This window comes from Pseudoxanthomonas sacheonensis, assembly GCF_010093305.1.
In the GTDB taxonomy this organism is placed as follows: domain Bacteria; phylum Pseudomonadota; class Gammaproteobacteria; order Xanthomonadales; family Xanthomonadaceae; genus Pseudoxanthomonas_A; species Pseudoxanthomonas_A sacheonensis.
In genome coordinates, this window is record NZ_PDWS01000025.1 from 1 (window position 1) to 57127 (window position 57127).

Here is a 57127-nt window from a genome sequence, read left to right on the forward strand (position 1 = left end):
CACCCGCACCAGATCGCCCACCCGCACCACCAGCCGCGAATTGTGCGCGTAGCGGGTCACGTAGCCGTTGCCATGGTCGATGTCGACCACGTTGCCGTAGCCGCTCTTGACCCCGGCGAAGCTGACCACGCCGTCGGCCACGCTCAGTACCGGGTCGCCCACGTCGGCTTCGAAATCGATGCCCCTGTGGTACTGGCTACCGCCGCCCAGCGGATCGGCGCGGCCGCCGAAACCGGAGGTGATGTAGCTGTTGGCGATCGGCATGCGCGAGGGGGTGGCGTTCTTGTCCAACTCGCGGTTGAACAGCAGCGCTTCCAGTACCGACAGCTGCTTGCCGGAAGCGGCGAACTGGCGCTCCAGCTGGGTCACCCCGGCGTTCAGCGCGCGGGGCTCCATGTCGAAGCTCTGGTCGTTACCGCCCACGCCCACCGGCTTGTCGAAGTCGAATTCGCCGTCCTGCAGCTGGCCGACCCGGGTCAGGCGTTCGCCCAGCGCATTGAGGCGGTTGGCCTGGGCCTGCAGCTCACCCAGGCGCGCGGCCATGGCGTTGACTTCCTGCTGGGCGCCGCGACGGACCTGGTCCAGCTCGGCCTGCTGCTTGTCGGCCTTGGCCTGCAGCATCGAGACCTGGGCCATACCGGCCAGGCTGCGCCCGCCGAAACCCAGCAGAAGGCCGGAAACCAGGAGGATGCCGATGCTGGCGAGCGGACGGGAATACATGAATACACGGGCCTGATGGGACTTGCTGGCCACGAAATGGGCCATGCCGGCGCGCGAATTGTTTACGATGGTTTGAAAGATCATAGATACCGATGTCTGATTCGAAGTCCCAACCGCGTCGCGCTTCATCCCCACAGCCCGCCTTGCAGGCTGCGATGTCGGATGCCGCCACCGACCCGGTGCGCAGGGCCTTATGGCTCGACGCGCTGGAACAGCAACTTCGCCCCTGTCTGCCGCCTGCCCTGTCCCCCCATTGCAGGCTGGGGAACGCGACCGGCGGAAAACTCGTTTTTATCGTCGATTCTCCGGTGTGGCACGCCAAACTGCGCCTTGCCGCACCCGAACTGATCGACTTGGCCCGATCCATCGGGTTTGCAGCCACCGAAGTGGTTGCGAAGACTACAACAGCCCCTTTCCAGCGGCCTGAGCCGGCCGGACTTGCTGTAAAACCCATGTCGGAAGCTTCGCGCAATGCGCTCAAAGCCGCCTTGGCATCCCTGGACGACCCGGACTCCGCCGGATCCAATGAGGGCAAGGACCCCAATCCTGAACACCGGGGCGGCCGGGCCAAACGTTGAATCCGGCGCGCACAGGCCGAAGCATGGTACCCAGCAAAGGCAATGCGTTCGTTATCGAATAGTTAAATTATTGTGAATCCAAGGCCATGAATGTCATTGGGTTCACAGTTCCGTCCAAATCCGGCTCTCCGCCGGAGACGGGGGTTCAGACGGCGAGTGCGGGACTGCCGTAAACCACGGGGGCGGGACCGGCCGCCGCTTCGAAGGTCACTTCTTCCCAGGCCCGGCGCTCGGCCATCAGGGCGCGCACCAGCTTGTTGTTGAGCGCGTGGCCGGACTTGAAGCCTTCGTATGCGCCCAGGATGGGGTGCCCTGCCAGGTACAGATCGCCGATGGCGTCGAGGATCTTGTGGCGCACGAATTCGTCGGCGTAGCGCAGGCCGTCGTCGTTGAGCACGCGGAACTCGTCCAGCACGATGGCGTTGTCCATCGAGCCGCCCAGGCCCAGGTTGCGCTCGCGCATGTATTCCAGGTCGCGCATGAAACCGAAGGTGCGCGCACGCGCGACTTCCTTGGTATAGGCGGCGGTGGAGAAATCGATCTCCGCGCGCGATTGCGAGGCGGGGATCATGGGGTGGTCGAACTGCACGGTGAAGCCGACCTTGAAACCGTCGTACGGCACGAAGCGCGCGATCTTGTCGCCGTCGCGCACTTCCACCGGATGCTTGATGCGCAGGAAGCGCTTGGGCGCGTCCTGTTCCACCACGCCAGCGGACTGCAGCAGGAATACGAAGGGACCGGCGGAACCGTCCATGATCGGCAGCTCGGCCGAGGACAGTTCCACGAAAGCGTTGTCGACGCCCAGGCCGGCCATCGCCGACATCAGATGTTCGACGGTCATGACCTTGGCGCCTTCGCGGCTCAGGCCGGTGCACAGGGTGGTCTCGCTCACCAGCTCGGCATTGGCCGGAATCTCCACCACCGGATCCAGGTCCACGCGGCGGAACACGATGCCGTTGTCCACCGGAGCCGGACGCAGGGTCATGTAGACCTTTTCCCCGCTATGCAGCCCCACGCCCGTGGCGCGGATCACATTCTTGAGGGTGCGCTGCTGGGTCATTTGGGGACGAGACTGTAACAAGTGTCGAATGGCCGGCGAGAATAGCACGCAGGTGCCTGAATCTTAACGGAAGAATCGATCCGTCCCACGGTTGAAACAATGCCCGGCGGCGGGACCAGGAGGGCAAAAAGCTGCCGGGCCGGACAGCCCGGCAGCGAAGGGACAGGACACTGCTCCATCGCCGATGCCCGGAGGCGTCGGCGACCAACTACTTACTACCCCCTCTCCCCATCCGGAGAGAGGGTCTGAATCAATCTGCCTGGCGGCGCAGGAACGCCGGGATGTCCAGGTAATCGCCCGGCAGATCGGCGGTAGCCGGCGAGGCCGCCGGCGAAGAGGCCGGTTCGGCGCTGCCGCGGCGCAGGCCCAGGCCGCCGACGGCGTTGGCCACCGGATCCATGATGGCGTTGGCGTCATAGGCCATGCCGGTGGTGGCGTCGCGGACCAGCTTGATCGGCGCACGCATCGGTTCGCGCAGGCCGTGGCTGTCGCCGCGGCCCAGCGGCTGGCGGACGGCGGCGGTGCGGTTGAGGCCGGTGGCGACCACGGTGACGCGGACTTCGTCCTGCATGTCCGGGTCCAGCACGGTGCCCAGGACCACGGTCGCATCTTCGGCGGCGAAGCCTTCGATGGTGCGGCCCACTTCGTCGAACTCGGCCATGGTGAAATCCGGGCCGGCGGTGATGTTGACCAGGATGCCGTTGGCGCCGGACAGGTTGACGTCGTCCAGCAGCGGGTTCTGGATCGCCGCTTCGGCCGCCGCCTGCGCGCGGTCGTCGCCGCGTGCCGAGCCGGTGCCCATCATGGCCAGGCCCATCTCGCTCATCACCGTGCGCACGTCGGCGAAGTCGACGTTGATCAGGCCCGGGCGCACGATCAGGTCGGCGATGCCCTGCACGGCGCCCAGCAGCACGTCGTTGGCGGCGCGGAAGGCCTGGATCATGGTGGCGTTGCGGCCCAGCACGGTGATCAGCTTTTCGTTGGGAATGGTGATCAGCGAATCGCAGTGGTGGCTGAGCTCCTCGATGCCCTTCAACGCCACCTGCATACGGCGGCGGCCTTCGAACGGGAACGGCTTGGTGACCACGGCCACGGTCAGGATGCCCATTTCCTTGGCCAGCTGCGCGACCACCGGTGCGGCGCCGGTACCGGTACCGCCGCCCATGCCGGCGGTGATGAACACCATGTCGGCGCCATCGAGCGCGGCGATGATGCGCTCGCGGTCTTCCAGCGCGGCCTGGCGGCCGACTTCCGGATTGGCGCCTGCGCCCAGGCCCTTGGTGACGTTGCCGCCCAGCTGCAGCTGGGTCTTGGCGCCGCAGTTGTTGATGGCCTGCGAGTCGGTGTTGGCGGTGACGAATTCAACGCCCTCCACGCTGCTGCTGACCATGTGCGCGACCGCGTTGCCGCCGCCGCCGCCCACGCCGATGACCTTGATCACCGCGTTGGGAGCCATTCTTTCAACCAGTTCGAAATGTGCCATGTCCATGTCCTCGTAATAGTTATGTTGTGTATCGCAATCAATCGGTTTGCCGCTCAATCCCCGTCTTTCCCTCCCCGCCTCACCCACCCGCGCCGTCGCGGATGCGCTTAACTCTTTGCGCGGCTCAGAACTCGCCGCGATACCAGTTCTTCAATTTGTTGAGCAGGCTGCCGGTCTTGCCCAGAGGCAATGACGGACGCCGCGGATGCTCTATCTGGCTACCCATCAGCAACAGGCCCACGCCGGTGGCGTGCACCGGGTTGCCGACCACTTCGCCCAGCCCGGTGACGTGCTGGGGAATGCCGATGCGAACCGGCATCTGCAGCATTTCCTCGGCCAGTTCGACCACGCCTTCCATCTTCGAAGCGCCGCCGGTCAGCACCATGCCCGCGCGCACCAGTTCCTCGAAACCGGAGCGGCGCAGCTCGGCCTGCACCATCTCGAAGATTTCCTCGTAACAGCCCTGCACCGCCTGCGCCAGCGAATGGCGCGGCAGACGGCGCGGCGGACGGTCGCCGACGCTGGGCACCTGGATGCTTTCTTCGGCAGTGGCCAGCTGCGCAAGCGCGCAGGCGTAGCGGACCTTGATCTGCTCGGCTTCCGGCGTGGGCGTGCGCAGCATGTGCGCGATGTCGTTGGTGACGTGGTCGCCGGCGATGGGCAGCGATGCGGTGTGGCAGATCGCGCCCTGCACGAACACGGCCAGGTCGGTGGTGCCCGCGCCCATGTCGACCAGCACCACTCCGAGTTCGCGTTCGTCCGAGGTCAGCACCGCCACGCTGGAGGCCAGCGAAGACAGGATCAGATCGTCGATCTGCAGACCGCAGCGCTGCACGCACTTGCTGATGTTGGCCGCGGCCGACTGCGCGCAGACCACCAGGTGCGCGTGCACTTCCAGGCGCACGCCGGTCATGCCGACCGGATTGCGGATGCCTTCCTGCGAATCGTCCAGCACGTACTCGCGGGGAATCGCATGCAGGATCTTCTGGTCGGCGGGAATGGCCACGGCCTTGGCCGCTTCCAGCACGCGGTCCAGATCGCCCCAGGTCACTTCGCCGTCGCGGATCGGCACGATGCCGGGCGAGTTCTTGCATTGCACGTGCGCGCCGGAGATCGAGGCGTAGACCGAACGGATTTCGCAGCCGGCCATCAACTCGGCTTCTTCCACCGCGCGCTGGATTGACTGTACGGTGGATTCGATGTCCACCACCACGCCGCGCTTGAGCCCGCGCGATTCGTGCGAACCGATGCCGATCACTTCTATGGGGTTGCCCGGCGAGTATTCGCCGACCAATGCGGTGACCTTGGAAGTGCCGATGTCGAGACCGACGATCAGCGATTTGTCGCCCTTGCGGTTCATGTGCTTGCCTGCGTCTGTAACGTGCCGCCAGCGGCGGCAGGAATGGAGGACGAAGCCCCCGGAACGGCTGGCTTCGTAGTCGACCAGCTCAATGCAAAACCATTGGTGTAACGCAGGTCCGCACGCTCCAGCGGCGACGCATTGCGCGCCAGCAGTTGCGGCAGCATCCGCGCGAAGCGGCCCAGGCGCGGGCGCGCATCGGCGCGGCCCACCACCACCCGGGTGCCGTTGCTCAGGGCCAGCGACCAGCTGCCGCGCCGGTCCATGACCAGGCTGTCGACCTTGAAGCCGATCGGCGCGAACAGCCCGCGCGATTCGTTGTAGAGCTTCACCACTTCCTGCACCTGCGAATCGGGGCCGCCGAGCAGCGGCAACGCATCGGACTGCATGCCTTTGGGAACGGGAAACAGGCGGCCGTGTTCGGACAGCAGACGATCGGCGCCCCAGCGCGCGAACGGCTTGTGCTCGACTATTTCTATTTCCATCACGTCCGGCCAGCGCTTGCGCACTTCGGCGCGTTCGACCCACGGCAGTTTTTCCACCGCATCCTGCGCGTTCTGCAGACGCACGGCGAAGAAGCCGGGCTTGGCGTAAGGCAGCACCACCGCCTGCAATTGGGCGGGGTCGACGCGCTTGAACTCGCCATGCACGCGCAGCTTGGTCAGCGGCCAGCGCTCGGCGCCGATCCAGCCGTTCATCACCGCGACCACGGGCATGACGACCAGCGCCAATGCCAGCAACCAGGTGAAGATGCGCAGCGCGGCGTTCATGCGTTGGCTCCTTCGGAGCCGGGAATGGTGAATCGGGAACAGGGAATGGACGAGCACAGGGCTCGCGCTTCCTCCATTCTCCATTCCCTATTTCCGATTCCCGGTTTCATAGCGTGGTTTCCAAAATGCGCCAGCACAGTTCTTCGAAACCGATGCCGGCCTGCTTCGCCGCCTTGGGCACCAGCGAATGACTGGTCATGCCGGGCGCGGTGTTCACTTCCAACAGGTAGAAGTTGCCGGTGGCGCGGTCGCGCATCACGTCCACGCGGCCCCAGCCACGGCAACCCGCCGCCTGGAACGCGGCCAGCGCGATGCGGCCGATTTCGGCTTCGTCGGCGCCTTCCAGCCCGGGGCATAGGTACTGCGTGTCTTCGGCCTTGTACTTGGCGTGGTAGTCGTACCATTCGCCCTTGGGCACGATGCGGATCGAAGGCAACGCCAGCTCGCCCAGGATGGCGACGGTAAGTTCGTCGCCGACGACCATCTGCTCCATCAGCAATTCGCCGTCGTAGCGGGCCGCCAGCTCGACGGCCGCGTCCAGGTCGCCCTTCTCGAACACCCGCGTCACGCCGACGCTGGAGCCTTCGTTGGCCGGCTTGACGATCACGGGCAGGCCGAGCCTGTTCGCAGCCGCATGCACGTCGTCGCCTGGCAGCAGGCGCACGTAACGCGGCGTGGGCAGCTCCAGCGACAACCACACTTGCTTGGTGCGTACCTTGTCCATGCTCAGCGCCGAACCGAGCACGCCCGAACCGGTGTAGGGAACACCGAAGGTTTCCAGCAATCCCTGCACGATGCCGTCTTCGCCGCCGCCCTTGTGGCCGTGCAGGATGTTGAACACGCGGTCGAATTTCTTCTGCACCAGCGCCTCGGCCAGGGCCGGTATCCCGTCCACGGCGACTGCGTCGATGCCGCGCGACTGCAGCGCTTCCAGCACGTTGCGGCCCGAGTCCAGCGACACTTCGCGTTCGCTGGAGGTGCCGCCGAGCAGCACGGCGACACGACCGAAGGCTTTCGGATCGGCGGTTCGCAGCATGGGGAATTCGTACTTGCTCATTCGTGCTTGTCCATTGAATGCCCGCTTCCTCCAAAACCATGTGCGGCGATGTCCTGTGCGACATGGCCGATATCGCCGGCGCCCATCAGCAGCAGCAGATCGCCGTCCTGCAGCACATCGGGCAGCACGCCCGCCAGTTCGGACACCTGGCTGACCACCACCGGCTCGTTGCGGCCGCGCGCGCGGATGGCGCGCGCTAGCGATTTGGCGTCGGCGCCGGCGATGGGCGCTTCGCCGGCCGGATAGACTTCGCTCAGCACCAATACGTCCACTTCGGAAAGCACCGCGGCGAACGCATCGAACTGGTCGCGCGTGCGGCTGTAGCGGTGCGGCTGGAAGGCGACGACCAGACGCTTGTCCGGCCACCCGCCGCGCGCGGCGGCGAATACCGCGGCGAGTTCGCGGGGATGGTGGCCGTAGTCGTCGACCAGACGCACGCGCGCACCGGTCGGCGTGGCGATTTCGCCCAGGTCGTTGAAGCGGCGGCCGATGCCGGAGAACTTCTCCAGCGCATTGGCGATGTCCTGCGGCGCCACGCCCAGCTGCCAACCGATGCAGGCCGCGGCGAGCGCGTTCTGCACGTTGTGGCGGCCCGGCAAAGCGAGCTTGACCTGCACCTGCGTATCTTCGGGCAGGCGCAGCGTGAAGCGCATGCATCCGGCTTCCTGGGTCACGTCCTCGGCGCGCACATCGGCGTTCTCGGCGAAGCCGTAACTCATCACGTGCCGCGGCGTGTCGGCTGCCAATGCGGCCACTTCCGGATCGTCGATGCACAGCACCGCCAGCCCGTAGAACGGCAGGCGCTGCAGGAATTCGGCGAAGGCGGCCTGGACCTTGGAGAAATCGTTGTCGTAGTTCTCCAGGTGATCGGCGTCGATGTTGGTGATGACCGACATCAGCGGATTCAGGCGCAGGAAACTGCCGTCGCTTTCGTCGGCCTCGGCCACCAGCCACTGGCCGTCGCCGAGCTTGGCGTTGGCGCCGGCGGCGAGCAATTGGCCGCCGATCACGAACGTGGGATCCAGCCCGCCTTCGCTCAGCACCGCTGCGGTGAGGCTGGTGGTGGTGGTTTTGCCGTGGGTGCCGGCGACGGCGATGCCGCGGCGGAAACGCATCAGCTCGGCGAGCATCGCCGCGCGCGGTACGATCGGGATGCGCTGCGAGCGCGCTTCCATCAGTTCCGGGTTGTCGTGCTTGATGGCGCTGGAGACCACCACGCAATCGGTGCCCAGCACGTTGGACGCGTTGTGCCCGCGCATCACCCGCGCGCCCAGCGACGCCAGCCGGCGCGTGGCGGCGTTGTCGGCGTTGTCCGAGCCGGACACTTCATAGCCCAGCGTGCACAGCACTTCGGCTATGCCGCTCATGCCGGAACCGCCGATGCCCACGAAATGCACGCGGCGGAATTCCTGGGCCAGATTGCCCGTGTGTTGCAAGCGGCGTTCGCGTGCGGCGGCCATCATCATGCGGCGCGTTCCAATGCTGATTCTTCGAGAATGATGTCGGCGATGCGTTCGGCCGCATCGGGCTTGGCCAGCGAGCGCGCGGCGTCGGCCATCGCCAGACGGCGGGCGGGATCGGCGGCGAGTTCGCCGAGGGCTTGTTGCAGATTCGCCGCCAGCTGCTGGTCCTGCTTCAACAGGACAGCGGCGCCGCGTTCGACCAGATACATCGCGTTCTTGGTCTGGTGGTCGTCGACGGCAGCGGGGAAAGGAACCAGCACGCTGCCGATGCCGACGGCGCAAAGCTCGGCCAGCGTGGACGCGCCCGCGCGGCAGACCACAAGGTCGGCCCAGCCATAGGCTTCGGCCATGTCGGCGATGAAGCTTTCCACGCTGGCAGCCACATTGGCTTCGGCATAAGCGCGCACCGCTTCCTCGCGCATCTTCTCGCCGCACTGGTGGCGCACTTCGATCCGGAATTCCGAGAGCGCCGACAGCGCCTGCGGCAGCGCCAGGTTCAAGGCGCGGGCGCCCTGGCTGCCGCCCAGCACCAGCAGCCGCAGCGGCGCTGCGCGCCCTGCGAAACGTTGTGCGGGTACCGGCAGACTGGCGATTTCGCCGCGCACCGGATTGCCCACCGCTTCTTCGCGAGCGGGGAAGCTGCCGGGAAAGCCGGTGAGGATGCGTCGGGCGAATTTCGCCAGCACACGGTTGGTGAAACCGGGCGCGCGGTTCTGTTCGTGCACCAGCAGCGGGCGGCCCTGCAAGCGCGCCGCCATGCCGCCAGGACCCGCCGCGAAGCCGCCGAAACTGACCACCACGCGCGGCGAACGCTGGCGCAACACCGCACCCGCGCCACGGATCGCCTTGAGGATGCGCAGCGGCGCGCCCAGCAAGGCGAGCTTGCCCTTGCCGCGCACGCCGGAGATGGCGAGGGTGTCCAACGGAATATCGTGCTGAGGGACCAACCGCGTTTCCATCGCACCGTCGGCGCCCAGCCAGGTCACCGGTACGCCACGCGCGCGCAGCACCTTGGCCACCGCCAACGCAGGGAAGATATGGCCGCCAGTGCCGCCTGCAAGGATCATCACCGGCGCGTCGCTGCGTGCGCTCATGCGATCCTCTCGAAGGTCGGTTCGACGCGGGGGTTGAGCCGGCTGGTGCCGCGCGCCGGCGCTTGCGTCGCGGCGGCGGGCGCGGCCGGCGCTGGCGCTTCCGCGACCGGCGCCGCTTCGCCGCGCAGCAAAGCGACCTGGCGTTCGGCGCGATTGAGTTCGTAGGAAACCCGCAGCAGCAATCCCATCGCCACGCAAGTCATCAGCACGCTGGAGCCGCCCGACGAAATCAGCGGCAGGGTCAGACCCTTGGTCGGCAGCAGGCCCAGGTTGACGCCGATGGAGACGAAGCTCTGCATGCTGATCCACAGCGCGATGCCGAACGCGCAGTAACCGGCGAAGTGCCTGCGCATTTCCACGCAGCGCAAACCGATATGGAAAGCGCGGCCGGCCAGCAGCGCGTACAGCGCTATCACGCCGCAAACGCCGACGAAACCCAGCTCCTCGCCGATCACGGAGAAGATGAAGTCGGTGTGCGCTTCCGGCAGGTAGTTCAGCTTCTGCACCGAACCGCCCAGGCCGACGCCCCACCACTCGCCACGGCCGACGGCCATCAGCGCGTTGCTGAGCTGGTAGCCGGAACCGAGCTGGTCTTCCCACGGATTCATGAAAGAAGTGATGCGCCGCATGCGGTACGGTTCGAGGATCGCGATGAAGGCGAAGATCGGCAGGCCGATCACGATCGGCGCCGACATGCGCGGCAGATTCACGCCGCCCAGCACCAGCATGCCGGCGGTGATCGCCAGCAACAGCGTGGAAGAGCCGAAGTCCGGCTGCAGCAACAGCAGTCCGACCAGCGCCACCGCCACGCCCAGCGGTTTGAGCATCGCCGGCCAGGTGGCGTTCACTTCGTCGCGGAAGCGCACCAGGTAGCTGGACAGCCACACGATGTAGAGCACCTTCACCGCTTCCACGACCTGGAACTTGGAGACGCCCAGATTGATCCAGCGCCGCGCGCCGTTGACGCTGCTGCCCAGGCCCGGCACGTACACCAGCAGCAGCAGTACGAAACAGGCCAGCAGCAGCCACTGGTTGTAGTGTTCGACGGTCTTGAGTTCGGTGCGCATGGCCACATAGGCCAGGCCGATGCCCAGGCCCAGAAACACCAGGTGACGGGTCAGGTAGTAGAAGGGATTGCTGTCCATGGCGATCGAACTGGACGCGACCATCACCACGCCAAGCGCGGTGAGCGCCAGCGTCACCCCGAGCAGCCACGGATCGTAGCGGCCGCCGATGGCCTCCAGTCGCGTGGCCTGGCGTGGCGGATTGTTGATGGGCGCGCCGTTCATCAACGCACCTTCAACGTCGCAAGGCCGACGAGGACCAGCACCACCGAGATGATCCAGAAACGCACGATCACGCGCGGCTCGGGCCAGCCCTTCAATTCGAAATGGTGATGGATGGGCGCCATGCGGAACACGCGCTTGCCGGTGAGCTTGAACGAGGCCACCTGGATCATCACCGACAGCGTTTCGATGACGAAGATGCCGCCCATGATCACCAGCACCAGTTCCTGGCGCACGATCACCGCCACCGTTCCCAATACCGCGCCCAGCGCCAGCGCGCCGATATCGCCCATGAACACCATGGCCGGATAAGTGTTGAACCAGAGGAAGCCCAGACCCGCGCCGGCGATGGCCGCGCAGATGATCACCAGTTCGCCGGCGCCCGGCACCTGTGGGATCTGCAGATAGGCGGAGAACACCGCGTTGCCCGAGGCGTAGGCGAACACGCCCAACGCGCAGGCCACCAGCACCGTGGGCATGATCGCCAGGCCATCCAGGCCGTCGGTCAGATTGACCGCGTTGGAAAAACCGACGATCCAGAAATACGCGATGGCGATGAAGCCGATGCCGGCCAGCGGCAAGGCCACGCTCTTGATCATCGGGATATAGAACGTGGTCGAGGCCGGCACCGAAGGATCGGCGGTCATGAACAGGAAGATGCCGGCGCCCAACCCGAAAATGGATTGCAGCAGGTACTTCCAGCGCGACTTCAAGCCATTGGGATCGCGCTTGACGATCTTGATCCAGTCGTCGTACCAGCCGATGGCGCCGAAGGCCAGCATCACCAGCAACACCACCCAGACATAACGGTTGCGCAGGTCTCCCCACAGCAGCACCGACAACAGCACCGTCATCAGGATCAGCGCGCCGCCCATGGTCGGCGTGCCGGCCTTGGTGAAATGGGTCTGCGGGCCGTCCTGGCGGATCGGCTGGCCGCCCTTGAACTGGGCCAGCCGGCGGATCACCGCAGGACCCATCCACAGCGACAGGAACAGCGAGGTCAGCGCCGCCAGGATGCCGCGGAAAGTCAGGTAGCCGAACAAGCCGAACAGGCTTTCCAGCTGCTGCAGCCAACGTGTCAATTCAAGCAGCATGCGATGCGCCCTCCCCTTTGGACAGCAGTGCGGTGACGATGCGGTCCATCGCGCTTCCCCTCGATCCTTTCACCAGGCAGCGCAGACCCTGCGGTTGCGCTGCCTGCATCAGGTCGGCGCGCAAGGCATCGACCAGTTCTTTATGCGTTTCGAAACCGCGCGCGCCTTCGCCGAAGGCCTGCGCGGCGGCCGCGCTCAGTGGCCCCAGCGTGTACAGGCGGCGCAGGCCCGCGGCCTTGGCCTTGCGCCCTGCATCGGCATGCAGCGCTTGGCCTTCGTCGCCGAGCTCGCGCATGTCGCCCAGCACCAACCAGGCTTCGCCACCGGCCGCGGCCAGCGTGTCGATGGCGGCTGCCAGCGAACCGGGATTGGCGTTGTAGCTGTCGTCGATCAACACGGCGCCGTTGGCCAGCACATGCGCGACCTGACGGCCGGGCACCGGCTTGCTTGCGGCCAGCCCTTCGACGATCGTGGCCAAGGCCACGCCGCTCGCCAATGCGAGAGACGCGGCGGCCAATGCGTTGAGCAGGTTGTGGCGCCCGGGCAGCGGCAATTCGACGGCCGCTTCGCCTTGCGGCGCGACCAGCAGGAATCGCGAGCCGTCGACGCCGGCCACGATATTCCGCGCGGTGACATCGGCAGTCGAGTCCAGACCGAAGCGCAGTATCTTCCGGCCGGCGGCAAGACCCGCGAAGTACTCGGCGAACGCGTCGTCGGCATTGATCACGGCCACGCCGTCCACGGCCAGCGCCGAGTAGATCGCACCCTTGGTCTGGGCCACGCCCATCAGGCTGCCCATGCGCTCCAGGTGCGCGGCGGCGACATTGTTCACCAGCGACACGTCGGGCACGACGATGTCGGTCAGGTAGGCGATATCGCCCGGCTTGCCGGCGCCCATTTCGTAAATGGAGAAATCCGCGTCGTCCGGCGCATCGATCACCGCCAGCGGCAGCCCGATCTCGTTGTTGCGGTTGCCGGGATTGAAATAGGTGTTGCCGGCGCGCTGCAGGATCGCCACGGTCAAGGCCTTGACGCTGGTCTTGCCGTTGCTGCCGGTGATGGCGATGGCTTTGCCGCCGCGGTCCAGCTGCAGGCTGGTCGCGATGCGCGCCAGCGCCAGCTGGGTATCGGCAACGACGATCTGCGGCAGTTCCACTTCCACCGGGTGATCGACCATCAAGGCGGCGGCGTTGCGCATGGCCGCGTCGTAGGCGAAATCGTGGCCATCGAAACGCTCGCCGCGCAGCGCGACATAAAGGCTGCCAGGCATCAGGCTGCGCGTGTCGTTGGTCAGCGTGTCGACCAGCAGATCCTCGCCACGCAGTTCGCCGCCGGCCCAGTGCGCAAGCAGCGACAGGGGAAGCCGCTTCATGCCCGCACCTCCAGGCACTGGCGGGCGACCGCCGTATCGTCGAACTCGTGGCGCACGCCGGCGATTTCCTGATAAGGCTCATGGCCCTTGCCGGCGATGAGCACGATGTCGTTCGCCCCGGCTTCTCCAATCGCGCGTGCGATCGCCTGCGCACGGTCGCGCTGCACGGTTACCGATCCGGGTCTGGCGAAGCCGGCCAGGATGTCGGCGACGATCGCATCGCCGTCTTCGCCGCGCGGATTGTCGTCGGTCACGATCACCCGGTCGGCCAGCCGTTCGGCGCAGGCGGCCATCAGCGGGCGCTTGCCCACGTCGCGCTCGCCGCCGCAACCGAACACGCAGATCAGCCGCGCAGGCGCGTGGTCGCGCAGGCTGGCCAGCGCCTGTTCCAGCGCATCGGGCGTGTGCGCGTAGTCGATCACCACCAGCGGCTGCTGGCCGTCGCCGCCCAGGCGGTTCATGCGGCCATGGATGGGCTGCAGCTTCGACAGCGTGCGCGCGATGTCGGCGGGCGCATCGCCCAGCGCATGCAACGCGCCGGCCACCGCCAGCAGGTTGTCGACGTTGAAACGGCCCAGCAGCTTGGACTGGACGCCGTAGCAATCGTTTTCGACCGTCAGGTCGAAGGCGATGCCGTTCGCGTCCAGACGCAGATTGCTTGCGCGCACGCTGGCTTCGGTTTCGTCGCGCGAGCTCAGACCGATGGCGCGCAGGTCTTCCGGCAGCTGCGCCATCAGTTCGCGACCGAACGCATCGTCGAGATTGATCACCGCCGCCTGCAATTCGGGCCAGGCGAACAGCCGCGCCTTGGCCGCGCCGTAGCCGGCCATGTCGCCGTGATAATCGAGATGGTCGCGGGTGAGATTGGTGAACACGGCGACATCGAAATGCACCGCATCGACGCGGCCCTGATCCAACGCGTGCGAGCTCACTTCCATCGCCACCGCCTTGGCCCCGGCATCGCGCAACTGCGCCAGCAGCGCATGCATCTGCAGCACCAGCGGCGTGGTGAAACCCGTAGGAACGACTTCTCCGTAAAGCCCTGCGCCCAGCGTGCCGATGCTGGCCGCACGCAGGCCGCGCAGATGCCAGGCTTGCGCCAGCAGTTGCACGGTGGAAGTCTTGCCGTTGGTGCCGGTGACGCCGACCATCGACATGTCGCGCGACGGGCGCGCATGGAAGCGGTCGGCCATTTCGCCCATGCGCGCGCGCAGGCCGGGCACGGCGATCGCATCGGCGGGCACATCGAATTCGGCCGGTGCCGGCGGCTCGAACAGAATCGCGCTGGCGCCTGCGGCCTGTGCTTGTTCGACGAAACCCAGACCGTGCGCGCCGAATCCGGCGATGGCGACGAACGCATCGCCCGGTTCGATGTGGCGGCTGTCCAGCACCAGTCCACGGATCACGATGTCGCGCGGAATCTCCATCTCCGGCAACAGATCGGCCAGGGCCATGGCGCGCCTCATTGCACGTCACCCGGCAGCGGCACGGGCAGCGCGGCATGTACTTCGGCGGGTATGGCGGCTGCCGGCACGGCGGCAAGTCCGCGCTTGCCATCGGCCTTTTCCTGCGCCGCGATCCAGGTTTCGATGTCGTCCGGCGGCACGTCCATCAAGCGCAACGCGCCTTCCATCACGTTGTGGAAGACAGGACCGGCGACCAGACCGCCGTAGTAGGAACCCTGGCTCGGCTCGTTCACCACCACCGCCATCGCGAAGCGCGGGTTGTCCACCGGCACTACGCCAGCGAAGAACGACAGGTACTTGCGCGAATACCCGCCGCCGGAGGCCTTGCGCGAGGTACCGGTCTTGCCGGCCACGTGGTAGCCGAGGATCGCAGCCTGGGTCGCGGTGCCGCCGGGTTCGGTCACCGTCTGCATCATCTTCAGCACCTCGGCGGCGATCACCGGGTCGAGGATCTGCTTGGGTTCGTTGCGCTCGCCCTTGACGAAGGTCGGCTGGATCGCACGTCCGCCGTTGGCCAGCGTCGCGTAGGCGTGCGCGACCTGGAGCGGCGTGACCGCAATGCCGTAGCCGTAGGACATGGTCTGTTTGCTGGTGCCGCTCCACCGATTGGGCGCCGGGAACAACCCGGACGCTTCGCCCGGGAAGCCGCTGCGGGTGCTCTGGCCGTAACCCATCTTGCGGAAGAAGTCGTAGAACTGGCGGTTTTCCAGCCGCTGGGCGATCTTTGCGGCGCCCACGTTGGAGCTCTTGCGAATCACGCCCGTGGTGTCGAGCACGCCGTAATTGTGAGTGTCCGTGGTGCGGTACTTGCCGTTGGGCATCCAGCCCGGATTGGTATTGAATATCGTCGCGGGCGTAATCACGCCCGCTTCCAACCCGGCGGCGACGGTAAGCGGTTTGGCGGTCGAGCCGGGTTCGAACAGATCGGTCACCGCGCGGTTGCGGTGCGCGTCCGGCTTGCCCAACGAGGTCGAGTTGGGATTGAACGTGGGCAAGTTGACCATGGCCAGCACTTCGCCAGTAGCCACGTCCAGAACCACCGCAGAACCCGCGGTGGCCTCGTGGGAGATCAGCGCGTTGCGAAGCTCCCGATAGGCCAGGTATTGGATGCGGCGATCGATGCTGAGAGTCAGATCCTTGCCCGGCTGCGCCTGGCGGACCAGGTCCACGTTCTCCACGATGCGGCCGCGGTTGTCGCGGATGACCTTCTTCGCGCCCGGAGTGCCGCGCAACCATTCGTCGAACGCCAGCTCCACGCCTTCCTGGCCGCGGTCGTCGATATTGGTGAAGCCCAGCACATGCGCCATCGCTTCGCCTTGCGGATAGAAGCGGCGGTACTCGCGCTTGGAGTACACGCCGGGTACGCCGTGGGCCAGGATCTTCTTCGCCTCGTCCGGGTTGATCCGGCGCTTGAGGTAATAGAACTCTTTTTCCGCGCGCTGGCTGACCCGGCTGGTCAGCGTGTCCAGCGGCTCGCCCAGGGCGCGCGCCAGCTCCGGCAAACGGTCCGGGGCTTTCAACAACTCCTGCGGGTCGCACCAGATCGATTCGACCGGGGAAGACACCGCCACCGGCTCGCCGTTACGGTCGGTGATCATGCCGCGCGAGGTCGGGATCTCGATGTTGCGCACGAAGCGCTCGTTGCCTTCGCGCTGGTAGAAATCGCGATTGACCAGCTGCACGTAGGCGGCGCGGCCGATCAGGCTGACCGAGCACAGTCCCAGCGCGCACACCACCAGCAGCACCCGGCCGCGCAGGTTGAAGCGTGCGCGGTTGCGGCCGCGCGGAGCCTGGTTGTTCTTGTCGCGGCTCTTCATGGGCGCACCACCACGACATCGGCGGCTTCCGGAAACTTCATGCCCAAGCGCATGCGCGCGATCTGGTCGATGCGGTTGCTTTCCGCCACGGTCGCCTGCTCCAGCTGCAGGCGGCCGAATTCGATATTCAGTTCGTCGCGCACCTTCTCCAGCCGCGACAGTTCCACGAACAACAGGCGGTGGCGATGACGCGCATAGACCACGCCGATCGCCGAGGCGATGCTGCCCAGGATCAACACCACCAGCAGGAAGCGGCTCACCGGGCCGCTCCCGCGGCCGAGAATCGGGAATCGGGAATCGGGAATCGGGAAAAGCCCTTGTCCTGGCCCTTGCCCTTATCTATTCCCGATTCTCCACTTCCTATTCCCAGCTTCTCCGCCACTCGCAACACCGCGCTGCGCGCGCGCGGATTGGCGGAGGTCTCAGCGGCATCGGCGCGCTGCGCATCGCCGATGGCCTTGAGTGTGGGCACGAATACGTCCAGGTCCGGCAAGCGGCGATTGGCCGGAGGCGCCTTCGCGTGCTTGGCGATGAATCGCTTGACGATCCGGTCTTCCAGCGAATGGAAGCTGATCACGGCCAGGCGGCCGCCGGCCTTCAGGCGGTCGAGCGCAGCGTCCAGGCCGGTTTCCAGATCGGCCAACTCGCGATTGATGTGGATGCGGATGGCCTGGAAGCTGCGCGTGGCCGGATTGATGTCGTGCTTGCCGCGCCCCACCACCGCACCCAGCAGATCGGCCAGATCGGCGGTACGGGTGAACGGCTTTTCGGCGCGGCGCGCGACGATGGCTTTCGCGATACGGCGGCTGAGCCGCTCCTCCCCATAGGTCCACAGCACGTCGGCGATCTCCGCCTCGTCGGCGCGCGCGAGCCATTCGGCCGCGCTCTCGCCAGCGTCGGGGTCCATGCGCATGTCCAGCGGACCGTCCTTGCCGAAGCTGAAACCGCGTTCGGCCACGTCCAATTGCGGCGAAGAGACGCCGAGGTCGAGCAGGATTCCGTCGAGTCCGGCGGCAGTCGCTTCCCATTCGGCGAGCGTGGCGAAACTGCCGCGACGGATCTTCACCCGCGCATCGCTCGCGAACTCTTGTTCGGCATGTGCGATCGCTTCGGGATCCTTGTCCATCAGCAGCAGCCGGCCTCCCGGGCCGAGTTTTTGCAGCACGCCGCGCGCATGTCCGCCGCGCCCGAAGGTGCCATCCAGGTAGGTTCCGTTCTCTCGCACCTGCAGCCCTTCCATGACCTGCTCAAACATCACCGGCAGATGCCGCGCGGGAAGGTGGCCGGCTTGCGCTTGACCGCGCACCCGGGCACCGTCCGTCACAGCTTCAGGTCGAGCATGTGCTCGCTCAGATCGTCGTCGGACAAGGTCTGACGGATCTGCGCGTGATGCGCCTGCTCGCTCCACAATTCGAATTTGTCGCCCATGCCCAGCAGCACGGCTTTTTTCTCGATGCCCACCGCGCTGCGATGGCTGGCCGGAATGCTGATACGGCCGTTGCCGTCCAGCTCCACCGGCGTCGCCGCGCCCACCAGCTTCAACTGCAGGTTGCGGTGCGCACGCTGGGTGCTGGGCAACGCATTGACCGAATCGCGGACACGCTGCCATTCCTTCTCGGGGTACAGGTACAGGCAGCCCAGCTCGAAAGGGTTGTAGGCGATCACCAGCCGGTTGCCGCATTCGCGCGCGACAAGCTCGCGATAGGCGGTGGGCACCGCCAACCGGCCCTTGTCGTCAACTGTGATGGCGGTCTCACCTTGGAACACGACCCCTGCACCCACGAAATCCGCTGGAAGGCGGCAATTGAACCACGAAAAACCACTAATAACCCGGTTTTCCCTCTGATGCCCACCTTAGCACCGGCCGGAAGGTTGTCAACAGGGAAGACAGGAATAAATCATCTTGTACTTCAATGGCTTGCGGCATACTTCACAAACTTGTTCAAAGGTTATCCACAAGATGCTGTTTAGTCTCAAATTTTGAGATTGAGCCAGGATTCATGCCTGTGGACGCGATGTGAACGGCCGGAATCTCATGGACTCCTGAGATCTCCCCACTGGCAGCCGATTGCGCGAGGATCGAGAATCGCGGCATGTGCCTGGTTGCGGTCGCCTGGAAAGTCCACCCCCGCTGGCGGTTGCTGATGGCCGGCAATCGCGACGAATTCCATGCCCGCCCCACGGCCCCACTGGCCCTGTGGCCGGAGCCGGCCGGCATCCGGGCCGGCCGCGATCTGCAGTCCGGAGGCACCTGGGTAGGAATCGAGAGGCGCGGACGTGTCGCCGTGGTCACCAACGTGCGCGATCCGCTGGCGCAGACGATTTCGGGACCCTCGCGCGGGGCATTGCCGGTGGGTTTCCTGCAAGGCACCGCCGCCGACGCCGCCCGCCATGCCCGCGACCTTATGGCGGGCGCGCGGGATTACTCGCCGTTCAATCTGCTGATCGCCGATGCGGATTCGTGCGAATACATCGGCAACCATCCGGCGCTGGAGCATCGCACTATCGCGCCGGGCATCCATGGCATGTCCAATGGCGGTTTCGATATTGCGTGGCCGAAGACGCAACGCCTTTGCGAAGCGATGCGGAAGTGGTCTGAAACCGATGCGGTGGACCCGCAACCGTTGTGGCATGCCCTGGCCGACGAACGCGTCGCCGCCGATGCGGAATTGCCCGATACCGGCGTAGGCCTGGAACTGGAGCGGAAACTCTCCTCCGCTTTCATCCGCGGCCCCGTCTACGGCACCCGCGCCAGCACGATCATCGCCATCGACTACGAAGGACGCGGCTACATAAGCGAACGCAGATTCGGCCCCGACGGCGTTTTCGAAGGCGAAACCACGCTATCCAACGACGCGTGATGCGGAGCCCGCGCGTCGGGGACGTAGCCCCGACCTACGACCAGTCGCGCGAGCGGAGTAACAGCCCCCTTTAGTAAAGGGGGCGCCGCGACAGCGGCGGGGAATTGGGCGCACAAGCCGGGGCCCGAAACTTGCGAAGCAAGTTTTGGGGCTTTCATCGAAGCAAAGCGAAGATGAAAGCGGCGGAGCCGGCCGATAAGCCGGGTTCTGTCTTGGACAGTCATTCCTCTAGGCGCAACGTCGCCGTTACGCTCGAGCAACCTACCCGGACCCGACGCGGGCCGCGTCATGAGGTCCCTATTTGGTCTTGCTCCCGGTGGGGTTTGCCGTGCCGGTCTGTTGCCAGACTCGCGGTGCGCTCTTACCGCACCATTTCACCCTTGCCACGCGTTCCGAAGAACCGTTCGGCGGTATCTTTCTGTTGCACTTTCCGTCGGCTCGCGCCGCCCAGGCATTACCTGGCACCGTGCCCTGTGGAGCCCGGACTTTCCTCGTCGCCCTTGCGAACGACGCGACTGTCTGGCCGACCCCGCCATGCATATTGTCGCATGCATGCGCTGACTACCCCGCAAACCAGACCGATACCGCACCGCCGATGCCCAATACCAGCACCACCAGCCACGGGGGCAGCTTCGCCCACATCAACGCGGCCAAGCCCGCGACCACCCATGCGGCATCGCGCCAGTCGCGCACCGCCGTGGTCCACAGCGGATCGTAGAGCGCGGCCAACAGCAAACCCACCACGGCCGCGTTGACTCCCGCCAATGCCGCCTGCACGCCGCGCTGCCCGCGCAGCCGCGACCAGAACGGCAATACGCCCAGCATCAGCAGGAAGGAAGGCAGGAAGATCGCGAGCAAGCCCAGCAAGCCGCCGATCCATCCGCCCGGCCCTGCGGACATCGCTGCGCCCAGAAACGCGGCGAAAGTGAACAAGGGACCGGGCAGCGCCTGAGCGGCACCGTAGCCTGAAAGGAATCGATCGGCGTCCATCCAGCCGGGCGATACCACTTCGGCCTGCAGCAGCGGCAGCACCACATGGCCGCCACCGAAGACCAGGGCACCGCTGCGATAGAACGCATCGAACACCCGCAAGTTGGATGAAGAGGAATACTGCGCGGCCAGCGGCAACAGCAATAACAGCGCAAGAAAGCACGCCAGCATGGACAGGCCCGTACGTGTGGACAACGAAATCGCCAGACCGCTGCCTTCTATCGGCGCGGCTACTCGCCGTAGCGCCAGACCCACTACCGCGCCCAACACGATGACGCCCACCTGTACCCACGCCTGCGGCCAGTACAGCACCATCGCTGCAGCGGCCACCGTCAGTAGCACACGCGTCGAATCGATGCAGAACAGGCGCGCCATGCCCCACACCGCCTGCGCCACCACGGCCACGGCCACCAACTTCAATCCGTGCAACGCATCTGCCGGCAGCGCGGCTCCCCAGCGCGTCAGACCGAGCGCGAAAAGGATCATGAGAACCGCCGATGGCAGCGTGAATCCGCACCACGCCGCCAATGCACCGCGAATTCCCGCACGCGATAAGCCGATGGCCATGCCGACCTGACTGCTGGCCGGCCCGGGCAGGAACTGGCACAGCGCGATCAGTTCGGCGTATTCCCTTTCGCTCAACCAGCCGCGGCGCGCGACGAATTCATCGCGGAAATAGCCTAGATGCGCAATGGGGCCGCCGAATGAAGTCAGCCCCAAGCGCAGGAATACGCGGAAAACGGCCCAGGCCCCCGCCTCCGCCCGACCGCCAGGAGACGCCGGCCCCCGCATGCCGATCAGTCCGCTCCGCCCTGCCCGTACAGCACCTTGCGCGGCGCGCCGCTGATTTCGGCCGCCAGCTTGGCCGCTGTCGAAGGCGGCAGGTGCTCGCTCAGCTTGGCGTACAGGCGCCTGCCTTCGATCAGCTGCGCCTCCTCGTCGTCGCCCGCACCCTGCACCATCACCACGAACTCGCCCTTGCGCTGGTTGTCGTCGGCCTCCACTCGCGCATGCAGCTCGGCCAGCGTGCCGTCGAGCACCGTCTCGAACATCTTGGTCAGTTCGCGCGCGATCACCGCCGTGCGGTCGTCGCCGAACACCGCGCGCATGTCGGCCAGCGATTCGGCGATGCGGTGCGAGGATTCGTAGAACACCAGCGTGCGGGTTTCGCTGGCCAGGCGGCCCATGCGTTCGCGGCGCGCCGAGGACTTGGCCGGCAGGAACCCTTCGAAGGCGAAACGGTCGCTGGGCAGTCCGGCCACGCTGAGTGCGGCGATGGCCGCGCAGGCGCCGGGAATGGGACTGACCCGCAAGCCCGCGGCGCGCGCGGCGCGGACCACGCGATAGCCGGGATCGCTGACCAGCGGCGTACCCGCATCGCTGACCAGCGCCAGCGAATCTCCGCTGGAGATGCGCTCGACGATGCGCTCGGACATCGCCTCTTCGTTGTGCTCGTGCAGGGCCAGCAACGGCCGGTCGATGCCGAAATGGGACAGCAGCTGGCGGGTGTGGCGCGTGTCCTCGGCGCAGATGCCGGCGACCGTCTTCAACGTCTCCAGTGCCCTCGGCGAAAGGTCGGCCAGGTTGCCGATCGGGGTGGCGACGATGAACAGCGTTCCAGCGGGCATGTGCGTTGGCTTCCTGAAGCAATGGGCTGAACGCAGTCCCGCGCCGCCGAAGGTACAATCCTAGCCGGTTCCCACGTACGGCCGCTGAGCAAGCCCATGGATAAGCGATTCGGAAGGATGCGTCCCCTCAATACTGCCGCCCTGTTGATGCTGGCCGCGCTGTTCGCCGGCTGCGCCACCACCAACGTGAGCGGCCCCACCGCTTCCCGCGAGGCCACCGGCGCTTTGAAGGAAGCCGCGGCGCTGGCCCGCAACGATGCCGCACTGACCGGCCAGGCCAAGATCGACAACGCACGCCAGATCGAGCGCCTGCTGGCCGGCATCGACAACGCGACCCTGGCGCGGGACGCCGCCGCACTGCCGGTGGGCGATCCGCTGTACGCCTTCGCCGGCCGCGCGCTGCTGAATCGCGGCCTGCCGTTGCCCCGTCCTTTCGACCGCGGCGCGCAATGGCGCTTCGACCTGAACAATCGTCCGGCCGCCGAACGCGACGGCTACCGGCCGCCGGTCAAGCTGGCGGTGCTGCTGCCGCTTTCGGGACAACTGGCCACAGCCTCTGCGCCGGTTCGCGATGGCCTGCTGGCGGGTTACTACGGCGAATCCCGCCGCCGCCCGGAAATCAATTTCTACGACACCGCCGGTACGCCCGCCGGCGCGGTGGAGGCCTACGGCAAAGCCGCTGTGGCCGGCGCGGATTTCGTGGTCGGGCCGCTGGGCCGCGATGAAGTGACCGCGGTCTTCCGCGATACGAACCTGTCGGTGCCGGTGCTGGCGCTGAACCGCGGTGCGGCGGCCCCGCCGTCCGGCAATGCCGGCTTCTCGCTGGCGCCGGAAGACGACGGCATCATCGCCGCCGAGTACCTGCTCAGCCGCGAGCGCAAGACTGCGCTGGTGATCAACGGCAACGACGACAACGGCAAGCGCGCGGCCAACGCATTCCGCGAACGCTTCACCGAACGCGGCGGCACCGTTGTCGAAGCGATCGGCGTGAGCGACGCACCGGGCAGCATTTCCGCGAATCTGGCCAACGCCTCGCAGCGCGGCGTCGATGCCGTGTTCCTGGCATTGAAAGGCAGCGTTGCGCGCGCGATCGCACCGCAGTTGGCCATGGCCGGCTTGGGCGGAAAAAGCCGCGTGGCCACCTCGCAGCTGATTTCCGGTACCGGCAAGCCCGAACAGGACAGCGCGCTGGATGGCATCGTCTACCCGACCGAAGTATGGACGGCGCGAGGCATCGGCGGCCTGCCTGCCGCCAGCAGCATCGGCGCCAGTCTGCCGACCGCGCGCGGACCGGCGGCCCGCCTTTTCGCCTTCGGCTACGACGCGTGGCTGCTCACCGCCTATCTGGAAAAACTGGCGACCGGCAACAATGCAGAAGTGAAAGGCGCCACGGGCGTGCTCAAGCTCGACGGTTTCGGCAATGTGATCCGCACGCCGGCCTGGTCCACGTTCAACGGCGGACGCGCGGCACCGATCGCCGGCGGCGACTGAGCGCGCTGCGCTGGACCGCAAGGCGCGCGGCAATCTGGCCGAAGCGACCGCACGCGACGCGCTGGTGCGCGCCGGCCTGCGCGAGGTGGCCGCCAATGCGAACTATCGCGGCGGCGAACTGGATCTGGTGATGCTGGACGGCAGCGGACGCGATGGTCCGACGCTGGTCTTCGTCGAAGTCCGCTACCGGCAGTCGGGCGCCTTCGGCGGCGGTGCGGCTTCAGTGGATGTCGGCAAGCGCCGCAAGCTGGTGTACGCCGCCCAGAGCTTCCTCGGCCAGCATCGGCAATACAGCAACTTCCCATGCCGGTTCGACGTGGTCGAAGCCGATGGCGATCCGCAGGCGCCGCGGATCAACTGGCTGCGCGATGCGTTTCGCGCGGACGACATCTAGCGAAACGTACTCGAAGAAGCGTAGCCCAAGTCCGGTTCGTGGCGAGCCTGTCGAAAATCCCGTGGGAGCGCCGTCCCGGCGCGAGCTTTTCGCTTAGATAGAACAGAAAAGCTCGCGCCGGGACGGCGCTCCCACGATATTCGGTTGGTCAGATATCACGCGAAATGTTCGTAGCCCCGGCGAGGCGGCTGCCATTCCTTCCCCTCTGCACCGAAGGCGCGAACGCCCTGCCCTGCGACGATGCGGCCGATGCGCGTTGCGGAAACGTCGGTGAAATCCAGCGCCTGCACGATAAGATCGCGATCGCGCGGGGAGGCCGTGAAGCACAACTCGTAGTCGTCTCCGCCGCAAGCTTGCCAGTGCCAGCGTTCTGCTGACGACGCTGCTGCCAGTTCCGCCGATGCGGGCAGGTCCGCCAGGTTTATTTCCGCGCCGACGCCGCTGCGTTCGCAGATGTGCGCCAGATCCGCGAGCAAGCCGTCCGAGATATCTATGCAGGCATGCGCCAGCGTGGACAACCGCAGACCCGCAGCGACGCGCGGCATTGGCCGGTCCAGGCGCTGACGCAATAACCCGGGGACTTCGCGCCCTTCCAGCGACGCCTCAAGAGCCGCCGCCGCATCGCCCAGCGTTCCCGTTACCCACACATCGTCGCCCACCTGCGCGCGGTCGCGGCGCAATGCGCTTCCCGGTTCGACCAGGCCCATCGCGGTGACCGAAATCGACAACGGCCCGCGTGTGGTGTCGCCGCCGGCCAACGCAACCCCGTGCTGATCGGCGAGCGCAAGGAAGCCATCGAGGAATGCATCGATCCAGCGCTCGTCCGCTTGCGGCAGCGACAACGACAACGTGCACCAGGCAGGCGCCGCACCCATCGCAGCCAGATCGGACAGATTGACTGCAAGCGATTTCCAGCCGATGTCCGCAGGCGCGGTGGCTTCCGGAAAATGCACGCCGGCATTGAGCGTGTCGGCCGTCACCACCAGCTCGCGACCCGGCGGCACCTGCAGCAACGCGGCGTCGTCGCCGATGCCAAGCGCCACGTCGCCGCGCTGGCGAACGCGGGCACGGATGCGCGAGATCAGGTCGAACTCAGTGATATCCATGGCCTTCAGCATAAAGCCTATGAAGATGATCCTTGACTACCAGGTCAGCCGTGGGAGCGGCGTCCCGCCGCGAGCTCTTGGCCTTGTTCTGTTTCTCGCCAAGCGCTTTAGTAAAAGTGCGTTGAGAGCTCGCGGCGGGACGCTGCTCCCACGTCGCCTCTTACAAGCTCTTGCAGGGCTGCGTTATCTGGCAGCGCTGAACTCGGGAGTGCGCCAGTCCGCGGCGGCCTTGTCCAGCACGCCGTTGACGTAGGTGTGCCCGTGTTCGGAGCCGAAACGCTTGGCGATTTCGATGGCCTCGTTCAGCACCACGCGATACGGCACGTCGAGGCGGTGGATCAGCTCGTAGGCCGACAGGCGCAGCACGGCGCGCTCGATCGGGTCGACTTCCTCGACCGGCCGGTCGAGATAACCGACCAGGGCTTCGTCCAGGCTTGCGCGATGCTTGACCACGCCGCGCACCAGATCGTCGAAATATTCCAGATCTGCGATCTCATGCGCCTGCTCGTGCGCGAACTGCGCGATCACCTGCTCCACCAGGCCGCCCGACATCTGCCAGGCGTAGACCGCTTGCAACGCCCGACGGCGCGCGCGCGCGCGGGTGACCGGATCTACGCCGTCGCGACGGCCGTCCTTGCGCGGGTGACGGTTCATGCCAGTTGCTCCAGCAGCTGCGCCATTTCGATGGCGGCCAAGGCGGCTTCTTCGCCCTTGTTGCCGTGGCTGCCGCCGGCGCGCACTTCGGCGTCCTCGATCCGCTCGACCGCCAACACTCCGTTCATCACCGGGATGCCGAAATCCAGCGACACCCGCATCAGCCCTTCGGCGCAACGGTCGGCGACGTGTTCGTAGTGGCGCGTGTCGCCGCGGATCACGCAACCCAACGCGATGATGGCCGCATGCTGGCTGCCTGCGGCGATACGTGCGGCGGCCACCGGGATTTCCCAGGCGCCGGGCACGCGGACCACGTCCACTGCGGCATCGGCCACTCCGTTGCTGGCCAGGCTCTGGCGCGCGCCGGTGACCAGCGCATCGGTGATGCGCGGATTCCAGCGGCTGGCGATGATCGCGAAACGTGCGGCTTCGGGAGCGCGCAGCTCGCCTTCGTAATGGGGCATGGGCGGGTACCTGATGGGGCAGCAAGTTTAGCAGCCGGGGAAAAGCGACGCCTCAGACCTCCCCCCTTTGAAGACGCTTCAGGCCTCCCCCTTTGAAAAAGGGGGATTGAGGGGGGTTTGCTCTTGGCGCCAAAGCAAGATCAAGAGCAAATCCCCCGTAGCCCCCTTTGTCAAAGGGGGCAAAGCCCAGCATGACCGTTAGTACGGGACGTACTCCACGACATCCAACCCATACCCGGCCAAACCCACCTGCCGGCGCGGCGTGCCCAGCACCCGCAGCTTGCCCAGGCCCAGATCGGCCAGGATCTGGGCGCCGGCGCCGTTGCGCCGCCATTCGGCCACTGCGCCGCCGCCACGCACCGCTTCGGCTTCGTGTTGCCCGGCCTCCGCCCGGATCCGCTCCAGCATCGATTCGGCCGTGCTGGATTCGCCCAACAGAACCAGTGCACCGCGGTCTTCGCGGGCGATGGCGGCCAGCACTTCACCGACGGCGGGACCGAAGTCCGCGCGGCGCCAGTGCAGTGCATCGGCCAGCGGATTCTGCATGTGCACGCGGACCAGGGTGGGAACGGCGGCATCGGCCTGGCCGCGCAGCAGCGCGAAGTGCAGGCCGTGGCTCAGGCGGTCGCGGTAGGTGTGCAGCTTGAAGGGACCATGCTCGGTTTCGATGTCGCGCACGTCCACCCGTTCGACGGTGTGCTCGGTGCTCAGGCGGTAGCGGATGAGCTCTTCGATGGAACCGATCTTCAAGCCGTGTTCGCGCGCGAATTGCTCCAGCTGCGGGCGCCGCGCCATGCTGCCGTCGGCATTGAGGATTTCCACCAGCACGCCGGCCGGTTCCAGCCCCGCCAGCAGGGCAAGATCGGTGGCCGCTTCGGTGTGGCCGGAACGGTTGAGCACCCCGCCCGGCTGCGCGGTCAGCGGGAAGATATGGCCGGGCTGCGACAGGTCCTGCGGCTTCACGTCCGGACGTACCGCGGTGCGGATGGTGTGGGCGCGATCGTAGGCGGAGATGCCGGTGGTTACGCCTTCGGCCGCTTCGATACTGACGGTGAAGTTGGTGTGGTGCTGCGACGTGTTGTCCTGGACCATCGGCGGCAGGCCCAACTGGCGGCAGCGTTCGCGGGTCAACGACAGGCAGACCAGACCGCGCGCGTGGGTGACCATGAAATTGATGTCCGACGGCTTGACCATTTCCGCGGCCATGATCAGATCGCCTTCGTTCTCGCGGTCCTCGTCGTCCACGATGACGACCATGCGGCCATTGCGGATTTCTTCCAGCAATTCGGGAATGGGGGCGAAACTCATGCGCCCGCTCCTGCGGAACCGGTGCCGAGCAAACGTTCGACGTATCGCGCGACCAGATCGATCTCCAGGTTGACCGTGTCGCCGACCGAAGTCTGCGCGAAGGCTGTATTCGAAACGGTGTGAGGAATCAGTGCGACTTCGAAACCTGCTGCGTCTACTTCATTGACGGTGAGGCTGACGCCATCCACGCAGATCGAACCTTTTTTGGCGATATAGCGCAGCAAAGCCGGCGGCGCGGCGAAACGCCAGCGCTGCGCGCGCGCGTCCTGGCGGATGTCGAGGACCTTGCCGACGCCGTCGACATGGCCGCTGACCAGGTGGCCGCCAAGACGGTCGGTGGGACGCATGGCGCGTTCCAGGTTCAGCAGGGCGCCGGCAGCCAGGCTTCCGAGCGTGGTCAGCGCCAGCGTTTCGTTGGAAGCATCGGCTTCGAAAGAATTCGCGTCGAACGCCACCACGGTCAGGCACACGCCATTGACGGAGACGCTTTCGCCCAGTCGCGCATCGGCGAAGGGAAGGCCGCCGACTTCGATGGTCAGGCGAGCGTCGCCGCCCCGGTTTTCGGCCCGGGCCAGGCGGCCTACGCCTTCGATGATTCCGGTGAACATCAGCGACCGCTCCTGGTCTGGAGAGCGGTGCGCGAATATTTGATTGCAATGGGCATGAAACGTTTCCCGCGAAGTGAATGCGAAAAACGCCCACAGGGCACGAAGCGACGCGACCGCAAGGCCGCGCGCGACCGTCTTCTTTCATCCGGACTATGACCGTCGGCTCCGGCATCGGACCGGATCTGCTGACCCTCCGGCGCTCGCTGTGGAAGCGGTTTGCCGGAGGCGCTCGCGGGCTCATCCGCGGCGCTTGCGCGCTTGGGACCTACCGCCGGTGGGGAATCTCACCCCGCCCTGAAGACGTTACGTTGTGTTTGCCGGCGGACCGGCGCGCGAATTCTACCATTCGGGCCCGGCGCCGGTGGCCGGACGAAGCGTTCCACCCGCTGTTCTGTAGGAGCGGACCCTGCCCGCGACGCTTTCGACCGGGTCCTGAAAGGCGTCGTGGGCAGGGCCCGCTCCTACAGGGGCTGTTGGCGTAGATGCAGGATCAATGGCCAGCGCATGGTGCGTTCGCGCTGGGGATCGCCCCAGGCCGAAGCCAGAGCATCCGCGTGGTCTTCGACCGGATCGCGGCCAGTGGCGGTACGGCAGCGGGCGGTGGCGGAGAGGCTGCCCAGATAACCCAGCAGCTGCGGCAGGTTCCATTCGGCGGTCAGCCATAGCGCCGGCGCGGGCAACGCCGGAAATGGCCAGGCGTAGTCCGCATAGCCGGCATCCACCTGGGCGCGTTCGGACGGCCAGTAGGATTCGATCTGATTGCGGAATGCTTCGGCTGCGGGCGCGAGGTCGTCGGAAAACACCATGTCCTGGTAGGTCCACGCCGCCAGCACGCCCCCCGGCCGCAACACGCGCCCGCATTCGGCGAAGAAACGCGCGCGGTCGAACCAGTGCAGTGCTTGGGCGACGGCCACCAGTTCGACGCTATGGTCGGCCAGCGAGGTCGCTTCGCCCGGCTCCACCGCTACGCGCACGTTGGCGGCTTCCGCCTCCTTCGCCCAATGCTGCTCGATCTGTGCGGCGCTGGGATCGGTGGCGAACACGCGGGCGAAGCGCGTAGCCAGTCCACGCGTGGCCTGGCCGCTGCCGCAACCGGGTTCCCATACCTCGGCGCTGCCAGGGACGACTGCGGTGATGGCATCGAACAAGGTATCGGGGTAAGTGGGGCGCCAGTTCGCATACGCGCCGGCGACCTGGGAGAAGTGATCTTTGAAGGTTGTTATCGGGGCCTCCAGCGCTTCACAGCGACATCACCAATTATCGAAGTCATCCCAGCAAAAGCTGGGATGACGTCACGAGAATGTCGGGGACTACGTACTCTCGGTCTTGACTGGAACTAACAACAACCGTTGATCCTCGCCGATGGCGCGCGCATCCACCACCTTGAGCTGCGCACGCTGCGCCATCGCATCGATGCCCAACCCCGCGAACAACGGCCGCGCACGTTCGCCCAGCAGCACCGGAGCGACATACAACAGCAACTCATCGGCCAATCCGGCGGCGATGAAGGCGCCCGCCAGAGTCGCACCCGCTTCCACCTGGACTTCGTTGATCCCGCGCGCGGCCAGCAACTTCAGCACCGCCTCCAGATCGAAGCGGCCGTGTTGCACCGGCGCGACGGCCCGTTCGACATGAAGATCGCGCGGAGGTTTGACGTCGGACCCGTGCAGATACAAGGTCGGCGCAGAATCGTCGCGCACATTGCCGCGCGCGATGGTGGCCAGTCCTGGATCCAGCACCACCCGCAGCGGCGCCACGAAGGGCGTGTCGTCGCCCAGGCGCACGGTCAGCGAAGGGTCGTCGATCAGCACGGTGTTGGCACCAGTGATCAACGCGCCCGCGCGCGCGCGCCACTTCTGCACGTCCAGGCGCGAGGCCTCGCCGGTGATCCATTTGGACTCGCCGCTGGCCATCGCGGTCCGCCCGTCCAGGCCGGTGCCCAGTTTGATCCGTACCCAAGGCCGCCCGCGCTCTACACGCGACAGGAAGCCGCGATTGAGCTGCCGCGCCTGGGCTTCCATCAACCCCGACTCGACTGCGACGCCAGCTGCGCGCAACTTGTCGAAACCGGCGCCATCCACCTGCGGAAACGGATCGCGCATGGCCGCTACCACGCGCGCGACCCCGGCGGCGATCAATGCGTCCGCGCAGGGGCCGGTACGGCCGCTATGGGCGCAAGGCTCCAGGGTGACGTAAGCCGTCGCGCCCTTGGCGCGTGCGTCCGCGGCCTGCAATGCGATCACTTCGGCATGCGCTTCGCCAGCGCGCTGGTGGAAGCCTTCGCCAACGATCTCGTCGCCAAGGGCGATCACGCAGCCGACCATCGGATTGGGCTTGGTGGTGTAGGCGCCGCGTTCGGCCAGGCGCAGGGCGCGGGCCATGAACAGATGGTCGGTGGCGGTGAATGCAGTCATGTCGCTTTCGATTTTCCTTCTCCCACCGGGAGAAGGTGCCCGCAGGGCGGATGAGGGAATGGATCATCAGCTTGCATGCAGCTGGCCGGCGAGTCATTCCCACTCCCTCATCCGGCGCTTCGCGCCACCTTCTCCCGGTGGGAGAAGGGAAAACCTAGCGCTTCTTGTTCTTGTCGATCGGCACCACATCCGCACCCAGCAGCGGCAACTGCCCGCTGGCCGTAGGCAGATCGCGCTCCAGCTTCTCGATCTCTTCGCGGAAGTCGGCCACGTCCTCGAAGCTGCGGTACACCGAAGCGAAACGCACGTAGCCGACATGATCGAGCTTGCGCATTTCCGCCATCACGAAATCGCCGATCTTGCGCGAGGGCAATTCGCGCTCGCCGCTCATGCGTACCTGATGCACCACCGCGCGTACCGAGGCCTCGACCTGCTCTTCCGATACCGGGCGCTTGTGCAACGCGCGGTCCATGCTCAGCCGCAACTTGCGCGTATCGAAGGATTCGCGCCGGCCATCGCCCTTGATGATCACCGGCAGCTTCAGTTCCACCGTTTCCAGCGTGCTGAAACGCTCGCCGCAGGCTTCGCACTCGCGGCGGCGGCGGATCGTCGCGCCGTCTTCGGAAACGCGCGAGTCGATGACGCGGGTGTCTGTGTGCTGGCAGAAAGGACAATGCATTCGGGAAAGGGATTATCCGTAGACCGGGAATTGCGCGCATTGCTTCTCGACGTTGGCGCGCACGCCGGCGATGACCTTCTCATCGCCCGGCGCGTCCAGCACGTCGCAGATCCAGTTCGCCAGCGCCACGCAATCCGGCTCCAGGTAGCCGCGCGTGGTGACCGCCGGAGTGCCTAGGCGCAGGCCGGAGGTGACGAATGGCTTCTGCGGGTCGTTGGGCACCGCGTTCTTGTTGACGGTGATGTGGGCCTTGCCCAGCGCTTCCTCGGCGGCCTTGCCGGTGACGCCCTTGCCGATCATGTCGACCAGCATCAGATGGTTTTCGGTGCCGCCGGAAACGATCTTGTAGCCACGCGAAATGATGGTCTTGGCCATCGCCTGCGCATTCTTCACCACCTGCGTCTGGTAAGCCTTGAATTCCGGCTCCAGCGCTTCCTTGAAGGCGACCGCCTTGGCCGCGATCACGTGCATCAGCGGACCGCCCTGGATGCCGGGGAAGACGATGCTCTGCAGCTTCTTCTCGATTTCCTCGCCAGCGCCCTTGGCCACGATGATGCCGCCGCGCGGACCGCGCAGGGTCTTGTGCGTGGTGGAAGTGACCACATGCGCGTGCGGCAGCGGGTTGGGATACACGCCCGCGGCGACCAGACCGGCGACGTGCGCCATGTCCACGAACAGATACGCGCCGACCTTGTCGGCGATGGCGCGGAACCGCGCCCAGTCGATCTTCTGCGAGTAAGCGCTGAAGCCGGCCACGACCATCTTCGGCTTGTGCTCCAGCGCCAGGCGCTCGACTTCGTCGTAATCGATCAGGCCCTGGTCGTTGACGCCGTACTGCATGGCGTCGAACAGCTTGCCCGAGATATTGACCTTGGCGCCGTGGGTCAGATGACCGCCATGGGCCAGGGACATGCCCAGGATTTTGTCGCCCGGGTTCAACAACGCCAAGTAGACCGCCTGGTTGGCCTGCGAACCCGAATGCGGCTGCACGTTGGCGTACATCCCTTCCGTGGAGCCCGCGCCGAACAGCTGCTTCACCCGGTCGATGGCCAGCTGCTCGGCGATATCCACGTATTCGCAGCCGCCGTAGTAGCGCTTGCCGGGGTAGCCTTCGGCGTATTTGTTGGTCAGCTGGCTGCCCTGCGCTTCCATCACCCGCGGGCTGCAGTAGTTCTCCGACGCGATCAGCTCGACGTGGTCTTCCTGCCGGCGGTTCTCGGACGCGATGGCCGCGGCCAGTTCAGGATCGTAACCTTCGATACGGGCGTTGCGCGGGAACATCGGAGCTCCGGAGGGGAATGGGTCGCCGATTGTAGCCCCCTGCCCCCACGGCCACAAAAAAGCGCGCCTTTCGGCGCGCTTTCAGGATCATTCCGGCCCTGGGGGGCTCCGGTCACGGAGCCGGAACCGCCATCAATGCCCCAAAATCAGGTCGGCGATGATCCCGGTCGCCACGGCGACCAGCAGGAAATCGCCGGCATCGCTACGGCGCCAGTAATAGCCGCGTGGCGGTGGGCGCAGACCGTAGTCGTAGTAGTCGCGCACTACATAGGTGGGGCCGTAGCCGCGGTCGTAGTAGCGCACGCCCCTGGCCCAACGCGGAGGGCCGTAGCCGGGGTGGTAGGCGGGCCGGTAGACCGGGCGATAGACCACGCGCGGCGCCGGACGGTAATAGCGGTCGCCGCGGTAATAACGGTCGTCGCGGCTGTAACCGTAATCGCGGTCGTGGCCGCGCCTGCGGTCGTCGTAACGCCCGTAGTCGCGATGATCGTGGTCGCGGTCGCGATCATGGTAACCATAGCGGTCGCGATCATAGTCGCGGTCATGGCCGCGGCCGTGATCCCGCGCCATGGCCGGGGCGGCGGCCAATGCCGTCACGACCAACAAAAGCGACAGGCCTGACTTGATAGCGTGGCGCATGGTGCATACCTCCGGGGTGGGAACTTGAGGCCAATATCGGACCGCAGCGCTGAATGGCATCTTGCCGTCGCGGGCCCTGTAGAAATCCGTTAAGACAGCAGCCAGCCGGCTGCAACCGGTATAATTCCACCATTCCCAGCCTTTACCTCCGTGCGGCCCTTGCGCGGGCACGGCAGCGCCATTTCCGGAGACACCATGTCGCAATACATCTACACCATGAACGGCGTCAGCAAGACCGTTCCGCCCAAGCGCCAGATCATCAAGGACATCTCCTTGTCGTTCTTTCCCGGAGCCAAGATCGGCCTGCTGGGGCTGAACGGCGCCGGCAAATCGACGGTGCTCAAGATCATGGCCGGCGTGGACAAGGACTTCGCCGGCGAAGCACGGCCGCAGCCCGGCATCAAAGTCGGCTACCTGGCCCAGGAGCCGCAGCTCAACCCCGAGCACACCGTGCGCCAGGCGGTGGAAGAAGGCGTGGGCGAGGTGCTGCAGGCCCAGGCCGCGCTGGACCGCGTGTATGAAGCCTATGCCGAGGAAGGCGCCGACTTCGACAAGCTGGCCGCCGAGCAGCAGCGCCTGGAAGCCATCCTGGCCAGCGGCGATGCGCACACCCTGGAGCACCAGCTGGACGTGGCCGCCGACGCCCTGCGCCTGCCGGCCTGGGATGCGGTGATCGGCAAGCTGTCCGGCGGCGAGAAGCGCCGCGTGGCGCTGTGCCAGCTTCTGCTGCAGAAACCCGACATGCTGCTGCTGGACGAACCCACCAACCACCTGGACGCCGAGTCGGTGGAATGGCTGGAGCAGTTCCTGGCTCGTTACACCGGCACCGTGGTGGCCGTCACCCACGACCGCTACTTCCTGGACAACGCCGCCGAGTGGATCCTGGAACTGGACCGCGGCCGCGGCATTCCGTGGAAGGGCAACTACACCGAGTGGCTGATCCAGAAGGACAACCGCCTGAAGCAGGAAGACAACCAGGAAAAGGCGCGCCAGAAGGCGATCGCCAAGGAACTGGAATGGTCGCGGCAGAACGCCAAGGGCGGCCGCTCCAAGGGCAAGGCGCGTCTTGCCCGCATGGAAGAACTGCAGGCCGTCGACTACCAGAAGCGGCAGGAAACCAACGAGATCTTCATTCCGCCGGGCGAGCGCCTGGGCCAGAAAGTCATGGAGTTCAAGAACGTCTCCAAGCGCTTCGGCGACCGCCTGCTGATCGACGACCTGAGCTTCACCGTGCCGCAGGGTGCCATCGTCGGCATCATCGGCCCCAACGGCGCCGGCAAGTCGACCATGTTCAAGATGATCACCGGGCAGGAGAAGCCGGACTCGGGCGAAATCGAAATGGGCCCGACCGTCAACATCGCCTACGTCGACCAGAGCCGCGAAAAACTGGAAGGCAACCACAACGTGTTCCAGGAGATCAGCGGCGGCGCCGACATCCTCAACATCAACGGCATCGAAATCCAGTCGCGCGCCTACATCGGCCGCTTCAATTTCAAGGGCCAGGACCAGCAGAAGATGGTCGGCTCGCTATCGGGCGGCGAACGCGGCCGCCTGCATCTGGCCAAGACCCTGCTGCAGGGCGGCAACGTGCTGCTGCTGGACGAACCGTCCAACGACCTGGACATCGAAACCCTGCGCGCGCTGGAAGACGCGTTGCTGGAATTCCCGGGCAATGCGTTCGTCATTTCCCACGACCGCTGGTTCCTGGACCGCATCGCCACCCACATCCTGGCCTTCGAAGGCGACTCGCACGTGGAGTATTTCCAGGGCAACTACCGCGAGTACGAGGAAGACAAGAAGCGCCGCATGGGTGCGGAAGGCGCGCAGCCGAAACGGTTGAGGTTCAAGGCTTTGAAGTGAAGATTTGGCCCGTGCGCTTCGCGCACGGCTTTGCCAAATCTTCATCCCCGCGAAGGCGGGGATCCAAGGACGTGGGCGCTGATTCGATCATCTGAAACCAACCCGAACAAATGAATCGTCATCCCAGCGAAAGCTGGGATCCATCTTGATCTTCGCGGGAAGCTTGGACATTGCAGTACCCGGGGTTTCCATGAGCCAAAAGGTGGCTGATCGAACAGCCATCCCTTGCCGCTGGAGAATTGCGCCGAGATCAAAATGGATCCCAGCTTTCGCTGGGATGACGATTCATTTTTTTCTCGCCCATTAGGATCCGGCCCAGCTTCATCGAAGATCTAACGGACCCTCAAACCACCACATCGATGAACGAGCGGCATCCCGGCATGGCAACACGCTTCACACCTGCTGCAACCTGGCGTACACGACGAAAGCCACGACCATGGTCAGGACGAAGCTGGCCAGCATGACGACCCCGAAACCCAGCAGGGCGCGCAGCGTGGATTTCCAGCGCGGATAGGGATGGAAAAACTGCGCCAGCGAAAAAACGCTGTAGGCGAGCGCCAACCACACCACCCATAGCAGCGCTTGCGGAAACCATCGCTGCAGCGGCACCGCAAGCGTCCACAGGACGAAGGTCTGCACGGTCAAGAAGGCGGTGATGACCAGCCATTCCGGATAATTCGGATTGCCCTGGCGATGGAACGACAGCTTGAGCGCCAGTGCCTCCAGCGGCAACAACAGCAGGGTGAAGGCAGCGAAGTGATGGTTCGTCCAGTCCGTCGCTGCCGCGATCGCCTTCGCCATCAGCGCCGGATCGACCTGCGCGCCTGCGTTGGCCTTGGCCGTACCGGCGCCGCCTGCGGACATCATCGAACCAACGACATCGCCTTGCAGAAAGAACTTGCTGGCCAAGACCACCACCGCCGCCATGATCATCAACAGCATCAACGGCTTGACCTGTCCGCCGCGCCGACCTTCGATGTAGTCCCGTATCAGGTGGCCCGGTCGCAGCATCAGCCCCTTGAGCGAATAAAGAATGCCGCGATCCATGTGCAGCACGCTGTGCTCGAGCTCATGGCCGAGGAAATGCCAATCGATGCGATGAGCCGGAGTGGGCTGGCCGCAGGCCGGACAGAACTTCTGCGCCGGCCCCAGCACGGCCTGGTCGCAGTTGGCGCAGAGGCCCGATTCAAGAATGGTCAACGCGTTTCCCCGTTCATGCGCGAACCGAATGTTCGCATGAACCTGGCCAGGAACCGCAACCAGATCATCGCGAACACGCCGGCGCGCGCGGGAAGACCGCGGCGCGCCGATTCGAACTTGCGGAAATACCGCCACAAGCCCCGGTGCTTGTGCCATTCGACGAATACCGGACGGGCGCGACTGGAGACTCCGCGGACATGAAGCACACGGATATCGTTGGCCACAGCCACCAACGCGCCGGCTTCACGGGCGCGACGGCACAGGTCCAGGTCTTCGGCATGCAGGCGGTAGTCTTCGTCGAAACCGCCCAGGCGATCGAACAAGGCGCGCGGCATCAGCATCAGCGCGCCGGAGATGGCTTGGACCGGCTGCAAGGCCTGGTCGTCGCGGATCGGCACGGCCAGCTTGGATGCGCGGCCCGGGGCGCGCAGCATCGCGCCGAAATCGGGATCGCGTCGTCGCGCGGCGGCGTCGCGCACCCCGGCCTCGTCCACCAGGTCCACGCCCAGCAAGGCGTCGCTGCCGACGGAGAGCGCATGGGCGCGCAGGCGTGCCAGCGTGTCGGCTTCCACCATCAGGTCGGGATTGACGAATGCGAGCCACGGCGCGGTCGATTCCCTGGCGCCCTGGTTGCAACCGACAGCGAAGCCGGGATTGTCGGGATTGCCGATGAAGCGGACCCGCGGATCCTGCGCCGCATGGCGCTGGATGATGTCGAGCGTGCCGTCCAGCGAAGCGTTGTCGATCACGCGGATTTCAACGACCTCGCGGGCGGCGCGCAGCCGCTGAAGGCATCGTTCCAGCGTGCTCGCGCTTTCATGGCTCACCACGATCGCGGCGATTGCCGCCTCTGGCGCGTCAGTCATGCCCGCGCTCCTGCGAAGAGCGTGGTTCGACAGGCTCATCACGAACGGGATCGAAGTCATCGGTGAACAGTTCGCGTTGCGGCGCGGGCGATCCGGTTTCGGCATACAAGGTAGCCAGGCGTTCGCGCGCCTCGCGCAATGGATCCTGCATGAGGAAGTTCGCCAGCCGCGCGTGCCAGGCCGGCCAGCGCGCGTTGAGCGCGTCCATGTCGCCATCGGCGGGCGTGCCTTCGCCGCCGCGTGCGACGAAGGCGGTTTCGCACAGGGCGTTGCGCCAGCCCAGTCCGGACATGCGCAGGGACAGGTCTATCAGCGCTGCGTACCACGAGGCGTAGCTGCTCATGTCCAGTCCACCGGCGCGTTGCCGTGCGGTTCCGCGCAGCGCGACTGCGTGATTGACGGCCGAGGGCAATTCCGGATGCAGCGGCGGCATGGCGGCACAGGCGGCGGCGGTGCGTTCGAAATCGTGCGGCGGCAGTGCGATCTCGCCTAGTCGTGGCCATGACGCGGCCTCGCCCGCATTGCACCAGGGCGTGGCGCTGGCGATGGAGGCATCGCGGGAAAAACAGGCCGACAGTTGCTGCAGCCAGCCCGGCAACGGTTGCGCATCGGGCGCCAGCACCACGATGTCGGCGCCTGCGCAGGCATTGAGCATTTCGTCCAAGTGCGCGACTTCGCCGATCATGCTCTGGCGGCGCGTGTAATCGGCTTGCAGCCGGGTGCGCTTCAACCAGCGCTCGATGATGGCGGTGCCGCGCGGCCCGGCCTGCGCATCATCGGCCAGCCAGATGCGCGTACCTGCGGGCGTACCGGCATCCAGCGATCCAAGGCAGGCGTCGAGCGCATCGTCGTCGACGCCGACCGGCAACAGGATGACGGGCAGCGTGGCGGCGGGCGATGGGCTCACTTTTTCTTGGGCTGGTGCAGAGGTTCCAGGGCGCGGAACTTCTGTCCGTACTCGTCGGTGAGGTCGCGTGCTTCCTGCGGATTACGGATGATCGTCGGCGTGATTAGCACGATGGTTTCGGTGCGCTCGGTATTCTGGCTCTTGGTGCCGAACAGCGAGCCCAGGACGGGAATTTTGCTCAGGAAAGGAACTCCTGAAGAACCGTTGTCCACGCTGTCCTTGATCAGACCGGCCAGCATCACTGTGTCGCCGCTCTGGATCGCCGCCTCGGTCTTCAACCTGCGAGTGTCTATGCGTACGTTGCCCTGCGCATCGGCAGCGACTGTTCCGGGGGAACTGACTTCCTGCACGATGTCCAGGAAGACCATTCCATCCTTGGTGATGCGCGGCCGCACCTTGAGAATGACGCCCGTATCCAGATACTGCACTTGGCTGTACGTGCCGTCGGTCCCTGTACCCGGATTGAAACTGACCGACTGAATGGGAATGCGGCTACCGACGTTGAAGGTCGCTTCACTGTTGTTGCGCACGAACACCGAAGGCGTCTGCAGCAGGTGCAGATTGGTTACTTTGTCCAGCGCCTTGACCACGGCGGCGGCGTTCCTGCCCAGGAAAGTCCAGCCCAACCCGGCACTGCCAGTGATGCTGCCGGAGATGTCGCCCCAGATATTGCGTCCGAGCGCACTCGGCAAACCGGCACCGCCGTCGTCCGTGTCTGCATTGACCGCATTCTCGAAATACCAGTTGACCCCGTATTCCAGGTCGCCGGTGAGTTGCACTTCGGCGATCTGCGCCTCGATATGCACCTGCATGGGCATGACATCGAGCTTCTCGATGACGTCCTTGATCGACTTCCAGGCGGTGGCGCTGGAGCGCACTAGCAAGGTGTTGGTCTCTTCGACCGCGGACACGCCCACACGATCACCTTCCACTTCAAGAGTGACGCTGCCGTTGCCGCCCGAACGTTGGTTGAGCGACAACGAACCACCTCCCGTACCACCGTCGGTCGACGAGGTATCACCACCGGAATTGTTGCCGCCAAAATCGACGCTGCCGCCATTGGCACCGTCCTTGATTTCCACGGGGTCGGTACCCGGCATCAGCGACGCCGGGTAGTTGCCGCCAGTTTCCTGGCTACTGCCGCTGCGGCCGGCGCCGAATACTTCGGCCAAACGATCGGCCAAGTCCTTGGCCTTGATGTACTTCAGCTCATACGAGAACAGGCGCGAACCTTCCCCCGCCCCGTCGATGCGTTCCAGCCAGTCCTGGATCTGGTCCAGGTAGGCGGCCTGCGGAGTGATGACCAGCACCGCGTTGGCGCCTTCCAGCGGCATGAAGCGGAACATGCCCGCGCTGGGGGTCTTGCTGCTTTCGCCGAAGACCTTCTCCAGATCGGCCACCACCTTGGTGGCGCGTCCCGATTCCAGCGGGAACACGCCCACCGACATGCCCGACAGCCAGTCGACATCGAAGATCTCGACCGTGCGCAGGTAGTTCTCCAGTTCGCTGCGCGTGCCCGACAGGGTGATGACGTTGCGGGTGGAGTCGATGCCGACGATGGCGTTGGGCCGCGCGTAGGGCTCCAGCACCTTCTTCATTTCGCCGGCGGAGATGAAGCGCAGCGGCACCACGCGCACTTCGAAACCGCGGGCGTTGGAAGCGGGACCGGTACGCGGCGCCAGCGTGCCGGACAACGCCTGGTCGGCCGGCATGATGTTGTAGCGGCCGTCGCTGTAGACCATGCGCGCGTTGTTCTGCGCCAGCACCTGCTCCAGCAGGGTCATGGCCTGTGCGGGGGAAACCGGTTTCGGCGTACCCAGGGTGACGGTACCTTGTACGCCGGGCGCGATCACGTAGTTCTGGCCCAGCATGTCGCCAAGGATGGCCTTGACCACCGCGTGCACGGATTCGCCTTCGAAATTGAAGCTGGCCCCGCCCCCGCTCATTCCCGCCAGCGACGGCGGCGGCGCAGAGGCGGCACCGCGGTTGATCATCTGGCCGTTGCCGCGGCGGATCACCGCCTGGGGGCCGGTCTCGGGTTCTTCCACCGAATTCAGCGGCGAAGTCTGCGCCGCGCCCGCGCCGCCATTGCGGATATCCGCATCGCGGCGCACCTCGGGCGTGGGCACGCTGGCGCATGCCGCCAACAGGCCGGTCAGAACGGATACCAGGATCAAACGTGACTTCATGCCGGCACTCTACTTGGTCTTGTTCGGGGGAGGCGGGGCTTGGCCCTGCTGGCGGAGCTGCGCGCGCCGCGCTTCGATGCGCTGGCGGATCGCTTCCATCTGCTGTTCGGTGGTCATCGGTGATTCGGCTTGTGGCTGGCTGCCCGGCGCGGGCACCGGACCGGCAGTGTTGGCCGGCGACACCGGCATGGGCCGGGAGGGCGTGGTCATAACCGGCGAGGCAGGCGGCGGTGCTGTCCCCGGTGTCGGAGGCTGCACGGGCGGGGCCGATCCTGGCGAAACGGGCGAGGCGCTGGGGGGCTGGCCGCTAAGCCCGTCGAACACCCGCAGCTCCAATGTACGCGGCCCGTCCGGACCTTGGATCACCACGCTGCGCGGGTGTATTTCGGCCACGCGCCAGCCTTGCGCGCTTTCGGGCGAGTCCCCGATCTTCAGTCGCACCCCTTCCCCGCCCTGGGTCGGTTGCAGGATGGCCATCTGCAGCTGCGGCGTGATCAGCACGCTGGTCAGGACGAAATCGAAAGTCTGCGGCTGTTCGCCGCCTTCCTGGCCCTGGATGAAAAAAGGTTGCGGCTTGCGGCTCTGGGAAAGCAAAGGGCGCGCGGCGATTTCGGAATACTGGGCCAGCGGCCCGAGGCGTTCCGGCGTCTGCTGCGGAAGTTTGGGCAACGCGTTCGCCAGGCTGGGGTCGTCGGCCAGCGGACGAATCTGCCCGCCCATGCCGAACAAGGCCAGTACCCATGCCAGCAATGCCCAGCCCGCCAGCGCGGCCAGCAGCCAGGTGCGCGGACCGAAGGAGTCAATCCGCATCGACCGCTCCTGGCGTAACCGGCGTGGGCGCAATCGCCGGCGCAGCGGAAATGCGCGCAGCGGTTGGCGGCCGCAGGTAACCGTACAGGTCGAAACTGACATCCAGCCCCGCGCTGGACTGCCCCGGCATGAACGAATAACCCATGGTCAGGACATTGAGGTTTTCCACGAACAGACGCGGCGTGCCGCTTTCCAGCGCGTACAGGACCGAGGCCAACTCCGGCGTGCCGCAGCTCAAACGCACCTGCACGACCACGGGCGCGAAGCGTTCGCTGCCGGGCTGGGCCAACGGCGAGCGATTGGTGATGGCGCAGCTGCGGTTGCCCGGACTGGCTTCCAGCACCACCGTTTCCAGGCGTTTCACCAATCCGGCGGTGGCCAGTTCGGGAGTGGCTTCCGGCAGGAAACCCGGACGCTGCGACTGCTGGGCCAGGGCCGCGGCCAGCCCTTTCTTTATTTCCGGGGCCTGCTGCAGCTGGGTGCGCACGCGCAGTTCGCGCTCGCGTGCGCTGTCGATGCGGTCCTGGACTTCCTGCATCGGCGCGGTCCACAGCGGGTGGACGATCAGCAGGTAGGCGAGCCCAAGCGCCGCGGCCAGCAATCCCAGCGCCAGCCAGCGGTCGCGATCGGGGCGGGTACGGTCAGGGCCGGCGGGCGCCATTGGCGGCTCCGGTGTTGGTAGCCGGAGCCGGGGCGGTGGCAAGCTCGGCCGTCATGCTGAAACGGTCGAGCCGGGTCCGCGGATCCGGCTGCAAAGCACCGCTGAGGGCGGGCGCGCGCCATAGCCGGGAGCCTTCCATGCGCCCGACCAGGGCCGAAGCCTCCGGGCTCAAGCCGATCACCAGCAACCGGTCGCCCTCTATTCCGACTTTTTCCAGATAGGTGTTGTCCGGCAACCGGCGGCTGAGCTCGTCCAGTAACTCTATGGTGGTGGGACGCGCCGAACGGGCGCGGTCCAGAAAGGCGGCGCCTTCCACGATATCGACCAGTTGCTGGCGCTGGGCGGCCACGCTGCGGGCTTGCAGGGCGCGTGCTTCGACCTGCCGGGTGAAGGCGTCCGCCGACTCCCGCCGGTTGTCCAGCACCTGCCAGAACGCTGCGGCCACGCCGACCAGCGCAACCGCTCCCAGCACCCAGTTCCAGGTGCGCATCGCGTCGCGGCGGTCGCGGCGCGTTTCCGCCGGCAACAGGTTGACGCCCAGAGGCCGTCCGCTCGCGTCGCTGGCGTCCACGCCCGCCAGCGATCCGGCCAAGCCGCCCAACCCTGCCAGTGCCGCGTCGAAGCGCGCGCGCGGAACCGCTACCAGCTCGGTCTCCAGCTGGCCGTCCGCACGGCGCGCCAGCACGCGCGCATCGAAACGCACGCTGTCGGCGGTGAAAGGAGTCTGACGGTCGACCTCGAAGCCGACCACGTCGCGCAGGCGCTCGGCCGCCGCGGCCGGCAGCAGCAGCCGGCGCTGCAAGGCGGCGGAAGCCGGCAGCAGCAGCCAGCGCGGCAATTTGCCGGTGCGGTTGTCGAGTACGGCGTCCAGTTGTTCCGTTTCCAACGGCAACGGCAGCCAGGCGATTTCATGCAGGCCTTCGGCATCCTGGATATGCAGACGCAGCTGGTCGCCGACCTGGGAAAACAGCAGCCGGTTGCTGGCCAGCCCGAACAGCACGCGCCAGCGCAAAGGCAGCCACGACAGCAGCGCCTGCTTCCACCAGCGGAAAAAGCCGCCCGCTCCGGCGCCGTAACGACGGATGCCCTGTATCAGCGACGGATTTTCCTGCGTGGTAGTCATTGAGGTGCCGTTCCTTCCTGCCAGCGCAACGCGGTATACGCCGAACCCGGTACCGAGCCGCCACCCGCACGCACCACTGTCCGCAATACCGCAACACGGCCATCGTCCAGCCGTGCGCGGCTGTCGATACTATACGTGCCGCTGCCTCCGCCCACGAGCTGCGCTGCGCCAGCGCCGGGTGCGGGGCTTCTGCGGCGCGCCAGATAAGCCGCCGCATCCAGCCCCATCGCAGTCAGCACCGCCGCCTGCGCGTAAGTGGGGTCGGGTTCGCCACGGCCGCTGTAAAGAGTCAGATAAGGCTCCAGCCGGGCATACAGTTCGGGGGTCATGCCCAGCACCTGCTCCACTTCGGCCACGGTTTCGAACGGCGCATCCTTCGCTCCATAAGGCCGTCCCGCCGCCGCATAGTCCGGATCTTCCGCGCCGCCGCCTACCTGGGTGAGCGGATCGGCATCGCGCCAGTCGACGATGGCCGAGGCGATGCGCCCGGCCTGTTCCCGGTCGACGCCCTGCGTCTGCATCAACGCGGCGAGCAGAGGCTGGCCGGCCTGATTGAGATCCACCTTGCCGGTTTCGTCGACGATCTGGAGTTCGACTTCGCTGCCCGCATAGCTCCACCGGTAGCTGCGCCCGTCGGGCAGCCAGCGGGTAGCGGGCTCGGGGTCGGCCAGCCGTACCAGCGAATACTCCACCCCGGCCCGGGCCAATTCCTGGGTCCTGGCTCCGCCGCTCAATATCCTTCCCTGCAGGGCTTCCACCCGCGCGGTCAGGGCGAAGGCGCCGATCAATGCCGTGAGCAAGGCGATCAGCCACAGCACCAGCAACAAGGCGGCCCCGCGTTCGCGCTTCATGGCGGCGGCTCCAGACCCTGGCCGAGTCCGTTGTCCTGGCCGCTGCCCTGCGCAAGCGATACCACCAGGCCAGGCCAGGACCGGCCGTCGACGGACTCGATATCTATCGACACCTGCAGCGGCAGGGACTCGGCCGCGGTCCAGCGTTCCTGCCACTGGCCCAGCTTGCCCTCCTGGTCCAGTCCGCGATAACGGAAGCGCACGGCGCCCAGGTTGTCGGCCAGGATTTCCGGCGGACGCGGCTGCGCCTCGCGCACCGCCCGTCCGGCCTGGACCATGGCGAAGGAAGCCAACAGCTGGCTGCCCCCGTCGGCCACGACCAGATCGTGCAGGTAGGGTCCGCCGCGGCCCAGGTAATCCGGCAGATCGGCCACGAAACGCATGCGTCGCTCTTCGCCGACGAAACGGTATTGCCTCTGCGTGCCGGGATCGACGGCGAAGGCGATGTTCTGTGCCGAGGAGATGCGCCGGCGCAGGAAGCCCTCGACCGCGCGGATGCGTTCGTTGCGTTGGGCGATGCTTTCGCCACGCTGCACCATGGTCGTGGCCGAACGCAAGGTGGCGAAGGCCAGCGCCAAGCCTGCGGCGAGCAATACCGTGGCCAGCAATACTTCGATCAGGGTGAAACCGCGGACGTTGCGGTTCATGGCACGAGCGCCGGGGCATTGACGTCGGCGGGCGCCAGCCGCAGGGTCCGCCAGCGCAGCCGCTGGCCCGCAGCGTCGCCCCACTCCACGTCCAGTTGCAACTGCAGCAGACGCGGTGCGCCAGCGCCAGCGCCGGCCTGTGGCGAACGCTGCTTCAGCGGATCGACATACGGCTCCACTTCCAGCGCCCAGCGATAGCGCCCTTCTTCGAACGTACCCTGCTTCCGCCCCGGCTGCAGGACTTCGCCGACGCCCACCTGGGCCAGCAGGGATTGCGCATGCAGGGTCGCGCGGCCGTTGTCGTCGGCCGTGCGTATCTGCCGCGCCGCGCCCGACAGCGAGCCGAGCAACAAGGTCAGCGCCAGCGCCAGCAAGGCGAAAGCGATGATCACTTCGATCAGAGTGAAGCCGCGCTGGCCGCGCCGGATCGCGCCGACGCGGACGTAACGATGGCTACGCATGGATTTCATCGCGGCGATTTCACGGAGGCGAGCCGCCGCCAGGCGCGCGCGCCAGCCTGACTTCGCCGGTCAGCCAGGCCACGTCGATGCGCCACGCCGCCTTCTTCGCGCTCAGCTGCACCCGGCCGCCGGTGGAGGCGCCATCGGGAAAGAACAGGATGCCGCCTTCGCCCGCGCGCGCCTGCGCTTCGCGTGCGCCGGTGAATTCCACGTGCAGCGACGGCGGGATATTTCCCTGCCTCTGGTTCGGGCCTTGCCAATGATGCCTGGCCGGATCGATCGCGAAACGCTGCGGCTGGCCGGTGGCGATGGCCTGCGCCCGCGCGTAGCGAAGTTGCGCGGCGATCTCCTTGGAGCTCGAACGCAGGCGCATGCCGTCCAGACCGCCGGTCAGCACCATGGCCGCCAGCATGCCGGCGATGGCGATCAACGCCACCACCAGCAACATCTCCAGCAAGGAAACGCCCCGCGCTCTGCGCGGGGCGCCGACCGCGACTTGGCGCAGGCGGATGCGCTGGATGCGGGCCCGCTCCATACAGGGGTTTTATTCGAACTTGATGTCGGCGTTGTAGCTGTCGCCGCCTACCTGACCGTCCTTGCCCAGGCTGATCAAGTCGAACGGCTGCGCCTCGCCGGGGGCGCGGTACTCGATGGGGTGACCCCACGGATCTTTCAGCTCGGCCGCCTTGGCGTACGGGCCCAGCCAGCCATTGGCATTACCCGGCTGGGTGACCAGATCCTCCAGCCGCGAAGGCAGGCTGCCGGTATCCAACTGATAATTTTCCACCTTGCCGGCCAGGGTCTGGATCTGCGACTTGGCCAGATTGGCTTTGCCGCGATCGGCGCCGCCCAGCACGCGGCTGCCGACCAGGGTCAGCACCGCGCCGATCAGCACGATGACGATGATGATTTCCAGCAGGCTCATGCCGCTCTGCGCGGCCGGCGAGGGGGAGCGGGTGATCGAGCGCGAAACTCGCAGCATTACGAAATCCTTGGAATCATGAGGCGGTTAGTGTGGGCAGGGGTCTCTGAACGGGTCGTTTTCCGAGTCGCCAGCGGCCCCTCAGCCGATCGAATTGGTCAGATCGTACAGCGGCACCAGCACGGCGATGATGACTATGCCGACCACCGCCGCCAAGACCAAGGTGATCACCGGCACCAGCGCAGCCAGCATGCGGTCCATGGCCTGGGCGGTCTCCAGTTCGAAGGTGTCGGCGGTCTTCAACAGCATGCCGTCCAGCGCGCCGGATTCCTCGCCGACCTGGATCATCTGCAGCGCCAGTCGCGGGAAGCGCTTGCCCTTGGCCAGCGAGGCCGACAGGCCGTGGCCGTTCTTCACGTCCTCGGCGGCCTGTTCCACGTCGGCGGACAGGGCGCGGTTGCCCAGCACATTGCGGGAGATGCCCAGCGCGGCCAGCAGCGGCACCCCGTTCTTCAGCAAGGTGCCCAGAGTGCGCGCCAGGCGCGCGGTTTCCATCTTCGCCAGCAGCGGACCGACCAGCTTCTTTTGCAGCAGCCAGGCATCGAAACGGTCGCGGAACACCGGGTCGCGGCGCTTGCGGTCGAGCCACCACAGCAGGGCCGCCGGCGTACCGATCAGCACGAACCACCAGTCGCGCACGAACAGACCCAGCGCGAGCACGCCGCGCGTGAACCACGGCAGAGTCACGTCCAGGCTTTCGTACATCAAGGCGAACTGCGGCACCACGTAACCCATCAGGAACAGCAGCGCGAAACCCACCACCACCATCAGGATCGCCGGATACACCATGGCGTTGACCACGCGGCCGCGCATGGCGCGGCTGCGCTCCAGATAGTCGGCCAGACGCTGCAGTGTTTCGTGCATGCTGCCGCCGGCTTCGCCCGCGCGCACCATGTTGATGTACAGCCGCGAGAACGTACCGTGCTGCCGTTCCAGCGCCGTGGACAACGGCGCGCCGCCGCGCACCGCGTCGCGGATATCGGCGATGGTGCGCCGCGCTTTGTCGTCTTCGGGCAGTTCCAGCAGGATGGTCAGCGAACGGTCCAGCGGCTGCCCGGCCCCCAGCAGCGTCGCCAATTGCTGGGTGAACTGCACCAGCCGGTCGCCGGCGAAGGGCTTGGCCTGGAACAGCGAGCGCAGCGAAGTTCCGCCGCCTTCGGAAGCCAGCCTGGCCTCGACCGGCAAATGCCCCTGCTCCTGCAGACGCGCCACCACCTCGCCGTCGTTGGCGGCTTCCATCTGGCCGTCGAGGACTTCGCCGCGGGCGTTGAGGGCTTTGTAGCGGTAGAGGGGCATGAGTATTGTTGGTTGGTGGCTAGGGTTGGTACGTGTTCGCTCGAATTTTTTTTCAGCCGTCATTCCCGCGAAGGCGGGAACCCATGGACGTTGGCTTTCGGCACCTGCCCAGTGATATCCGGCCACAAATCCCGCCATGAAGGATTGCTTTCATCTATCAGGCGAACTTTCCAGGCCCAGTTCCATTTCTTAATGCGCTTCTCTCGCTGGATCGCGGACTCCATTGTGGGATGCAATTCATACCAAACCAAACAGGTCACTTCGTAGCGCTTGCTGAAACCTTCAACTACATGCTCCCGATGCTGCCAGGTCCGGCCGATCAGGTTGCTGGTGACGCCCGCATAAAGCGTTCCATTGCGGCTGCTGGCCAGCAGATAGACGCATGGCTGCTTTTCCATGACACCTCCTTGTACGTCCATGGATTCCCGCCTTCGCGGGAATGACGATCTGATGGTAATCGGGCATGACCCTGATTACGCATCTTCCGTAACCCGCAACACCTCCTCGATGGTCGTCTCCCCGCTCAACGCCTTGACGATGCCGTCCTCGTACATCGTGCGCATGCCCGCATCGCGCGCCAGCTGCTCCAGCTCGCCCATGCCGGCGTGGCGCATCACCGCGCGGCGCAGCTCGTCGTTCATGACCAGGAATTCCATGATGGTGGTGCGTCCCAGATAGCCCGTGGGCGCGATGGCCGAAGCGCGCGGGCGGTACAGGAATATCTCGCCCTGCGGCTGATAGCGGCGCAGGGCGAATTTCTCTATTTCCTCCGGCGAGGCCGGGTACTTCTCCGCGTGCGCCGGTTCCAGCCGGCGCACCAGGCGCTGGGCCAGGATGCCGTTGATGGTGGAAGTCAGCAGGTAATCCTCCACGCCCATGTCCAGCATGCGGGTGATGCCGCCGGCGGCGTTGTTGGTGTGCAGCGTGGACAGCACCAGGTGACCGGTAAGCGCGGACTGTATGGCGATGCGCGCGGTTTCCAGGTCGCGCATTTCGCCGATCATGATGATGTCCGGGTCCTGGCGCACGATGCTGCGCAGGGCGTGCGCGAAGTCCAGGCCGATCTGCGGCTTGGCCTGGATCTGGTTGATGCCTTCGATCTGGTATTCGACCGGGTCCTCGACGGTGATGATCTTCACGTCGGCGGTATTGAGTTTGCTCAGCGCGGTGTACAGCGTGGTGGTCTTGCCCGAACCGGTGGGACCGGTGACCAGCAGGATGCCGTGCGGTTGCTCCAGCACTTTCTGGAACTGCGGCAGGAAGTGATTGGTGAAGCCGAGCTTGTGGAAGTCGAACACCACCGTTTCGCGGTCCAGCAGGCGCATCACCACCGACTCGCCGTGCGCGGTGGGCACGGTGCTCACGCGCAGATCAAGCTCCTTGCCCTGCACGCGCAGCATGATGCGGCCGTCCTGCGGCAGGCGGCGCTCGGCGATGTTGAGCTTGGCCATGATCTTGACGCGGCTGATCACCGCGGCGGTCAGGTTGGCCGGCGGGCTTTCGCCCTCCTCCAGCACGCCGTCGACGCGGTAGCGCACCTTCAGGCGGTTTTCGAAAGGCTCGATGTGGATGTCGGAGGCGCGCAGTTCCACCGCGCGCTGGATGACCAGATTGACCAGGCGGATCACCGGTGCTTCGGAAGCCAGATCGCGCAGGTGCTCGACGTCATCCAGATTGCCGGTGCTCTCGCCGTCGGCGTCCTCCACTATCGTCCCCATCGCGCTGCGGCCCTGGCCGTGCCAGCGTTCGATCAGATCGTCGATTTCCGAACGCAGGCCCACCCAGGGACGCACCGGATAGCCGGTCGCCAACTGCACCGCTTCCACGGCATAGGAGTCGTACGGGTCGGCCATCCACAGATCCAGCCGACCCTGATCCTCGCCCAGCGGGCAGACGTGGAACTGGCGCAGGAAGCGCGGCGAAAGCGGCTGCGTCTCCGGCGGGAATTCCGGCGGCAGTTCGGGTACCTGCTTCAGGTTGAGCAGCGGCAGCTCCAGCACCTCGGCGCAGGTCTCGGCATGGTCGCGCTCGGACACCAGGCCCAGCCGGGTCAGCAGCGACAGCAGGTCGCCGCCGGTTTCTTCCTGCAGACGCCGCGCGCGCGCCAGATCCGCGTCCTTCAGCCTGCCTTTCTCAAGCAAGGCAGCGACGATCCGCTCGTCCGCGCCTGGATTGGCCTGTTGCGTATCGGGGGCAAGCGCTGCGTTCACGCAGTACTCCGTAAGGAACCGGGGCACACTCTAGCAGCACCTGCCCGGGTAGGTCGGGGCTACGCCCCCGACGCACGGACTCGTGCCAAGTCGCTTATACGCGCTGGGTTCCGCCGGTCGGGGGCGTAGCCCCGGCCTACGGACATGGCAGGGGCTATGCGACCCATGACCTCGCGTTGCGGAACATCCGCAGCCAGGGCGAATCGTCTTTCCACTCCCGTGGACGCCAGCTGAGATTGACGCTGCGCAAGGTGCGCTCCGGGTGCGGCATCAGGATGGTGGAACGGCCGTCGTCGCTGGTCAGGCCGGTGATGCCATCGGGCGAACCGTTGGGATTGAGCGGGTATTGCAGCGCCGTGCGTCCGTCTCCGCCGATGAAGCGCAATGCCACCCGGGCCGCGGCCTGATCGGCCGTGCTGTCGAACTCCGCCCGGCCCTCTCCGTGCGCGACCGACACGGGGATGCGCGAACCGGCCATGCCCTGCAGGAACAGCGAAGGCGATTCCACCACTTCCAGCAGGGACAGGCGCGCTTCGAATTGCTCGCTGCGGTTGCGCAGGAAGCGCGGCCAGTGCGTGGCGCCGGGAATGATGTCCTTCAACTGGCTCAGCATCTGGCAGCCGTTGCAGACACCCAGCGAGAACGTGTCGCTGCGCTGGAAGAACGCCGCGAACGCATCGCGCAATGCGTTGCGCTCCAGGATCGAGGTGGCCCACCCACGGCCCGCGCCCAGCACATCGCCGTAGCTGAAGCCGCCGCAGGCGGCGAAACCCTTGAATCCGTCCAGCTTCACGCGCCCGCCGATCAGGTCGCTCATGTGCACGTCGAACGCTTCGAAGCCGGCGCGGTCGAACGCGGCGGCCATTTCGATCTGGCCATTGACGCCCTGCTCGCGCAGGATCGCGACCTTCGGCCGGACGCCCTTGGCGATGTAGGGAGCGGCGATGTCTTCGGCCGGATCGAAGCTCAGCTTCGGGCGTAAACCGGGCGCCGAGAAATCGCGTGCGGATTCGCGCTCCTCATCGGCCGTTTCCGGATTGTCGCGCAGCTTCTGCATGGCGTGGGTGACCGACCACCAGGCGTCGAACAGCTCGTCCCAGCGCCATTGCGCCAGCGTCTGCCCTTCCTGTTCGACGCGGATCACCGGCGCAGTGGTGGGCTTGGCGATGCGCTGCGCGCATTCGGTCAACGCGTGGCGTTCGACCAGATCCGCGAAGGCGGCGCGGTCTTCGGCCGATACCTGCACCACCGCGCCCAGCTCTTCGGCGAACAGAGTGCGGAACGGATCGTCGCCCCACCCGTCCAGTTGGATGTCCAGCCCGCAATGCGCCGCGAACGCCATTTCGCACAGCGCCGCGAACGCGCCGCCGTCGCTGCGGTCGTGGTAGGCCAGCAGCACGCCGGCTTCGCGCGCATCGCGGATGAGTTCGAAGAAATCGCGCAGCCGTTGCGGATCGTCCAGGTCGGGCACGCTGTCGTCCGCATCGCTGCCGCCAAAGGCCGGCAACGCGCCCGCGCCCGCTTCGGGATGGCACTGCGCCAGTACCGAACCGCCGAGGCGCTGCTTGCCTGCGCCCAGGCCGATCAACCACAGATCGCTGTCCTCTTCGCGTGCCAGCAGCGGCGTGAGTTGCTCGCGCGCGTCGGTGACCGGGGCGAAGGCGGTGATGATCAGCGAGACCGGCGAAACGGATTTCTGCGTTGTGCCGGGAATGGGGAATAGGGAATGGGGAATGGAAAAATCGGATGCGGTTACGGCAGCGGCGCTGTTGCTCTTGCTATTCCCGATTCCCGATTCCCCATTCCCGGCTACAACCCATTGCGCCTGCATCGACAGCGAATCCTTGCCGACCGGGATGCTCAGATCGATCTCGGGACAAAGCTGCATGCCCACCGCTTTCACCGCGTCGAAAAGCAAAGCGTCTTCGCCGTCGTGGTTGGCCGCGGCCATCCAGTTGGCGGAGAGCTTGATGCGGTCCAGCGATTCCACCGGCGCCGCGCACAGATTGGTGATCGCTTCGCCGACCGCCATGCGCGCCGAAGCGGCGGCATCGAGCAACGCCAACGGCGTGCGTTCGCCGATGGCCATGGCTTCGCCGACGTAGCCGTCGAAACCCGACAGGGTGATGGCGCAGTCGGCCAGCGGCAGCTGCCAGGGGCCGATCATCTGGTCGCGCGCGGTCAGTCCGCCGACGCTGCGGTCGCCGATGGTGACCAGGAATTGCTTGGAAGCCACCGACGGATGCGCGAGCACGCGCAGGCCGGCGTCGTGCAGGTTCAGGCCCGCCGTTTCCACCGCCGGCCAACGCGGCGCGGGCGGATGCGCGGTGTCGCGGTGCATTTTCGGCGGCTTGCCGAACAGCACGTCCATGGGCAGATCGATCGCATAAGCCCCTCTCCCGTCGGGAGAGGGGTTGGGGTGAGGTTACGGCGAAGTGGAAGTGCTGCCGTACTCCGTACCCTCACACCCCAAGAGTGCTTCCTTCGGGGCGTCCGCCCTTCGGGCACCCCGTATCAAGTACGGGGCAGGCTCTTCTCCCGACGGGAGAAGGGAATCCACAGTGGCGCCATAACCCACAACTAGGCGTTCGTTCGCAGTCGCCACACCCACCGCCGCAAACGGACACCGCTCCCGCTCGCACAGCGCGGCGAATTCCGCCAGCCGCTCCTGCGCCACGCCCAGCACATAACGTTCCTGCGATTCGTTGCACCACAGCTGCATCGGCGACAGCGAAGGATCGTCGCTGGGCACACGGTCCAGGTCGATCACCCCGCCCATGCCGGAATCGTGCAGCAATTCGGGAATCGCATTGGACAGGCCGCCCGCGCCGACGTCGTGGAACCAGCGGATCGGATTGTCCGCGCCCATCGCCACGCAGCGGTCGATCACTTCCTGGCAGCGGCGCTCCATTTCCGGGTTGTCGCGCTGCACGCTGGCGAAATCCAGGTCTTCGGCGGTGTCGCCCGAGGCCACCGAACTGGCGGCGCCGCCGCCCAGACCGATCAGCATCGCCGGGCCGCCGAGCACGATCACCGCGTCGCCGGGCTGCAGACGGGTTTTTTCGACCTGGATGCGGTCGATGGCGCCCAGGCCGCCTGCGAGCATGATCGGCTTGTCGTAAGCGCGGGTCAGCGTCGCGGACTCGGGGAGTTCGAAACTGCGGAAGTAACCGGTCAGGTTCGGGCGTCCGAATTCGTTGTTGAACGCGGCCGCGCCCAACGGACCGTCCAACATGATTTCCAGTGCCGGCGCCATGCGCGGATTCAGCGCGCGCGGCGCTTCCCAGGCTTGCGGCAACGTAGGAATACGCAGGTGCGAGACACTGAAACCGCTCAGCCCCGCCTTGGGCTTGCCGCCGCGGCCGGTGGCGCCTTCATCGCGGATTTCGCCGCCGGCACCGGTACTGGCGCCCGGGAATGGCGCGATGGCGGTGGGATGGTTGTGCGTTTCCACCTTGATGCAGAACGCCGAATCGATCTTCGGCTCGCTGCGGTAGGCGCCATCGGCGCCGGGACGGAAACGCGAGGACGCATAGCCTTCCACCACCGCGGCATTGTCGCTGTACGCCGACAGGGTGTGCTGCGGGGTCTGCGCATGGGTGTGCTTGATCATGCGGAACAGCGATTGCGGCTGGTCCTTGCCTTCCAGGGTCCAGGTCGCGTTGAATATCTTGTGGCGGCAGTGCTCGGAATTGGCCTGCGCGAACATCATCAGTTCGACATCGGAAGGATCGCGGCCCAGTTCGCCGTAGCGCAGGCGCAGATAGTCGATCTCATCGTCGGCCAAGGCCAGGCCCAGCCGCTTGTTGGCCGCCTCCAGCGCGCCCAGCGCGATGCGCTCCAGCGTGCCGCGCGGCGGTGCGGTGAACAGCGCCGCGGCTTGCTCGCGCGCCGAGAGCAGGGATTGGGTCATCGGGTCGTGCAGCAGCTTGGCCAGCGCGGCGGAGTCTTCCCAGCCTTGCAGGTCGATGCGGGTCCCGCGCTCCACGCGCTTGACCGGCAGGCCGGCGCCGCGCAGCAGTTCGGTGGCCTTGCTGGCCCAGGGCGACAAGGTGCCAAGACGCGGCACGATGAAACGCGACTGGGTGTCCTCTGCCGCCGCCACCGGATCGGACGAGGCCTGCAGGATGCGGCCAAGGGTGCCGATGTCGACCTCGGCGCCCGCTTCGGGTTCGACGAAATAGACGTACCAGGCCCCGCGCACCAGCACGGAAGGCGAGACGGACTGCAATCGGGATTCAAGCCGCGCGCGGCGGAACTGCGACAGGGCCGGCTGGCCCTCGAGGACGATCATGTCCGGAACCGGAAGAAACGGGGCTCACTATTGTAGCGAAGCCGGCGCGGGGCCGGCTTCGTCGTGTCGCATTTTGCCCGGAAGGCGGCTTACTGCATGCCGGCCGGCTTGACCGCCTGGGCCTCGCCCGCCAGCTTGTCCAGGGCTTCGCGCATCTTGTCCGGCGGCAGGTATCCGCCCAGCTGGGTTCCGTCCGGGGCGAAAATGGCCGGCGTGCCGGAAATGCCCAGGCGCTGGCCCACGTGGTATTCCATGTCCACCGGCGTGCTCTTGCACGCCCGCGCGGGGACCGGCTTGCCGCCCTTGGCGTCGGTCAGGGCCTGCTTGCGGTCGGTGGCGCACCAGACCGAGATCATGTCGCGGTGGTCCTGGCTGCCCAGGCCCATGCGCGGGAAAGCCATGTATTCGATGGCGATGCCCCGCTTGTTGTATTCGGCGATTTCGCTGTGCAGCTTGCGGCAGTAGCCGCATTCGATGTCGGTGAACACGCTGATGGTGTATTTCGGATTGGGCGGCGCGAACACGATGCGCTCGCTGGTCTTGACGCTCTTGAGCAGGTCCTGGCGGTATTTGGACAACGCCGGGCTGGATTGGGTCAGCTCCTTCTGCGAGCCGATATCCACCACGCTGCCCTGCACCAGGTATTTGCCGTCGTCGCTGATCAGCACCACCTGCCCGCCGATGATGGCTTCACGGAAGCCAGGCAGGGCGGCGGCGCCGATGTAGTCGATCTGCATCTTCGGGTTCAAGGTCAGCAGCGCCTGGCGCGCGCGTTCGTCGGGCGTATTGCCCTTGACCGCCGCAGGCGCCGCTGCCGGGGCCTGCGCCGCCGCTCCGGGTTGCGGGGCCTGTGCGCAAGCGGAAAGACTGGCCAGACCCGGCAGCATGGCGAGGCAGAACAGCAGATGCTTCATGAAGCGGTCCTTTGAGACGTGAGGAATGGGCAGCCAGGGGTTGCGACCGCGCATGGGGCTTTCGAGTTCAATTTTCGCATATCTCGCCGGGTGGCGGTTTTCGCCCTTGCGCCGTCATCGTCGATCGCAACGATGCTTGCCTTGGCGCAATGGTCCGCGCTTGGGCGGATACGCCTGCCTTATCCGCGCGGATGGTGCTTGGCGTGCAGGTGCTGCAGGTGCTCGCGCGCCACCAGCGTGTAGATCTGTGTAGTGGAAAGCGAGCTGTGGCCCAGCAGCATCTGCAGCGCGCGCAGATCCGCGCCATGGTTGAGCAGGTGCGTGGCGAAGCTGTGACGCAGCCCATGCGGGCTGATTTTGCCCGGATCGATGCCGGCGACGGCGGCATAGCGCTTCACCAGCCCCCAGAATTGCTGGCGGCTGGGCGGTTCGCCATCGCTGCCGATGAACAGCCCCGTCCGGTTGTGCTTGCCCGCCAGTTCCGGCCTGGCTTCGGCCAGATATTTCTCCAGCCAGTGCTGCGACTCCTCGCCCAGCGGAACCAGCCGCTCCTTGCTGCCTTTGCCGGTCACCCTGACCACTCCTTGGCGCAGGTTCACTGCATTGGCGGGCAGGTTCACCAGCTCGCTCACGCGCAGGCCGGCGGCGTACATCAGTTCGAACATGGCGCGGTCGCGCAGTCCCAGCGGCGTATCGGTCTGCGGCGCGGCCAGCAGGGCGTCGATCTGGCTTTCGGCCAGGGCCTTGGGCAGCGAGCGCGGCAGTTTGGGCGGGTCGAGCAACGCGGTGGGATCGTCGCTGCGCAGGCCGCGCCGCAGCAGCCACGCGTAGAAGGCGCGCAGCGACGACAACAGGCGCGCATTGCTGCGCGGCGAATAACTCAGCGCAGTGCGCGCGGCGAAATAATCGAAAAGCCCCGCGCGATCGGCCTGCGCCAGCCCGCCCTGCCGCCCATTACGCCAGCGCGCCAGGCCTTCCAGGTCGCGGCGATAACTGGCCAGGGTCGGCTTGGACAAGCCGTTTTCGGCCCAGATCGCATCCAGGAAAGCGGCGATGTCCGCGGCATCGGCATCGGGTACCGGCGGTAAAGCCATGGCCTGGGTGCGGCGATCGGCGGGAGAAGTCGAATTCATCGGCCAAGCATACGAGTGCGCGCGTAGGAGCGACGTAAGTCGCGAACATATTGCCTTGAACGAACCTTCGCGACTTACGTCGCTCCTACGCGTCCCTGCGCGTCCTACGCTGGGTCGGCGCGTCCCGCTATCCTGTGCGCATGAACGACCCACTCGCCGCCACGCCGAAACCCCGCGCCCACATAGGGTGGCGCCTGCTCGCCCTGCTCTACGATTTCTGGCCGGCGCTGGCGCTGTGGATGCTGCTGAGCGCTGCTTTCACCCTCGGTTATTACCTGACTGGCCACGCAGCGCGGCAGAACATCGCACCTTTCAGCGTTTTGCAGATCGCGCTCTGGTTGGCCTGCTGGTTGGTGACGGGCGCTTACGCGGTGATCAGCTGGCGACGCGGCGGGCAGACCCTGGGCATGCGCCCGTGGCGCCTGAAAGTGGTTGCGGCCGATGGCGGTGCGCCAAGCTGGCGGGCGCTCTGCGTACGTTATGCGGTGGCTACTTTTTCGTCGTTGCTGGCCGGTCTGGGATTCTGGTGGGCGTGGGTGGATCGCAAAAAGCTCACTTTGCATGATCGGGCCAGCGGCACACGCATGATCCGGCTGCCGAAAAAATGACGTGGCGCCGTAGGTCGGCCCTACGCGGCCGACGCACGCACGGTTCCAGTTCCCGTACGTCGGGGGGCGCAGCCCCGACCTACCTCGGCGCAACTAACTGCTGCGCCGCCTGAACAACCACGCCGACACCGTCAGCATCACCAGCGGCGGCAACAGATAGGCGATCCAGTAGTCGAACTTGAACGCACCCGCCAGCCGGCTGAACAAGGTCTGCAGCAGCCAGAAGCCCAAGGCGAACAGGATTCCCAGGAACAGCTGTTTGCCCAGCCCGCCGCTGCGCAGGCTGCCGAAGGCGAAGGGAATGGCGGCCAGGCACAGCGCCAGCACATTCAACGGGTAGAACCAGCGGCCCCAGTAGACCTCCTGGTACTCGCGCGCGTCCAGCCCATTGCGCTTGCGGTAATCGATGCTGCGCGCCAGGTCGGTAGAGGCCATGTAGCGCGGCTTGGCGATGGTGTCGGCCAGCGCGGCCGGGTCCAGGTCCGAATCCCAACGCATGCCCAGCAACTGCTGCTGGGTCACCGACCGCGCGTTGAAAGTGGTGCGCAACACGTTCTTCAGCACCCACTTGTCGTCGAAGTTTTCGGCGGTGGTGGCGTGGGAGATCGCGGCCAGCCTGCCGTCGTCGGCCAGCTCGTACAGACGCACGTCGCGCAGCTGCAGCCACTCGCGGCCGTCCTGCACCTTCTTTTCGCCGCCCTGCGCATTGAGGAAAACATTGCCCTCGCGCGCCCACAGCCCCGAGTACGTCGCCGCAGCCGCGTTGTTGGTGATCGCCGAGGTCCTGACCCGATCGGCCTGGGTCTGGCCCCAGCTGCCCACGGTTTCCATGCCGAGCACCATCAGCCCGGTCAGCAGGGCCAGGGCGATGGCGACGGACAGGCTAAGGCGCCGGCGCGACAGCCCTACGGCACGCAGTGCGATCAGCTCGGAACTGGCGGCCAACTGGCCCAGCCCCATCAGCGCGCCGATCACCGC

At 66.2% G+C, this 57127-nt stretch carries 51 protein-coding genes, 1 other RNA gene, 2 pseudogenes and 1 riboswitch (1 of these 55 cut by a window edge); of the genes and pseudogenes, 6 read left to right on the top strand and 48 right to left on the bottom strand.

Annotated elements, in window-relative coordinates:
• Positions 1–804 (bottom strand): M23 family metallopeptidase (locus CSC73_RS17200; protein WP_163842968.1); only part of this gene is annotated, 804 nt, incomplete at its 3' end.
• An 8-nt stretch (positions 805–812) separates the two neighbouring features.
• Here CSC73_RS17200 and CSC73_RS17205 point away from each other — a divergent pair.
• Positions 813–1298, top strand: coding sequence for a DciA family protein (locus CSC73_RS17205; RefSeq protein ID WP_163842971.1), 486 nt, complete (start codon positions 813–815; stop codon positions 1296–1298).
• Positions 1299–1443: 145 nt separating this feature from the next.
• On the opposite strand, the gene lpxC is transcribed toward CSC73_RS17205, so the two are convergent.
• From lpxC to mraZ, 15 genes are all read right to left on the bottom strand, one after another.
• Entirely contained in the window at positions 1444–2358 is a 915-nt protein-coding gene (lpxC, locus tag CSC73_RS17210) for a UDP-3-O-acyl-N-acetylglucosamine deacetylase (protein WP_163842973.1), read from the bottom strand.
• Between the two features lie 250 nt (positions 2359–2608).
• A complete protein-coding gene (gene ftsZ / locus CSC73_RS17215; protein ID WP_163842976.1) occupies positions 2609–3841 on the bottom strand; it encodes a cell division protein FtsZ in 1233 nt (410 codons plus the stop codon).
• Positions 3842–3965: 124 nt separating this feature from the next.
• Positions 3966–5201: a cell division protein FtsA gene (gene ftsA / locus CSC73_RS17220; protein WP_163842978.1), complete on the bottom strand. Its 1236-nt coding sequence runs from the start codon at positions 5199–5201 to the stop codon at positions 3966–3968.
• The gene (locus tag CSC73_RS17225) at positions 5198–5971 is read right to left on the bottom strand and encodes a cell division protein FtsQ/DivIB (protein WP_163842981.1); all 774 of its coding nucleotides are present in this window, start codon (positions 5969–5971) and stop codon (positions 5198–5200) included. Before CSC73_RS17225 ends, ftsA begins: the two co-directional genes overlap by 4 nt.
• Before the next feature lie 106 nt (positions 5972–6077).
• Positions 6078–7028 (bottom strand): D-alanine--D-alanine ligase, encoded by a 951-nt coding sequence (locus tag CSC73_RS17230; protein ID WP_163842986.1) that lies wholly within the window; start codon positions 7026–7028, stop codon positions 6078–6080.
• Positions 7025–8491 (bottom strand): UDP-N-acetylmuramate--L-alanine ligase, encoded by a 1467-nt coding sequence (gene murC, locus CSC73_RS17235; RefSeq protein WP_163843113.1) that lies wholly within the window; start codon positions 8489–8491, stop codon positions 7025–7027. The genes CSC73_RS17230 and murC overlap by 4 nt, the downstream gene beginning before the upstream one ends.
• On the bottom strand, positions 8491–9585 hold the full coding sequence (gene murG / locus CSC73_RS17240) for an undecaprenyldiphospho-muramoylpentapeptide beta-N-acetylglucosaminyltransferase (protein ID WP_246197561.1): 1095 nt from the start codon (positions 9583–9585) through the stop codon (positions 8491–8493). The genes murC and murG overlap by 1 nt, the downstream gene beginning before the upstream one ends.
• Positions 9582–10859 carry a putative lipid II flippase FtsW gene (ftsW, locus tag CSC73_RS17245; protein WP_163843116.1) on the bottom strand — a complete coding sequence of 426 codons (1278 nt, stop codon included), beginning with the start codon at positions 10857–10859 and terminating at the stop codon, positions 9582–9584. Before ftsW ends, murG begins: the two co-directional genes overlap by 4 nt.
• Before the next feature lie 14 nt (positions 10860–10873).
• Complete coding sequence (gene mraY, locus CSC73_RS17250; RefSeq protein WP_163842989.1) at positions 10874–11965, bottom strand: phospho-N-acetylmuramoyl-pentapeptide-transferase; 1092 nt, start codon at positions 11963–11965, stop codon at positions 10874–10876.
• Positions 11955–13337: a UDP-N-acetylmuramoyl-tripeptide--D-alanyl-D-alanine ligase gene (locus tag CSC73_RS17255; RefSeq protein ID WP_163842992.1), complete on the bottom strand. Its 1383-nt coding sequence runs from the start codon at positions 13335–13337 to the stop codon at positions 11955–11957. The genes mraY and CSC73_RS17255 overlap by 11 nt, the downstream gene beginning before the upstream one ends.
• A complete protein-coding gene (locus CSC73_RS17260; protein ID WP_163842995.1) occupies positions 13334–14803 on the bottom strand; it encodes a UDP-N-acetylmuramoyl-L-alanyl-D-glutamate--2,6-diaminopimelate ligase in 1470 nt (489 codons plus the stop codon). The genes CSC73_RS17255 and CSC73_RS17260 overlap by 4 nt, the downstream gene beginning before the upstream one ends.
• Positions 14800–16620, bottom strand: coding sequence for a peptidoglycan D,D-transpeptidase FtsI family protein (locus CSC73_RS17265; RefSeq protein ID WP_163842996.1), 1821 nt, complete (start codon positions 16618–16620; stop codon positions 14800–14802). The genes CSC73_RS17260 and CSC73_RS17265 overlap by 4 nt, the downstream gene beginning before the upstream one ends.
• On the bottom strand, positions 16617–16880 hold the full coding sequence (ftsL, locus tag CSC73_RS17270) for a cell division protein FtsL (protein WP_093286859.1): 264 nt from the start codon (positions 16878–16880) through the stop codon (positions 16617–16619). The genes CSC73_RS17265 and ftsL overlap by 4 nt, the downstream gene beginning before the upstream one ends.
• Positions 16877–17926 carry a 16S rRNA (cytosine(1402)-N(4))-methyltransferase RsmH gene (gene rsmH, locus CSC73_RS17275; protein WP_163842999.1) on the bottom strand — a complete coding sequence of 350 codons (1050 nt, stop codon included), beginning with the start codon at positions 17924–17926 and terminating at the stop codon, positions 16877–16879. Before rsmH ends, ftsL begins: the two co-directional genes overlap by 4 nt.
• A 14-nt stretch (positions 17927–17940) precedes the next feature.
• Entirely contained in the window at positions 17941–18387 is a 447-nt protein-coding gene (gene mraZ, locus CSC73_RS17280) for a division/cell wall cluster transcriptional repressor MraZ (RefSeq protein WP_093286856.1), read from the bottom strand.
• Positions 18388–18713: 326 nt separating this feature from the next.
• Between mraZ and CSC73_RS17285 the strand changes: the two genes are divergently transcribed.
• Complete coding sequence (locus CSC73_RS17285) at positions 18714–19481, top strand: NRDE family protein (RefSeq protein WP_163843002.1); 768 nt, start codon at positions 18714–18716, stop codon at positions 19479–19481.
• 180 nt (positions 19482–19661) lie between these two features.
• Here CSC73_RS17285 and rnpB read toward each other — a convergent pair.
• From rnpB to rsmI, 3 genes are all read right to left on the bottom strand, one after another.
• Positions 19662–20012: RNase P RNA component class A (gene rnpB / locus CSC73_RS17290), an RNA gene on the bottom strand.
• Positions 20013–20042: 30 nt separating this feature from the next.
• Positions 20043–21263 (bottom strand): chromate efflux transporter, encoded by a 1221-nt coding sequence (gene chrA, locus CSC73_RS17295; protein ID WP_163843017.1) that lies wholly within the window; start codon positions 21261–21263, stop codon positions 20043–20045.
• Between the two features lie 5 nt (positions 21264–21268).
• Positions 21269–22099, bottom strand: coding sequence for a 16S rRNA (cytidine(1402)-2'-O)-methyltransferase (rsmI, locus tag CSC73_RS17300; RefSeq protein ID WP_163843020.1), 831 nt, complete (start codon positions 22097–22099; stop codon positions 21269–21271).
• A gap of 54 nt (positions 22100–22153) precedes the next feature.
• On the opposite strand from rsmI, the pseudogene CSC73_RS17305 reads away from it, so the two are divergent.
• Both CSC73_RS17305 and CSC73_RS17310 read left to right on the top strand, forming a co-directional pair.
• Positions 22154–23590 (top strand): annotated as a pseudogene (locus CSC73_RS17305) (penicillin-binding protein activator); the annotation flags it as partial.
• Positions 23591–23600: 10 nt separating this feature from the next.
• A complete protein-coding gene (locus CSC73_RS17310; protein WP_163843122.1) occupies positions 23601–23984 on the top strand; it encodes a YraN family protein in 384 nt (127 codons plus the stop codon).
• 155 nt (positions 23985–24139) lie between these two features.
• Here CSC73_RS17310 and thiL read toward each other — a convergent pair whose 3' ends face one another.
• From thiL to CSC73_RS17360, 10 genes are all read right to left on the bottom strand, one after another.
• A complete protein-coding gene (gene thiL, locus CSC73_RS17315; RefSeq protein WP_163843125.1) occupies positions 24140–25084 on the bottom strand; it encodes a thiamine-phosphate kinase in 945 nt (314 codons plus the stop codon).
• 189 nt (positions 25085–25273) lie between these two features.
• The gene (nusB, locus tag CSC73_RS17320) at positions 25274–25744 is read right to left on the bottom strand and encodes a transcription antitermination factor NusB (protein WP_163843026.1); all 471 of its coding nucleotides are present in this window, start codon (positions 25742–25744) and stop codon (positions 25274–25276) included.
• Positions 25741–26208, bottom strand: a complete 468-nt coding sequence (gene ribH / locus CSC73_RS17325) for a 6,7-dimethyl-8-ribityllumazine synthase (protein WP_163843029.1) — start codon at positions 26206–26208, stop codon at positions 25741–25743. The genes nusB and ribH overlap by 4 nt, the downstream gene beginning before the upstream one ends.
• A gap of 198 nt (positions 26209–26406) precedes the next feature.
• The gene (gene ribB / locus CSC73_RS17330) at positions 26407–27516 is read right to left on the bottom strand and encodes a 3,4-dihydroxy-2-butanone-4-phosphate synthase (RefSeq protein WP_163843032.1); all 1110 of its coding nucleotides are present in this window, start codon (positions 27514–27516) and stop codon (positions 26407–26409) included.
• On the bottom strand, positions 27513–28124 hold the full coding sequence (locus CSC73_RS17335) for a riboflavin synthase (protein ID WP_163843036.1): 612 nt from the start codon (positions 28122–28124) through the stop codon (positions 27513–27515). The genes ribB and CSC73_RS17335 overlap by 4 nt, the downstream gene beginning before the upstream one ends.
• 129 nt (positions 28125–28253) lie before the next feature.
• Positions 28254–28430, bottom strand: a riboswitch (FMN riboswitch).
• A gap of 155 nt (positions 28431–28585) precedes the next feature.
• Positions 28586–29272, bottom strand: a complete 687-nt coding sequence (locus tag CSC73_RS17340; protein WP_211840920.1) for a class I SAM-dependent methyltransferase — start codon at positions 29270–29272, stop codon at positions 28586–28588.
• Between the two features lie 162 nt (positions 29273–29434).
• Entirely contained in the window at positions 29435–30538 is a 1104-nt protein-coding gene (gene ribD, locus CSC73_RS17345) for a bifunctional diaminohydroxyphosphoribosylaminopyrimidine deaminase/5-amino-6-(5-phosphoribosylamino)uracil reductase RibD (RefSeq protein WP_163843038.1), read from the bottom strand.
• Positions 30539–30692: 154 nt separating this feature from the next.
• Positions 30693–31217: a transcriptional regulator NrdR gene (nrdR, locus tag CSC73_RS17350; protein ID WP_093286807.1), complete on the bottom strand. Its 525-nt coding sequence runs from the start codon at positions 31215–31217 to the stop codon at positions 30693–30695.
• Between the two features lie 12 nt (positions 31218–31229).
• Positions 31230–32498: a serine hydroxymethyltransferase gene (gene glyA / locus CSC73_RS17355; protein ID WP_163843040.1), complete on the bottom strand. Its 1269-nt coding sequence runs from the start codon at positions 32496–32498 to the stop codon at positions 31230–31232.
• 132 nt (positions 32499–32630) lie between these two features.
• Positions 32631–33137, bottom strand: coding sequence for an RcnB family protein (locus tag CSC73_RS17360; RefSeq protein ID WP_163843042.1), 507 nt, complete (start codon positions 33135–33137; stop codon positions 32631–32633).
• A gap of 195 nt (positions 33138–33332) precedes the next feature.
• Here CSC73_RS17360 and ettA point away from each other — a divergent pair, with 195 nt between their 5' ends.
• Positions 33333–34997, top strand: a complete 1665-nt coding sequence (ettA, locus tag CSC73_RS17365) for an energy-dependent translational throttle protein EttA (RefSeq protein ID WP_163843044.1) — start codon at positions 33333–33335, stop codon at positions 34995–34997.
• Between the two features lie 393 nt (positions 34998–35390).
• On the opposite strand, the gene CSC73_RS17370 is transcribed toward ettA, so the two are convergent.
• From CSC73_RS17370 to xerD, 18 genes and pseudogenes are all read right to left on the bottom strand, one after another.
• Positions 35391–36197, bottom strand: coding sequence for a DUF3667 domain-containing protein (locus tag CSC73_RS17370; RefSeq protein ID WP_163843046.1), 807 nt, complete (start codon positions 36195–36197; stop codon positions 35391–35393).
• On the bottom strand, positions 36194–37063 hold the full coding sequence (locus CSC73_RS17375; protein ID WP_163843048.1) for a glycosyltransferase family 2 protein: 870 nt from the start codon (positions 37061–37063) through the stop codon (positions 36194–36196). The genes CSC73_RS17370 and CSC73_RS17375 overlap by 4 nt, the downstream gene beginning before the upstream one ends.
• Complete coding sequence (locus tag CSC73_RS17380) at positions 37056–37970, bottom strand: glycosyltransferase family 2 protein (protein ID WP_246197562.1); 915 nt, start codon at positions 37968–37970, stop codon at positions 37056–37058. The genes CSC73_RS17375 and CSC73_RS17380 overlap by 8 nt, the downstream gene beginning before the upstream one ends.
• Positions 37967–40159 (bottom strand): type II secretion system secretin GspD, encoded by a 2193-nt coding sequence (gspD, locus tag CSC73_RS17385; protein ID WP_163843050.1) that lies wholly within the window; start codon positions 40157–40159, stop codon positions 37967–37969. Before gspD ends, CSC73_RS17380 begins: the two co-directional genes overlap by 4 nt.
• 9 nt (positions 40160–40168) lie before the next feature.
• Positions 40169–40969 carry a general secretion pathway protein GspN gene (locus CSC73_RS17390; protein WP_163843053.1) on the bottom strand — a complete coding sequence of 267 codons (801 nt, stop codon included), beginning with the start codon at positions 40967–40969 and terminating at the stop codon, positions 40169–40171.
• Positions 40959–41630, bottom strand: coding sequence for a type II secretion system protein GspM (gene gspM, locus CSC73_RS17395; RefSeq protein ID WP_163843057.1), 672 nt, complete (start codon positions 41628–41630; stop codon positions 40959–40961). The genes CSC73_RS17390 and gspM overlap by 11 nt, the downstream gene beginning before the upstream one ends.
• A complete protein-coding gene (locus CSC73_RS17400) occupies positions 41611–42753 on the bottom strand; it encodes a PilN domain-containing protein (protein ID WP_163843061.1) in 1143 nt (380 codons plus the stop codon). The genes gspM and CSC73_RS17400 overlap by 20 nt, the downstream gene beginning before the upstream one ends.
• On the bottom strand, positions 42750–43604 hold the full coding sequence (locus CSC73_RS17405; protein ID WP_163843065.1) for a type II secretion system minor pseudopilin: 855 nt from the start codon (positions 43602–43604) through the stop codon (positions 42750–42752). Before CSC73_RS17405 ends, CSC73_RS17400 begins: the two co-directional genes overlap by 4 nt.
• Positions 43601–44251 (bottom strand): prepilin-type N-terminal cleavage/methylation domain-containing protein, encoded by a 651-nt coding sequence (locus tag CSC73_RS17410; protein WP_163843067.1) that lies wholly within the window; start codon positions 44249–44251, stop codon positions 43601–43603. Before CSC73_RS17410 ends, CSC73_RS17405 begins: the two co-directional genes overlap by 4 nt.
• Positions 44248–44712: a type II secretion system protein XpsI gene (gene xpsI, locus CSC73_RS17415; RefSeq protein WP_163843131.1), complete on the bottom strand. Its 465-nt coding sequence runs from the start codon at positions 44710–44712 to the stop codon at positions 44248–44250. Before xpsI ends, CSC73_RS17410 begins: the two co-directional genes overlap by 4 nt.
• A gap of 19 nt (positions 44713–44731) precedes the next feature.
• Entirely contained in the window at positions 44732–45247 is a 516-nt protein-coding gene (gene xpsH / locus CSC73_RS17420; RefSeq protein WP_163843069.1) for a type II secretion system protein XpsH, read from the bottom strand.
• Between the two features lie 9 nt (positions 45248–45256).
• Positions 45257–45694 (bottom strand): type II secretion system major pseudopilin GspG, encoded by a 438-nt coding sequence (gspG, locus tag CSC73_RS17425; RefSeq protein ID WP_246197563.1) that lies wholly within the window; start codon positions 45692–45694, stop codon positions 45257–45259.
• Positions 45695–45775: 81 nt separating this feature from the next.
• Entirely contained in the window at positions 45776–46990 is a 1215-nt protein-coding gene (xpsF, locus tag CSC73_RS17430) for a type II secretion system protein XpsF (protein ID WP_163843072.1), read from the bottom strand.
• Positions 46991–47049: 59 nt separating this feature from the next.
• On the bottom strand, positions 47050–47388 hold the full coding sequence (locus CSC73_RS17435) for a GIY-YIG nuclease family protein (RefSeq protein ID WP_163843073.1): 339 nt from the start codon (positions 47386–47388) through the stop codon (positions 47050–47052).
• Positions 47389–47463: 75 nt separating this feature from the next.
• A complete protein-coding gene (gene gspE / locus CSC73_RS17440) occupies positions 47464–49200 on the bottom strand; it encodes a type II secretion system ATPase GspE (RefSeq protein WP_163843075.1) in 1737 nt (578 codons plus the stop codon).
• Positions 49201–49354: 154 nt separating this feature from the next.
• Positions 49355–53494, bottom strand: a pseudogene (purL, locus tag CSC73_RS17445) (phosphoribosylformylglycinamidine synthase).
• An 89-nt stretch (positions 53495–53583) separates the two neighbouring features.
• Positions 53584–54408 carry a thioredoxin fold domain-containing protein gene (locus CSC73_RS17450; protein ID WP_163843136.1) on the bottom strand — a complete coding sequence of 275 codons (825 nt, stop codon included), beginning with the start codon at positions 54406–54408 and terminating at the stop codon, positions 53584–53586.
• 179 nt (positions 54409–54587) lie between these two features.
• Positions 54588–55541, bottom strand: a complete 954-nt coding sequence (gene xerD, locus CSC73_RS17455; protein ID WP_163843079.1) for a site-specific tyrosine recombinase XerD — start codon at positions 55539–55541, stop codon at positions 54588–54590.
• Between the two features lie 140 nt (positions 55542–55681).
• On the opposite strand from xerD, the gene CSC73_RS17460 reads away from it, so the two are divergent.
• Positions 55682–56149, top strand: a complete 468-nt coding sequence (locus CSC73_RS17460; RefSeq protein WP_163843082.1) for an RDD family protein — start codon at positions 55682–55684, stop codon at positions 56147–56149.
• Positions 56150–56242: 93 nt separating this feature from the next.
• On the opposite strand, the gene lptG is transcribed toward CSC73_RS17460, so the two are convergent.
• Positions 56243–57127 carry the 3' portion of an LPS export ABC transporter permease LptG gene (gene lptG / locus CSC73_RS17465; protein WP_163843085.1) on the bottom strand. 216 nt of this gene lie beyond the right edge of the window, so 885 of the gene's 1101 nt are visible here — the last part of the coding sequence; the start codon falls outside the window, past its right edge; the stop codon is at positions 56243–56245.

Excerpts from the sequence above, each read along its gene's own strand:
- CSC73_RS17205 (WP_163842971.1), top strand. The coding sequence starts at position 813 with ATGTCTGATTCGAAGTCCCAACCGCGTCGCGCTTCATCCCCACAGCCC.
- lpxC (WP_163842973.1), bottom strand. The coding sequence starts at position 2,358 with ATGACCCAGCAGCGCACCCTCAAGAATGTGATCCGCGCCACGGGCGTG.
- ftsZ (WP_163842976.1), bottom strand. The coding sequence starts at position 3,841 with ATGGCACATTTCGAACTGGTTGAAAGAATGGCTCCCAACGCGGTGATC.
- ftsA (WP_163842978.1), bottom strand. The coding sequence starts at position 5,201 with ATGAACCGCAAGGGCGACAAATCGCTGATCGTCGGTCTCGACATCGGC.
- CSC73_RS17225 (WP_163842981.1), bottom strand. The coding sequence starts at position 5,971 with ATGAACGCCGCGCTGCGCATCTTCACCTGGTTGCTGGCATTGGCGCTG.
- CSC73_RS17230 (WP_163842986.1), bottom strand. The coding sequence starts at position 7,028 with ATGAGCAAGTACGAATTCCCCATGCTGCGAACCGCCGATCCGAAAGCC.
- murC (WP_163843113.1), bottom strand. The coding sequence starts at position 8,491 with ATGATGGCCGCCGCACGCGAACGCCGCTTGCAACACACGGGCAATCTG.
- murG (WP_246197561.1), bottom strand. The coding sequence starts at position 9,585 with ATGAGCGCACGCAGCGACGCGCCGGTGATGATCCTTGCAGGCGGCACT.
- mraY (WP_163842989.1), bottom strand. The coding sequence starts at position 11,965 with ATGCTGCTTGAATTGACACGTTGGCTGCAGCAGCTGGAAAGCCTGTTC.
- CSC73_RS17255 (WP_163842992.1), bottom strand. The coding sequence starts at position 13,337 with ATGAAGCGGCTTCCCCTGTCGCTGCTTGCGCACTGGGCCGGCGGCGAA.
- CSC73_RS17260 (WP_163842995.1), bottom strand. The coding sequence starts at position 14,803 with ATGAGGCGCGCCATGGCCCTGGCCGATCTGTTGCCGGAGATGGAGATT.
- CSC73_RS17265 (WP_163842996.1), bottom strand. The coding sequence starts at position 16,620 with ATGAAGAGCCGCGACAAGAACAACCAGGCTCCGCGCGGCCGCAACCGC.
- CSC73_RS17285 (WP_163843002.1), top strand. The coding sequence starts at position 18,714 with ATGTGCCTGGTTGCGGTCGCCTGGAAAGTCCACCCCCGCTGGCGGTTG.
- chrA (WP_163843017.1), bottom strand. The coding sequence starts at position 21,263 with ATGCGGGGGCCGGCGTCTCCTGGCGGTCGGGCGGAGGCGGGGGCCTGG.
- rsmI (WP_163843020.1), bottom strand. The coding sequence starts at position 22,099 with ATGCCCGCTGGAACGCTGTTCATCGTCGCCACCCCGATCGGCAACCTG.
- nusB (WP_163843026.1), bottom strand. The coding sequence starts at position 25,744 with ATGAACCGTCACCCGCGCAAGGACGGCCGTCGCGACGGCGTAGATCCG.
- ribH (WP_163843029.1), bottom strand. The coding sequence starts at position 26,208 with ATGCCCCATTACGAAGGCGAGCTGCGCGCTCCCGAAGCCGCACGTTTC.
- ribB (WP_163843032.1), bottom strand. The coding sequence starts at position 27,516 with ATGAGTTTCGCCCCCATTCCCGAATTGCTGGAAGAAATCCGCAATGGC.
- CSC73_RS17335 (WP_163843036.1), bottom strand. The coding sequence starts at position 28,124 with ATGTTCACCGGAATCATCGAAGGCGTAGGCCGCCTGGCCCGGGCCGAA.
- ribD (WP_163843038.1), bottom strand. The coding sequence starts at position 30,538 with ATGACTGCATTCACCGCCACCGACCATCTGTTCATGGCCCGCGCCCTG.
- nrdR (WP_093286807.1), bottom strand. The coding sequence starts at position 31,217 with ATGCATTGTCCTTTCTGCCAGCACACAGACACCCGCGTCATCGACTCG.
- glyA (WP_163843040.1), bottom strand. The coding sequence starts at position 32,498 with ATGTTCCCGCGCAACGCCCGTATCGAAGGTTACGATCCTGAACTGGCC.
- CSC73_RS17360 (WP_163843042.1), bottom strand. The coding sequence starts at position 33,137 with ATGCGCCACGCTATCAAGTCAGGCCTGTCGCTTTTGTTGGTCGTGACG.
- ettA (WP_163843044.1), top strand. The coding sequence starts at position 33,333 with ATGTCGCAATACATCTACACCATGAACGGCGTCAGCAAGACCGTTCCG.
- CSC73_RS17375 (WP_163843048.1), bottom strand. The coding sequence starts at position 37,063 with ATGACTGACGCGCCAGAGGCGGCAATCGCCGCGATCGTGGTGAGCCAT.
- gspD (WP_163843050.1), bottom strand. The coding sequence starts at position 40,159 with ATGAAGTCACGTTTGATCCTGGTATCCGTTCTGACCGGCCTGTTGGCG.
- CSC73_RS17390 (WP_163843053.1), bottom strand. The coding sequence starts at position 40,969 with ATGCGGATTGACTCCTTCGGTCCGCGCACCTGGCTGCTGGCCGCGCTG.
- gspM (WP_163843057.1), bottom strand. The coding sequence starts at position 41,630 with ATGGCGCCCGCCGGCCCTGACCGTACCCGCCCCGATCGCGACCGCTGG.
- CSC73_RS17400 (WP_163843061.1), bottom strand. The coding sequence starts at position 42,753 with ATGACTACCACGCAGGAAAATCCGTCGCTGATACAGGGCATCCGTCGT.
- CSC73_RS17405 (WP_163843065.1), bottom strand. The coding sequence starts at position 43,604 with ATGAAGCGCGAACGCGGGGCCGCCTTGTTGCTGGTGCTGTGGCTGATC.
- CSC73_RS17410 (WP_163843067.1), bottom strand. The coding sequence starts at position 44,251 with ATGAACCGCAACGTCCGCGGTTTCACCCTGATCGAAGTATTGCTGGCC.
- xpsI (WP_163843131.1), bottom strand. The coding sequence starts at position 44,712 with ATGCGTAGCCATCGTTACGTCCGCGTCGGCGCGATCCGGCGCGGCCAG.
- xpsH (WP_163843069.1), bottom strand. The coding sequence starts at position 45,247 with ATGGAGCGGGCCCGCATCCAGCGCATCCGCCTGCGCCAAGTCGCGGTC.
- gspG (WP_246197563.1), bottom strand. The coding sequence starts at position 45,694 with ATGCTGCGAGTTTCGCGCTCGATCACCCGCTCCCCCTCGCCGGCCGCG.
- xpsF (WP_163843072.1), bottom strand. The coding sequence starts at position 46,990 with ATGCCCCTCTACCGCTACAAAGCCCTCAACGCCCGCGGCGAAGTCCTC.
- CSC73_RS17435 (WP_163843073.1), bottom strand. The coding sequence starts at position 47,388 with ATGGAAAAGCAGCCATGCGTCTATCTGCTGGCCAGCAGCCGCAATGGA.
- CSC73_RS17450 (WP_163843136.1), bottom strand. The coding sequence starts at position 54,408 with ATGAAGCATCTGCTGTTCTGCCTCGCCATGCTGCCGGGTCTGGCCAGT.
- xerD (WP_163843079.1), bottom strand. The coding sequence starts at position 55,541 with ATGAATTCGACTTCTCCCGCCGATCGCCGCACCCAGGCCATGGCTTTA.
- CSC73_RS17460 (WP_163843082.1), top strand. The coding sequence starts at position 55,682 with ATGAACGACCCACTCGCCGCCACGCCGAAACCCCGCGCCCACATAGGG.